At 69.6% G+C, this 55,051-nt stretch carries 52 protein-coding genes, 1 pseudogene and 1 riboswitch (2 of these 54 running past the window's edge); of the genes and pseudogenes, 25 read left to right on the top strand and 28 right to left on the bottom strand.

Annotated features, from left to right (window positions below; all coding sequences use genetic code 11):
* Positions 1-1,250, top strand: the 3' portion of a protein-coding gene (locus I8E28_RS02410) for a YifB family Mg chelatase-like AAA ATPase (RefSeq protein WP_200786253.1). Its footprint begins 274 nt before the window's first position; 1,250 of the gene's 1,524 nt are visible here — the last part of the coding sequence; its start codon lies off the left edge, out of view; its stop codon occupies positions 1,248-1,250.
* Between the two features lie 50 nt (positions 1,251-1,300).
* Here I8E28_RS02410 and I8E28_RS02405 read toward each other — a convergent pair whose 3' ends face one another.
* Entirely contained in the window at positions 1,301-2,251 is a 951-nt protein-coding gene (locus I8E28_RS02405) for a YihY/virulence factor BrkB family protein (RefSeq protein ID WP_200786252.1), read from the bottom strand.
* A gap of 149 nt (positions 2,252-2,400) precedes the next feature.
* On the opposite strand from I8E28_RS02405, the gene I8E28_RS02400 reads away from it, so the two are divergent.
* Positions 2,401-3,471 (top strand): glycosyltransferase family 2 protein, encoded by a 1,071-nt coding sequence (locus tag I8E28_RS02400; RefSeq protein WP_338050706.1) that lies wholly within the window; start codon positions 2,401-2,403, stop codon positions 3,469-3,471.
* Positions 3,468-5,018, top strand: a complete 1,551-nt coding sequence (locus I8E28_RS02395; protein ID WP_200786251.1) for an ArnT family glycosyltransferase — start codon at positions 3,468-3,470, stop codon at positions 5,016-5,018. The genes I8E28_RS02400 and I8E28_RS02395 overlap by 4 nt, the downstream gene beginning before the upstream one ends.
* Here the strand turns inward: I8E28_RS02395 and I8E28_RS02390 are convergent.
* Positions 4,945-5,355, bottom strand: coding sequence for a GtrA family protein (locus tag I8E28_RS02390; RefSeq protein ID WP_200786250.1), 411 nt, complete (start codon positions 5,353-5,355; stop codon positions 4,945-4,947). The two genes, I8E28_RS02395 and I8E28_RS02390, sit on opposite strands and share 74 nt — an antisense overlap.
* A 3-nt stretch (positions 5,356-5,358) precedes the next feature.
* Here I8E28_RS02390 and I8E28_RS02385 point away from each other — a divergent pair, with 3 nt between their 5' ends.
* Positions 5,359-6,156: a ChbG/HpnK family deacetylase gene (locus I8E28_RS02385; RefSeq protein WP_200786249.1), complete on the top strand. Its 798-nt coding sequence runs from the start codon at positions 5,359-5,361 to the stop codon at positions 6,154-6,156.
* On the opposite strand, the gene metH is transcribed toward I8E28_RS02385, so the two are convergent.
* Positions 6,153-8,870, bottom strand: a complete 2,718-nt coding sequence (gene metH / locus I8E28_RS02380) for a methionine synthase (RefSeq protein ID WP_200786248.1) — start codon at positions 8,868-8,870, stop codon at positions 6,153-6,155. The genes I8E28_RS02385 and metH overlap by 4 nt on opposite strands.
* A gap of 31 nt (positions 8,871-8,901) precedes the next feature.
* A riboswitch (S-adenosyl-L-homocysteine riboswitch) is annotated at positions 8,902-8,974 on the bottom strand.
* Positions 8,975-9,014: 40 nt separating this feature from the next.
* Between metH and I8E28_RS02375 the strand changes: the two genes are divergently transcribed.
* Positions 9,015-9,980 (top strand): Bug family tripartite tricarboxylate transporter substrate binding protein, encoded by a 966-nt coding sequence (locus tag I8E28_RS02375; protein WP_200786247.1) that lies wholly within the window; start codon positions 9,015-9,017, stop codon positions 9,978-9,980.
* 118 nt (positions 9,981-10,098) lie between these two features.
* Here the strand turns inward: I8E28_RS02375 and I8E28_RS02370 are convergent, their stop codons facing one another.
* Positions 10,099-11,145: a homocysteine S-methyltransferase family protein gene (locus I8E28_RS02370; RefSeq protein ID WP_200786246.1), complete on the bottom strand. Its 1,047-nt coding sequence runs from the start codon at positions 11,143-11,145 to the stop codon at positions 10,099-10,101.
* 73 nt (positions 11,146-11,218) lie between these two features.
* Between I8E28_RS02370 and recQ the strand changes: the two genes are divergently transcribed.
* Positions 11,219-13,078 (top strand): DNA helicase RecQ, encoded by a 1,860-nt coding sequence (gene recQ / locus I8E28_RS02365; RefSeq protein ID WP_200786245.1) that lies wholly within the window; start codon positions 11,219-11,221, stop codon positions 13,076-13,078.
* Here recQ and I8E28_RS02360 read toward each other — a convergent pair.
* Entirely contained in the window at positions 13,068-15,368 is a 2,301-nt protein-coding gene (locus I8E28_RS02360; RefSeq protein ID WP_200786244.1) for an ATP-binding protein, read from the bottom strand. The two genes, recQ and I8E28_RS02360, sit on opposite strands and share 11 nt — an antisense overlap.
* A gap of 135 nt (positions 15,369-15,503) precedes the next feature.
* On the opposite strand from I8E28_RS02360, the gene I8E28_RS02355 reads away from it, so the two are divergent.
* The 4 genes from I8E28_RS02355 (at position 15,504) to I8E28_RS02340 (ending at position 19,527) form a co-directional block, all read left to right on the top strand.
* Positions 15,504-16,703 (top strand): threonine ammonia-lyase, encoded by a 1,200-nt coding sequence (locus tag I8E28_RS02355; protein ID WP_200786243.1) that lies wholly within the window; start codon positions 15,504-15,506, stop codon positions 16,701-16,703.
* Between the two features lie 22 nt (positions 16,704-16,725).
* The gene (locus I8E28_RS02350; RefSeq protein ID WP_200786242.1) at positions 16,726-17,130 is read left to right on the top strand and encodes a PaaI family thioesterase; all 405 of its coding nucleotides are present in this window, start codon (positions 16,726-16,728) and stop codon (positions 17,128-17,130) included.
* Between the two features lie 63 nt (positions 17,131-17,193).
* Complete coding sequence (locus I8E28_RS02345) at positions 17,194-17,346, top strand: hypothetical protein (protein WP_200786241.1); 153 nt, start codon at positions 17,194-17,196, stop codon at positions 17,344-17,346.
* Between the two features lie 324 nt (positions 17,347-17,670).
* Positions 17,671-19,527, top strand: coding sequence for a phosphoenolpyruvate carboxykinase (GTP) (locus I8E28_RS02340; RefSeq protein WP_200786240.1), 1,857 nt, complete (start codon positions 17,671-17,673; stop codon positions 19,525-19,527).
* Between the two features lie 67 nt (positions 19,528-19,594).
* Here the strand turns inward: I8E28_RS02340 and I8E28_RS02335 are convergent, their stop codons facing one another.
* Complete coding sequence (locus I8E28_RS02335; RefSeq protein ID WP_200786239.1) at positions 19,595-19,741, bottom strand: hypothetical protein; 147 nt, start codon at positions 19,739-19,741, stop codon at positions 19,595-19,597.
* Positions 19,742-19,753: 12 nt separating this feature from the next.
* On the bottom strand, positions 19,754-20,194 hold the full coding sequence (locus I8E28_RS02330) for a hypothetical protein (RefSeq protein WP_200786238.1): 441 nt from the start codon (positions 20,192-20,194) through the stop codon (positions 19,754-19,756).
* 122 nt (positions 20,195-20,316) lie between these two features.
* Between I8E28_RS02330 and I8E28_RS02325 the strand changes: the two genes are divergently transcribed.
* The gene (locus I8E28_RS02325; RefSeq protein WP_200786237.1) at positions 20,317-21,282 is read left to right on the top strand and encodes a LysR substrate-binding domain-containing protein; all 966 of its coding nucleotides are present in this window, start codon (positions 20,317-20,319) and stop codon (positions 21,280-21,282) included.
* Positions 21,283-21,288: 6 nt separating this feature from the next.
* On the opposite strand, the gene I8E28_RS02320 is transcribed toward I8E28_RS02325, so the two are convergent.
* Positions 21,289-21,453, bottom strand: coding sequence for a hypothetical protein (locus I8E28_RS02320; protein ID WP_200786236.1), 165 nt, complete (start codon positions 21,451-21,453; stop codon positions 21,289-21,291).
* A 284-nt stretch (positions 21,454-21,737) separates the two neighbouring features.
* Here I8E28_RS02320 and I8E28_RS02315 point away from each other — a divergent pair, with 284 nt between their 5' ends.
* Positions 21,738-22,562 (top strand): metallophosphoesterase, encoded by an 825-nt coding sequence (locus I8E28_RS02315; protein ID WP_200786235.1) that lies wholly within the window; start codon positions 21,738-21,740, stop codon positions 22,560-22,562.
* Here I8E28_RS02315 and I8E28_RS02310 read toward each other — a convergent pair.
* Positions 22,549-23,160 (bottom strand): TetR/AcrR family transcriptional regulator, encoded by a 612-nt coding sequence (locus tag I8E28_RS02310; protein WP_239027168.1) that lies wholly within the window; start codon positions 23,158-23,160, stop codon positions 22,549-22,551. The two genes, I8E28_RS02315 and I8E28_RS02310, sit on opposite strands and share 14 nt — an antisense overlap.
* Positions 23,161-23,171: 11 nt before the next feature.
* Positions 23,172-24,086: a LysR family transcriptional regulator ArgP gene (locus I8E28_RS02305; protein WP_200786234.1), complete on the bottom strand. Its 915-nt coding sequence runs from the start codon at positions 24,084-24,086 to the stop codon at positions 23,172-23,174.
* A 74-nt stretch (positions 24,087-24,160) separates the two neighbouring features.
* On the opposite strand from I8E28_RS02305, the gene I8E28_RS02300 reads away from it, so the two are divergent.
* Positions 24,161-25,486: a D-amino acid dehydrogenase gene (locus I8E28_RS02300; protein ID WP_200786233.1), complete on the top strand. Its 1,326-nt coding sequence runs from the start codon at positions 24,161-24,163 to the stop codon at positions 25,484-25,486.
* A 6-nt stretch (positions 25,487-25,492) separates the two neighbouring features.
* Here I8E28_RS02300 and I8E28_RS02295 read toward each other — a convergent pair whose 3' ends face one another.
* From I8E28_RS02295 to I8E28_RS02270, 6 genes are all read right to left on the bottom strand, one after another.
* Positions 25,493-26,038 carry an AAA family ATPase gene (locus I8E28_RS02295; protein WP_200786232.1) on the bottom strand — a complete coding sequence of 182 codons (546 nt, stop codon included), beginning with the start codon at positions 26,036-26,038 and terminating at the stop codon, positions 25,493-25,495.
* The gene (locus I8E28_RS02290; protein WP_200786231.1) at positions 26,035-26,376 is read right to left on the bottom strand and encodes a TfoX/Sxy family protein; all 342 of its coding nucleotides are present in this window, start codon (positions 26,374-26,376) and stop codon (positions 26,035-26,037) included. Before I8E28_RS02290 ends, I8E28_RS02295 begins: the two co-directional genes overlap by 4 nt.
* On the bottom strand, positions 26,366-28,702 hold the full coding sequence (locus tag I8E28_RS02285) for a xanthine dehydrogenase family protein molybdopterin-binding subunit (protein WP_200786230.1): 2,337 nt from the start codon (positions 28,700-28,702) through the stop codon (positions 26,366-26,368). Before I8E28_RS02285 ends, I8E28_RS02290 begins: the two co-directional genes overlap by 11 nt.
* A gap of 174 nt (positions 28,703-28,876) precedes the next feature.
* The gene (locus I8E28_RS02280; RefSeq protein WP_200786229.1) at positions 28,877-30,136 is read right to left on the bottom strand and encodes an acyl-CoA dehydrogenase family protein; all 1,260 of its coding nucleotides are present in this window, start codon (positions 30,134-30,136) and stop codon (positions 28,877-28,879) included.
* Positions 30,137-30,150: 14 nt separating this feature from the next.
* On the bottom strand, positions 30,151-30,939 hold the full coding sequence (locus tag I8E28_RS02275) for an alpha/beta fold hydrolase (RefSeq protein WP_200786228.1): 789 nt from the start codon (positions 30,937-30,939) through the stop codon (positions 30,151-30,153).
* Positions 30,936-31,979 (bottom strand): 2,5-dihydroxypyridine 5,6-dioxygenase NicX family protein, encoded by a 1,044-nt coding sequence (locus tag I8E28_RS02270; protein ID WP_200786227.1) that lies wholly within the window; start codon positions 31,977-31,979, stop codon positions 30,936-30,938. Before I8E28_RS02270 ends, I8E28_RS02275 begins: the two co-directional genes overlap by 4 nt.
* 110 nt (positions 31,980-32,089) lie before the next feature.
* On the opposite strand from I8E28_RS02270, the gene I8E28_RS02265 reads away from it, so the two are divergent.
* From I8E28_RS02265 to I8E28_RS02255, 3 genes are read left to right on the top strand one after another with little or no spacing between them, the layout of a single operon-like run.
* Positions 32,090-32,605 (top strand): flavin reductase family protein, encoded by a 516-nt coding sequence (locus I8E28_RS02265; protein WP_239027167.1) that lies wholly within the window; start codon positions 32,090-32,092, stop codon positions 32,603-32,605.
* 5 nt (positions 32,606-32,610) lie between these two features.
* Positions 32,611-33,039, top strand: a complete 429-nt coding sequence (locus I8E28_RS02260) for a MarR family winged helix-turn-helix transcriptional regulator (protein WP_200786225.1) — start codon at positions 32,611-32,613, stop codon at positions 33,037-33,039.
* Between the two features lie 28 nt (positions 33,040-33,067).
* On the top strand, positions 33,068-33,964 hold the full coding sequence (locus I8E28_RS02255; RefSeq protein WP_200786224.1) for a DMT family transporter: 897 nt from the start codon (positions 33,068-33,070) through the stop codon (positions 33,962-33,964).
* Between the two features lie 97 nt (positions 33,965-34,061).
* Here I8E28_RS02255 and I8E28_RS02250 read toward each other — a convergent pair whose 3' ends face one another.
* Positions 34,062-35,168, bottom strand: coding sequence for an aromatic ring-hydroxylating oxygenase subunit alpha (locus I8E28_RS02250; RefSeq protein WP_200786223.1), 1,107 nt, complete (start codon positions 35,166-35,168; stop codon positions 34,062-34,064).
* 87 nt (positions 35,169-35,255) lie between these two features.
* Positions 35,256-37,270, bottom strand: a pseudogene (locus I8E28_RS02245) (acetoacetate--CoA ligase).
* A gap of 123 nt (positions 37,271-37,393) precedes the next feature.
* Here I8E28_RS02245 and I8E28_RS02240 point away from each other — a divergent pair.
* From I8E28_RS02240 to I8E28_RS02230, 3 genes are all read left to right on the top strand, one after another.
* Positions 37,394-37,996 carry a TetR/AcrR family transcriptional regulator gene (locus I8E28_RS02240; protein ID WP_200786222.1) on the top strand — a complete coding sequence of 201 codons (603 nt, stop codon included), beginning with the start codon at positions 37,394-37,396 and terminating at the stop codon, positions 37,994-37,996.
* Between the two features lie 201 nt (positions 37,997-38,197).
* The gene (locus tag I8E28_RS02235; protein WP_200786221.1) at positions 38,198-39,094 is read left to right on the top strand and encodes an alpha/beta fold hydrolase; all 897 of its coding nucleotides are present in this window, start codon (positions 38,198-38,200) and stop codon (positions 39,092-39,094) included.
* 77 nt (positions 39,095-39,171) lie between these two features.
* On the top strand, positions 39,172-40,500 hold the full coding sequence (locus tag I8E28_RS02230; RefSeq protein ID WP_200786220.1) for a solute carrier family 23 protein: 1,329 nt from the start codon (positions 39,172-39,174) through the stop codon (positions 40,498-40,500).
* Positions 40,501-40,679: 179 nt separating this feature from the next.
* On the opposite strand, the gene I8E28_RS02225 is transcribed toward I8E28_RS02230, so the two are convergent.
* Positions 40,680-41,246 (bottom strand): cob(I)yrinic acid a,c-diamide adenosyltransferase, encoded by a 567-nt coding sequence (locus tag I8E28_RS02225; protein WP_200786219.1) that lies wholly within the window; start codon positions 41,244-41,246, stop codon positions 40,680-40,682.
* Between the two features lie 121 nt (positions 41,247-41,367).
* On the opposite strand from I8E28_RS02225, the gene I8E28_RS02220 reads away from it, so the two are divergent.
* The gene (locus tag I8E28_RS02220; protein ID WP_200786218.1) at positions 41,368-42,063 is read left to right on the top strand and encodes an EF-hand domain-containing protein; all 696 of its coding nucleotides are present in this window, start codon (positions 41,368-41,370) and stop codon (positions 42,061-42,063) included.
* 45 nt (positions 42,064-42,108) lie between these two features.
* Positions 42,109-43,536: an FAD-binding oxidoreductase gene (locus I8E28_RS02215; protein WP_200786217.1), complete on the top strand. Its 1,428-nt coding sequence runs from the start codon at positions 42,109-42,111 to the stop codon at positions 43,534-43,536.
* Positions 43,537-43,689: 153 nt separating this feature from the next.
* Here the strand turns inward: I8E28_RS02215 and I8E28_RS02210 are convergent, their stop codons facing one another.
* The 7 genes from I8E28_RS02210 to mnmG form a co-directional block, all read right to left on the bottom strand.
* Complete coding sequence (locus I8E28_RS02210; RefSeq protein ID WP_200786216.1) at positions 43,690-44,958, bottom strand: hypothetical protein; 1,269 nt, start codon at positions 44,956-44,958, stop codon at positions 43,690-43,692.
* Positions 44,959-45,037: 79 nt separating this feature from the next.
* Positions 45,038-45,973 (bottom strand): ParB/RepB/Spo0J family partition protein, encoded by a 936-nt coding sequence (locus tag I8E28_RS02205; RefSeq protein WP_200786215.1) that lies wholly within the window; start codon positions 45,971-45,973, stop codon positions 45,038-45,040.
* 13 nt (positions 45,974-45,986) lie between these two features.
* Positions 45,987-46,523 (bottom strand): alpha/beta fold hydrolase, encoded by a 537-nt coding sequence (locus I8E28_RS02200; RefSeq protein ID WP_200786214.1) that lies wholly within the window; start codon positions 46,521-46,523, stop codon positions 45,987-45,989.
* Positions 46,520-47,398: a ParA family protein gene (locus tag I8E28_RS02195; protein ID WP_200786213.1), complete on the bottom strand. Its 879-nt coding sequence runs from the start codon at positions 47,396-47,398 to the stop codon at positions 46,520-46,522. Before I8E28_RS02195 ends, I8E28_RS02200 begins: the two co-directional genes overlap by 4 nt.
* Positions 47,398-48,012 (bottom strand): LysE family translocator, encoded by a 615-nt coding sequence (locus I8E28_RS02190; RefSeq protein WP_200786212.1) that lies wholly within the window; start codon positions 48,010-48,012, stop codon positions 47,398-47,400. The genes I8E28_RS02195 and I8E28_RS02190 overlap by 1 nt, the downstream gene beginning before the upstream one ends.
* A 38-nt stretch (positions 48,013-48,050) precedes the next feature.
* Positions 48,051-48,698, bottom strand: a complete 648-nt coding sequence (gene rsmG / locus I8E28_RS02185) for a 16S rRNA (guanine(527)-N(7))-methyltransferase RsmG (RefSeq protein WP_200786211.1) — start codon at positions 48,696-48,698, stop codon at positions 48,051-48,053.
* The gene (gene mnmG, locus I8E28_RS02180) at positions 48,695-50,644 is read right to left on the bottom strand and encodes a tRNA uridine-5-carboxymethylaminomethyl(34) synthesis enzyme MnmG (RefSeq protein WP_200786210.1); all 1,950 of its coding nucleotides are present in this window, start codon (positions 50,642-50,644) and stop codon (positions 48,695-48,697) included. Before mnmG ends, rsmG begins: the two co-directional genes overlap by 4 nt.
* Positions 50,645-50,783: 139 nt before the next feature.
* Between mnmG and I8E28_RS02175 the strand changes: the two genes are divergently transcribed.
* From I8E28_RS02175 to I8E28_RS02170, 3 genes are all read left to right on the top strand, one after another.
* Positions 50,784-51,365 (top strand): NADPH-dependent FMN reductase, encoded by a 582-nt coding sequence (locus I8E28_RS02175; RefSeq protein WP_200786209.1) that lies wholly within the window; start codon positions 50,784-50,786, stop codon positions 51,363-51,365.
* Between the two features lie 327 nt (positions 51,366-51,692).
* Complete coding sequence (locus I8E28_RS20570; protein ID WP_239027166.1) at positions 51,693-51,947, top strand: YkgJ family cysteine cluster protein; 255 nt, start codon at positions 51,693-51,695, stop codon at positions 51,945-51,947.
* Positions 51,948-52,024: 77 nt separating this feature from the next.
* Entirely contained in the window at positions 52,025-52,783 is a 759-nt protein-coding gene (locus I8E28_RS02170; RefSeq protein WP_200786208.1) for a class II aldolase/adducin family protein, read from the top strand.
* Between the two features lie 3 nt (positions 52,784-52,786).
* On the opposite strand, the gene I8E28_RS02165 is transcribed toward I8E28_RS02170, so the two are convergent.
* Both I8E28_RS02165 and I8E28_RS02160 read right to left on the bottom strand, forming a co-directional pair.
* Entirely contained in the window at positions 52,787-53,617 is an 831-nt protein-coding gene (locus I8E28_RS02165) for a transglutaminase-like domain-containing protein (protein ID WP_200786207.1), read from the bottom strand.
* Between the two features lie 117 nt (positions 53,618-53,734).
* Positions 53,735-54,958: an AsmA family protein gene (locus I8E28_RS02160; protein WP_200786206.1), complete on the bottom strand. Its 1,224-nt coding sequence runs from the start codon at positions 54,956-54,958 to the stop codon at positions 53,735-53,737.
* 83 nt (positions 54,959-55,041) lie between these two features.
* On the opposite strand from I8E28_RS02160, the gene gstA reads away from it, so the two are divergent.
* Positions 55,042-55,051: the 5' portion of a glutathione transferase GstA gene (gstA, locus tag I8E28_RS02155; RefSeq protein WP_200786205.1), read on the top strand. The gene runs 599 nt beyond the window's last position; only the first 10 of its 609 coding nucleotides appear in the window; its start codon is at positions 55,042-55,044; its stop codon lies off the right edge, out of view.

Here is a 55,051-nt window from a genome sequence, read left to right as displayed (position 1 = left end):
CCGCCAGCGGACAGATCGATGCTGGGAAGCTCGAGGGCTTCGAGTTCGCGGGCGAGCTGTCGCTGTCGGGTGAACTGCGTCCCGTCCGCGGGGCCCTCGCGATGAGCCTGGCGCAGCACGGGATCGGCGGCGGCACGCAGGTCGTGCTGCCGCCGGGCAGTGCGGAAGAGGCGGCGCTGGTGCCCGGTGCGCGCGTGTGGCGCGCGGTGCACTTGCTCGACGTGGTCGGCCGCTGTTTGAAGGAGCCAGCGGAACCGGGAGATGGCTGGTCGCGCGCCGTCGCCGTGCCGCCGATTGCGACGGCCGTGCTGCCGGACCTGGCCGACGTGAAGGGGCAGGCCGCCGCGCGCCGCGCGCTGGAGATCGCCGCAGCCGGCGGGCATGCGGTGTTGATGGTCGGTCCGCCCGGTGCGGGCAAGTCGATGCTGGCGCAGCGCTTTGCGGGCTTGCTGCCGCCGATGGAAGTGCGGGAGGCACTGGAGACGGCAGCGCTGGCCAGCCTGTGCGGCCGCTTCGAGCTCGAGCGGTGGGGCATGCGCCCGACGTGCGCGCCGCACCATTCGGCGAGTGCGGTCGCCCTGGTCGGAGGTGGGTCACCGCCGCGGCCGGGCGAGATCTCGCTGGCGCACCACGGCGTGCTGTTCCTGGATGAATTGCCGGAGTTCCCGCGCATGGCGCTGGAGGCGTTGCGTGAGCCGCTGGAGACCGGGCACATCACCATTGCGCGGGCGGCGCGGCGCTCCGAATTTCCCGCGCGCTTCCAGCTGATTGCCGCGATGAACCCCTGCCCGTGCGGTTGGCTCGGCGCGTCGCACCGCGCGTGCCGCTGCACGCCGGACCAGGTCGCGCGTTACCAGGGCCGCCTGTCCGGCCCGCTGCTCGATCGGATCGACTTGCACGTCGATGTGCCGGCGCTCGCGCCGCAGGAGTTGCTCGATGCGCCGGCGGGGGAAACCACCGCAGCCGTGCGCGAGCGCTGCGTCGCGGCGCGTGCGCGCGCGGTCGACCGTCAAGGCAAGCCGAACCAGGCGCTGCACGGCGCGGAAATCGACGGGCTGGTGCGGCTCACGCATGCGGGCGGTGAGTTCCTGCAGCGTGCAGCCGCGACGCTGGGCTGGAGTGCGCGCGCCACGCACCGCGTGCTGAAGGTCGCGCGGACGGTGGCCGACCTTGCAAGTGCGCCTGACGTCGAGGTCGCGCACGTCGCCGAAGCGGCGCAGTACCGCCGCACGCTGGTCACGGCGGCGTGACGGCCTGCGCAGGCCCGGCACCGGACATCGTCATTCCCGCGAAGGCGGAATCAGTGCCAGCGCGGCCGGCGCTGCCAGAAGGAACTTCGCTCGTGCGCCTGCTGCGCCTTGGCCTGTCGCGCGGCGACGCGCTTGTGCCGAGCCTCCTCGCCCGCCTTGGCGACCGCGGCGCCGAACAGCAGCACGCCGGCCGAGAAGTAGATCCAGAACAGCAGCACGACCAGCGACCCCGCGGCGCCGTAGGCCGACACCACCGCGGCACGCGCCAGGTACAGCGTCAGCAGTTGCCGGCCCACCGCGAACAGCACGGCGCCGACCACGCCGCCGATCACCAGCGAACGCAGCGCCGGCTTGTGCCCCGCCGACAGCCGCATCAGCGCGACGAACAACGCCGCGCACAGCGCGAGCGACAGCACCTCGTTCAGCACGCGCAGCCCGGCTTCCAGCAGCCCATACGAACCCGCCCACCCGGAGAAAATCGACAGCACGGTGGACACCACCAGCGACACCAGCAGCAGGAAACCGAAGGTCAGGATGTAGGCGACGCCGCGCAACCGAAGCGAGGCCGTGTGGCGCCAGTTCGCCTTCGGCGTACTGCTGCCGTCGGCCCACACGCGCGCGAACGCTTCCTGCAGCTCGCCGAACACGCCGGTGGCGCCGAACAGCAGCACCGCGAAGCCGGCCAGCGTGGCGAGCGCCCCTTGCGCGGGTTCGCGCGTGCTGCTCAGCGCCTGCTCGATGACGGCTGCGCCCTGCGGCCCCACGAGCCCGCCGATCTGCTCGACCAGCGTGTGCTGCAGCATCTGCCGGTCCATCCACCAGCCCAGCACGGCCACCATCACCAGCAATACCGGCGCCAGGCTCAGGATCCCGTAGAACGAAATGGCCGCGCTCATGCGCGTGCCGCCGGCCGTGTTCCACAGCTGGAACGCGCGCCACACCGGCAGCAACGGCGCGAGCAGGCGGCGAAGCACCGCGCCACGGGCAGCTCGAAAGTCCATGCCCCAGCTTGGCGCCTGGGCCGCAGCCCGTTTATCAGCGAGCCCCAGCCACGGCCGTAGGACGGCGGCGAACCGGAGGCGCGGCCAGCCCGAGCAGGCACAATCCACGCGATGCAAGGGCCCGGCGACGGCTGGGCCAGCGTGACCCCGTGAACGACGACGAACTGCTCCTCGACCGACCGCCGACCGGCGGCTTCAGCCCTTCGCTGGGCGAGCCGCGCATCGTGCCGCCGATGACCGCGACCAGCGGCCCCGTGGCCGGCGCGCCGCCGCGCCCGCAGCGGCCCAGCCTGTCGCTCGTGCTGCCGTGCCGCAACGAGGCCCGCAACCTCGAGACGCTGCTGCCGCTGCTGCTGGCACGCGTGGCCAAGCTGGCCGAGCGCTGGGAGATCGTGCTGGTCGACGACGGCAGCACCGACGACACCGCCGCCGTCATGCAGCGCTGGGCGGCCAAGCCGGGGTTCCGCGCCGTGCAGCTGTCGCGCAACTTCGGCAAGGAAGCGGCGCTGACCGCCGGGCTGCGGCACACCAGCGGCGAGGTCGTGGTGAGCATGGACGCCGACATGCAGCATCCGCCCAGCCTGCTGGAGGAGATGCTGGTGCACTGGCGCCAGGGCGCCGACGTCGTCTACGCCGTGCGCGCCAACCGCGACGACGAAGGCCTGATCAAGCGGGTCGGCACGCGGGCCTTCTACCGGCTGCTCAATGCGTTCGAAGGCTTCGACGTGCCGCCCGACGGCGGTGACTTCCGCCTGATGGACCGCGCCGTGGTCGACGCGCTGCTGTCGCTGCCCGAGCGCACGCGCTTCATGAAGGGCCTGTACGCGTGGGTCGGCTTCCAGGCCGTCGCCCTGCCCTACGTGCCGGGCGAGCGCGCACACGGCAAGACGCACTTCAACTACCGGCGGCTGGTGAGCCTGTCGCTGATCGGCCTGACGGCGTTCACCACCTGGCCGCTGCGGCTGGCCACGGTGATCGGCATGCTGGTCGCGTTCTTCTCGATGCTGTACGGCGTGTTCCTCACCGTCGCCTACTGGCTGTGGGGCAACGAGGTGTCGGGCTGGACCACCATCGTGGTCGGCGTCGCCCTGCTGCTGGGCATCCAGATGGTCCTGATCGGCATCGTCGGCGAGTACGTCGGCCGCATCTTCGAGGAAGTGAAGGCGCGCCCGCTGTACGTGGTCAAGGACGTGCATGGCCAGGGGTTGACGGGCCGATGACCGGATTGCCGCGGCGCCCCGCCGCGCTGCTCGCGCTGGCCTTCGCCTGGCTGGCGTTCACCACCTGGATCCGGCCGCTGGCGCTGCCCGACGAGGGCCGCTACATCGGTGTCGCCTGGGAGATGGTGCGCTCGGGCGAATGGCTCACGCCGACGCTGGACGGCCTGCCCTACTTCCACAAGCCGCCGCTGTTCTACTGGATCACCGGCGCGTCGCTCTCGCTGTTCGGCAACGTCGAATGGGCCGGCCGCGTCGCGCCGTGGTCGGGCGCCTGCCTGATGGTGGCCAGCGCGTTCCTGTTCGGCCGCCGCTGGCTGGGCGACACCGTCGGCCGCGCGTGGGCGCTGGTGCTGGCGACGATGCCGCTGGTGTTCATGTCGGCGCAGTACTCGAACCTGGACATGCTGGTGGCCGGCTGGATCACGGCCACCATCCTCGCGTTCGCGCACGCGTCGCTGCTGCCGATGGACGATCCGTCGCGCCGCAAGTGGCTGATCGCCGGCGGTGCGCTGGCCGCGGGCGCCACGCTGGCCAAAGGCCTGATCGGCTTCGTGCTGCCCGGCATGGTGCTGATCGCCTGGCTGCTGCTCGCGCGCCGCTGGCGCCGCATCCTGTCGCTGTTCTGGTGGCCGGTGCTGCTGGTGTTCCTGGTGGTCGCGGCGCCGTGGTTCGCGGTCATGCAGGAGCGCTTCGACGCCTTCCTGCACTACTTCTTCGTCGTCCAGCACTTCAGCCGCTACACGCAGGCCGGGTTCAACAACGCGCACGGGCCGTGGTTCTTCCCGGTCGTGCTGCTGGTGTTCGGCTTGCCATGGACCTTGTGGCTCACGCGCCGCGCCCCTGCCCCGGCCGACGACACCGCCCGCGCCGTGCGTGTGCTCGCGTGGGTGTGGCTGGTCGCGATCGTGGCGTTCTTCTCGCTGCCGCGCTCCAAGCTGGTGGGGTACGTGCTGCCGGCGGTGCCGCCGCTCGCGCTGCTGGTGGCGCTGCGCTGGCAGGCCGTTCGCGAGCTCGCTGGCCGCGGCGCGATGCTCGCGCGAGTGACCGTGATCGTGGCTGCCATCACTTGCCTGGTCGCGCCGGTCGCGGTCGCGCTCGCCAAGCAGAAGCACACTCGGGACCTGGCGCGCATCGTGGCCACGCAGCCCGATCGCCCGATCGCCTTCGTGCGCAACTACTACTTCGACCTGGCGTTCTACGCGCGGCTGCAGCGGCCGGTGCCGGTGCTGGAGCGCTGGGACGACAAGGCACTCACGCAGGCGGACAACTGGCGGCGCGAGTTGCTGGATGCCAGCGAGTTCCTCGCACCCGGCACGCCGTCCCCGCTGCTGCCCACCAGCGCGCTGGTGCAGGCCAATTGCCCCGGCGTCACCAGCTGGGTTGTCGGCGGCAGCGACATGAAGGAGGCGTTCCCAATGCTGGCGTCGAACGCGCGCGAGGTCGCGCGCAGCCGCGACACCGTGCTGTGGGAAGTCAGGGATTGGGTGCCGGTGGCGGCGCAGTGCGGCGCCGGAACGCCCAGCGCGAGCTCAGCAGGTAAGTCATGACGGCGACGGCGACGAGCACGAGCGCCAGCGCGACGTCGTACCGCAAGCCCGACAACCGCAGCGTCGCCGCGTACATCAGCTCGTTGGCCGCGAACCCGGCTGCGGAAATCGCGAAGAAGCGCGGCGCCGCCTGCTGCACCGGCGCGCGGCGATCGCCGAAGGTGAAGCGGTGCTGGCCCGCGAACGACACCACGAACGCCACCAGCCAGCCGCCGACGTTGGCGAGCAGCGGATGCGTGCCGGTCGCTTCCACCAGCACCTTCACGACGGCGAAGTGCACGGCAGCGGCGGTCGCGCCGACGAGGATGAAGCTGGCGAGGCGCCGGATCGGGATCATGCGGTGAACGGCAAGCGGCTGGTGGTCTGCATCGACGACTATGCCTTGCGCCCGGGCGTGGACGCGGCGGTGCTGGAACTCGCGGCCACCGGCCGCGTCTCCGCCACCAGTTGCCTGGTCGGCTCTCCGCGCTGGAAGGAAGCCGCGCGCGAGTTGCGCGCCCTGCACACGATCGACGTCGGCCTGCACCTGGACTTCACCGAGGCGCCGTTCGACGCGGGCCTGCGCAGCGGCCTGGGAGCATTCATCGGGCGAGCGTACCTCGGCGCACTGCCTGCATCGCGCATTGCCGCCGAAATCCGCGCGCAGTTCGACGCGTTCGAAGCGGCGATGGGCCGCGCGCCGGACCACGTCGACGGCCACCAGCACGTGCACCAGCTGCCCGGCGTGCGTGGGCCGCTGCTGGAGGAGATCGCGCGGCGTGGCATCCGGCCGTGGCTGCGCGGCACGGCCGTGCCCGCCAGCGAGCCGGGAACCAAGCCGCGCGTGATCGCGGCCCTCGGAGGCAATGCGATGCGCGCAGCGGCGCGGCGGCAAGACTTGCCCATGACGCAGCACCTGTTGGGCGTGTACCCGTTCGACGTCGATGGCGAGACGTACGCCGCGCTGCTGGATCGCTGGCTCGCGCGAGCCGCCGAAGGCGATTCGCTCATGTGCCATCCGGCCGCAGAGGACGACGCCCCCATGGCCGACCCCATCGCTGCCGCGCGCCACGTCGAGCACGAGGTGCTGCGTGGGCCGCGCTGGACCGAGCTGCTCGCGCGCCACGGCATCACCGTGTCGCGCTTCGCGACCAACTAGAGATTCGGCGCCAGCAGGCGCTCGAGCTGCTTGCGCTCGGCGCCACGGCGTGCGACCAGGTCGTCGACCTGGTCGTCGCCGATGCGGCCGACGTTGAAGTACGTGCTCTGCGGGTGGCTGAAGTAGAAGCCGCTCACGCTGGCCGCCGGCGTCATCGCCATGCTCTCGGTCAGGCCCATGCCCGCCTCCGATGCCTGCAGCAGCTGGAACAGGTCGGCCTTCACGCTGTGGTCGGGGCACGCCGGATAGCCCGGCGCCGGACGGATGCCCTGGTACTTCTCGGCGATGAGGTCCTCGATGGACAGCTGCTCGCCGGACGCGTAGCCCCACAGGTCCTTGCGCACGCGCTCGTGCAGGCACTCGGCGAACGCCTCGGCCAGGCGGTCGGCGATGGCCTTGAGCATGATCGCCGAGTAGTCGTCGAGGTCCTTGAGGAAGTACTGCTCCTTGACCTCCGCGCCGATGCCCGCGGTGACCGCGAACGCGCCGATGTAGTCGGCGACCACGCCCTTGGGCGCGATGAAGTCGGCCAGCGAACGGTTCGGCCGCGGCTGGCCGTCGACCACCGGCTTCTCGGTCTGCTGGCGCAGGCCATACCAGGTCATCGCGAGGTCGGTGCGCGTCTCGTCCGCGTACAGCTCGATGTCGTCGTCACGCACGGTGTTCGCCGGCCAGAAGCCGACCACCGCATTCGCCGTGAGCCAGCGCCCTTCGACCAGGCGCTTGAGCATGCGCTGGCCGTCGGAGAACACGCGCACGGCTTCGCTGCCGACGACGTCGTCCTTGAGGATTTCGGGGAAACGGCCCGCCAGGTCCCAGGTCTGGAAGAACGGGCCCCAGTCGATGTACCTGGCCAGCTCGCCGAGGTCGAAGTTCCTGAACACGCGGCGGCCGATGAACTTCGGCTGCGGCGGCGTGTAGCCGGCCCACTCGATCGGCGTCTTGTTGGCGCGCGCCTGCGCCAGCGTGACCAGCGGGACCTGCTTCTTGCTGGCGTGCAGCTGCCGCACCTTCTCGTAGTCGGCCTCGACGTCGGCGAGGAACTTCGCCGCCTGCTCCGACAGCAGGTTGGTGGCGACGCCCACGCTGCGCGACGCATCGGGCACGTAGACCACCGGGCCTTCGTAGTGCGGCGCGATCTTCACCGCCGTGTGCACACGGCTGGTCGTCGCGCCGCCGATCAACAGCGGGATCTTCTTCAGGCGGAAGTGCTCGTCCTTCTGCATCTCGGTGGCGACGTACTGCATCTCCTCCAGCGACGGCGTGATCAGGCCCGACAGGCCGACGATGTCCGCGCCCTCGACCTTGGCCTTGGCCAGGATCTCGTGGCACGGGACCATCACGCCCATGTTCACCACCTCGAAGTTGTTGCACTGGAGGACGACGGTGACGATGTTCTTGCCGATGTCGTGCACGTCGCCCTTGACCGTGGCGATGACGATCTTGCCCTTGGCCTTGACGTCCTGGCCCGCCGCCTCCTGCTGCTTCTTCTCTTCCTCGATGTAGGGAATGAGGTGGGCGACGGCCTGCTTCATCACGCGGGCCGACTTCACCACCTGCGGCAGGAACATCTTGCCCTGGCCGAACAGGTCGCCCACGATGTTCATCCCGTCCATCAGCGGGCCCTCGATGACGTGCAGCGGGCGGCCCTTGGCGGCCAGCACCTTCTGGTACATCTCCTCGGTGTCGGGAACGATGTGGTCGGTGATGCCGTGCACCAGCGCGTGCGCCAGCCGCTGCTCCACCGGCAGCTGGCGCCATTCGTTCTTCTTGCCTTCGTCCTTGGCAGCGCCCTTGGCGCTCTCCGCGATCTCCACCAGCCGCTCGCCCGCGTCCTTGCGGCGATTGAGCACGACGTCCTCGACGCGCTCGCGCAGCGTGGGTTCGACGTCGTCGTAGACGCCCACCATGCCGGCGTTGACGATGCCCATGTCCATGCCCGCCTTGATCGCGTGGTACAGGAACACGGTGTGGATCGCCTCGCGCACCGGGTCGTTGCCACGGAACGAGAAGCTCACGTTCGACACCCCGCCGCTCACCTTCGCGCCGGGCAGGTTCTGCTTGATCCAGGTCGTCGCGTTGATGAAGTCGACGGCGTAGTTGTCGTGCTCCTCGATGCCGGTGGCGATCGCGAAGATGTTGGGGTCGAAGATGATGTCCTCGGGCGGGAAGTCCACTTCGTCGACCAACATGCGGTAGGCGCGCTCGCAGATCCGGATCTTGCGTTCGTAGCTGTCGGCCTGGCCCTGCTCGTCGAACGCCATCACGACGGCCGCGGCGCCATACCGCTTGACCAGCGTGGCCTGCCGCTTGAACTCGGCTTCGCCTTCCTTCAGCGAGATCGAGTTCACGATGCCCTTGCCCTGCAGGCAACGCAGGCCGGCCTCGATCACCTCCCACTTGGAGCTGTCGACCATGACCGGCACGCGCGCGATGTCGGGCTCGCTGGCGATCAGGTTGAGGAAACGCACCATGGCCGCCTTGCTGTCCAGCATGGCTTCGTCCATGTTGACGTCGATGACCTGGGCGCCGTTCTCGACCTGCTGGCGCGCGACCGCCAATGCCTCTTCGAACTGGCCGGCCAGGATCAGCCGCGCGAACGCTTTCGATCCGGTGACGTTGGTGCGCTCGCCGACGTTGACGAACAGCGAACCGGGGCCGATCGAGACGGGCTCGAGGCCGGCGAGTTTCAGCGGGGGAACGGGAGAAGTCATCAGCTCACCTGGATGCATGCGGCGGGGCCGCGATCGGTGAGCGTCGTTGGGATCCCGAGCCTGACGCCGGCATGGAAACCGGCGCTGCAACGCCCCTCGGGATGCGTCATTTTACCGACAGCCCACCGGTCGCAGAATCGCAGCATGACGTCCCGCCGTTCCCTGCTCACCGCCGCGCTGGCCGCGGCCGCCCTGCCCAGCTTCGCGCAATCCGCCGACAAGGCCCCGTTTCGCATCCTGGTCGGCTTCCCGCCGGGCGGCGGCACGGACGCGATCGCGCGCACGCTGGGCGAGAAGCTCAAGGACCTGCTGGGCCAGCCGGTGCTGGTCGACAACCGCGCGGGCGCGGGTGGCCAGATCGCCGCGCAGGCGCTGAAGGCGGCGCAGCCCGACGGGCACACCGTGTTCCTGTCGCACGACCACACGATCTCGATCCTGCCGCTGGTGACGAAGAGCCCCGGCTTCGATCCCGCGCGCGACTTCGTCGCCGTCGCCGGCTTCGCCACCTTCGTGAATGCGCTGGCGCTGTCGGGCGGCACGCCTGCACGGACGATGCAGGAGTACGTCGCCTGGGTGCGCAGCCAGGGCGGCAAGGGCAACGTGGGCGTTCCCGCACCGGCGTCGGTGCCCGAGTTCCTCGTCAAGGTGATCGGGCAAAAGTGGAAGCTGGACCTGCAGGCCGCGCCCTACCGCGGCAGCGCGCCGATGATGGCCGACATGCTGGGCAACCAGATCGGCGCCGGCATCGGCTCGATTCCCGACTTCATCGAGAACCACAGGGCCGGCAAGATCCGCGTCGTCGCGGTGATGGGAACGGACCGCCAGGCTGCCGTGCCGGACGCGCCGACCTTCTCCGAGCTGGGCCTGCCCGGCTTCGAGGACGTGCCGTACTACGGCCTGTTCGCGCCCGCGAGCACGCCGCAAGCCACCATCGACCGTATCGGCGAGGCCGTGGCGAAGGCGATCGCGATGCCCGACGTGCGCGAGAAGCTCACTGCGACGGGCCTCACCGTCGGCCACATGCCAGCGCAGCAACTGGCAGCGCGCGAACGTGCCTACAGCGCGGCGTGGGCGAAGATCATCCAGGCGAGCGGCTTCCGGCCGCAATGACTGCGTCGTCCCCGCGGCGGCGGGGACCCATCGCTTCCCTTGCACGCCCGAGTCGGTGGACGCGGTGGATTCCCGCCTGCGCGGGAATGACGAATCCGCCGCCGCGCGGACGACGGGACTACGCCGCTTCCTTGTAGAAGAACTGCTTCTGCGTCGAGCGCGCCGCCAGCGGCGACACCGCTTCGCGGATCGCGCCGATGTGCTCGGGCGTCGTGCCGCAGCAGCCGCCGACGATGTTCACCAGGCCCTCGGCCGCGAACTCGCGCAGCAGGCGTGAGGTGACCTCGGGCGTCTCGTCGAAGCCGGTCTCGCTCATGGGATTGGGCAGGCCGGCATTGGGGTAGCAGCTGATGAAGGTGTCGGGCGCGGCCTTCGCCAGTTCCTGGATGTACGGGCGCATCAGCGCCGCGCCCAGCGCGCAGTTCAGGCCGACGGCCAGGGGACGCGCGTGCCGCACGCTGTACCAGAACGCGGTGACGGTCTGGCCGCTGAGCACGCGGCCGGAGGCGTCGGTGACGGTGCCGCTGATGACGAGCGGCAGGCGCTCGCCGGTGGCGTCGAACACTTCCTCGATCGCGAACAGCGCGGCCTTGGCGTTGAGCGTGTCGAAAATCGTTTCGACCAGCAGCAGGTCGGCGCCGCCTTCGACAAGGCCTTCCACCTGCTCCTTGTACGCGGCACGCAGCTGTTCGAAGTCGACGTTGCGCGCACCGGGGTCGTTGACGTCGGGGCTGATGCTGGCCGTGCGCGGCGTCGGGCCGAGCGCGCCAGCGACGAAGCGCGGCTTGTCGGGCGTCGAGAACTTGTCGGCGGCCTGGCGCGCGATGCGCGCGGCAGCGACGTTCATCTCGCGCGCCAGGTGGCCCAGGCCGTAATCGTCCTGCGCCAGCGAGTTGGCGCCGAAGGTGTTGGTCTCGATCATGTCGGCGCCGGCCGCGAGGTAGCCCTCGTGGATGTCGCGGATCACGTCGGGGCGCGTCAGCACCAGCAGGTCGCCGTTGTTCTTCAGGTCCCTGGGGTGGTCCTTCAGGCGCTCGCCGCGGTAGTCGGCCTCGGTCAGCTTGAAGCGCTGGATCATGGTCCCCATCGCGCCATCCAGGACGAGGATGTGCTGCTCCAGCAGCTGCGGCAGCTGCTGGCCACGGGTGTAGGGGATCGGCTTCATGGGGGAGGAATCGTCAACGGGCGGGTCCACGGATTGTAGGGATGCACCGTTGCAGGCAGGCCGAGCAGGGAGAATGCGCGCCTTGTCCTCCACCGCCCAGTCCATCCTCCACGACGTCTTCGGCTACGAGCGCTTTCGCGGCGCCCAGGCCGACATCGTCGGCCACGTCATCGGCGGCGGCGACGCGCTGGTGCTCATGCCCACCGGCGGCGGCAAGTCGCTGTGCTACCAGGTGCCCGCCATCGCGCGGCAGCACGCGGGCCAGGGCACCGCCATCGTCGTCTCGCCCCTGATCGCGCTGATGCACGACCAGGTCGGCGCGCTGCACGAAGCAGGCGTCGAGGCCGCGTTCCTCAACTCGTCGCTGTCGCTGGACGAAGCCTCGGCCGTCGAAGGCCGCCTGCTGCGCGGCGAGCTGACGCTGCTGTACGCGGCGCCCGAACGCGTCACCACCCCGCGCTTCCTGGCCCAGCTGGACAAGCTCGCCGCCAAGGGCAAGCTGTCGCTGTTCGCGATCGACGAGGCGCACTGCGTCAGCCAATGGGGCCACGACTTCCGGCCCGAGTACCGCCAGCTCGCGGTGCTGCATGAGCGCTACCCGCAGGTGCCGCGCATCGCGCTCACCGCCACGGCCGACGACCTCACGCGCGCCGACATCGTCGAGCGCTTGCAGCTGCAGGACGCGCGCCAGTTCGTCAGCAGCTTCGACCGCCCCAACATCCGCTACCGCATCGTCGAGAAGAAGGACCCGTCGGCGCAACTGCTGCGGTTCATCGAGGATGAACATGCGGGCGACGCCGGCATCGTCTACTGCCAGTCGCGCAAGCGCGTCGAGGACACCGCGCAGATGCTGGTCGACCGCGGCGTCGACGCCTTGCCGTACCACGCCGGGCTGGATGCGAGCGTGCGGCAGAAGAACCAGGACCGCTTCCTGCGTGACGAGGGGCTTGTGATGGTGGCCACCATCGCGTTCGGCATGGGCATCGACAAGCCCGACGTGCGCTTCGTCGCCCACCTGGACATGCCCAAGAACATCGAGGGCTACTACCAGGAGACCGGGCGCGCGGGACGCGACGGGTTGCCGGCGCAGGCGTGGATGGCCTACGGGCTGCAGGACGTCGTCAACCAGCGGCGCATGATCGACGAGAGCCCGGCGGGCGACGAGTTCAAGCAGGTGATGCGCGGCAAGCTGGATGCGCTGCTGGTGCTGGCGGAAGCGTCGGATTGCCGTCGCGTGCGGCTCCTCGGCTACTTCGGCGAACAGTCGCAGCCTTGCGGCAATTGCGACAACTGCCTGTCGCCGCCGCAACTGTGGGACGGCACGGACGCCGCGCGCAAGCTGCTGTCCACCGTCTACCGCGTGCGCCAGGCCAGCGGGATCGGCTTCGGGGCCGGGCACGTGATGGACATCGTGCGCGGCAAGGTGACGGACAAGGTGACGCAGTACGCGCACGACAAGGTGTCGACCTTCGGCGTTGGCGCGCAGTACAGCGAACAGCAGTTGCGCGGCGTGCTGCGGCAACTCGTCGCGACCGGCGCTGTAGGGGTCGATCCGGAGGCGTTCAACACGCTGCACCTTACCGACGCGTCGCGCGCGGTGCTCAAGGGCGAGCAGCAGGTGCTGCTGCGCGAGTCGATCTCGCAGCCGTCGTCACGCCGGCGCACGAGCGGCCGCACCGCCGCTGCGCCGGTTGCAGCCGCAGGGTTGACGGCGGAGGGCCAGGCGCGCTTCGCGGCGCTGAAGGCCTGGCGCGCCGAAGTGGCGCGGGCGCACAACCTGCCCGCGTACGTGATCTTTCATGACGCCACGCTGGCGGCGATTGCAGCGGCAGCGCCGTCGTCGATCGGCGACCTCGAAGGCATCAGCGGCATTGGCGCGCGCAAGCTGGAGGCTTATGGCGAGGACGTGCTGCGGGTGGTGGCTAGTGCGTGAACCCCATCGGCCGCGCTTCGCGGACCTCGGGCTTGATGCGGTGCTCGGCTTCCAGCTGCTCCAGGAAATCGTCGGGCCCGAAGTCGTCGGATGCCAGGATCTCCACCTGCCGCTTGACGGCGGCGAAGTCACCCGGGCACAACTGGTCCAGCTTCGCCAGCCTTGAACCCATGGCGGCCGTCAGTTGCGCTGCGTCGCCGCCCAGCGCCTCGGTGACGAACATCGTCTCGCGCTGCTCCGTCGTGAGTGCCTTGAAGCGGATCTTGAAGGTGAAGCGGCGCAGCGCGGCCTGGTCGATGCGATCGAGCAGGTTGGTGGTGCACACGAAGATGCCGGCGAAGCGCTCCATGCCCTGCAACATCTCGTTGACTTCGGTGACTTCGTAGGTGCGTTGCGCGCCGCGGCGGTCCTGCAGGAAGCTGTCGGCTTCGTCGAGCAGCAGCACCGCGCGTTCGGTCTCGGCCTCGCGGAACATGGCGGCCATGTTCTGCTCGGTCTCGCCGACGAACTTGCTCATGAGGTCGCTGGCCTGCTTGATCAACAGCGGGCGGTCCAGCGACTTCGCGATGTGCTCGGCCAGCGCCGTCTTGCCGGTGCCGGGCGGCCCGTAGAAGCACAGCGTGCCGTGGCCGCGCGCGCGCAGTGCCTCGACGATGCGCGGCACCTCGAAGCGGCTCTCGACGTTCAGCATCGCCAGGTCGTAGGTCGTGACGCTCGGCCGCTGCGCCGCGGCCGCGCGGTTGCCCAGCGCCTGGTCGGCATTACGCAACTGGCGCTCCATCAGGTCTTCGAAGGCGGCCTGCGGCCCCGCCGCGAGGCCGGCGAAGCGCACCGCGGTGCGGATCTGCGCCGGCGTCAGCCCCTTGCGTTCGGTGAGCTTGGCCACGAACGCGTCGGACACCGGCACGCCGTCGACCGCCTTGCGCACCAGCGCCTCGCGTGCGCCGGGCGGCGGCGACTTGAGTTCCAGGTGGTAGGCGAAGCGGCGCCGGAACGCGGGATCGATCTGCTCGATGCGGTTGGTGACCCACAGCGTGGGCACCGGGTTCGATTCGAGGATCTGGTTCACCCAGGCCTTGCCGCTCACGCTGCCGGTGGCCGGCACGGCGACCTGCTCGGCGCGCGCCATCAGCTGCGCGGCTTCAGTGCTGATCGGCGGGAACACGTCCTCGACTTCGTCGAACAGCAGCGCCGAGCGCGCGCTGCCCTTGAGGAACACCTGCGCGATCTGCAGCGAGCGGTAGCGGTCGCGCCCGGACAGCGAGTTGCCGTCGCGGTCGGCGTATTCGACCTCGAACAACTCCAGCCCCGCGGCCTGCGCGACCACCTTCGCGAGTTCGGTCTTGCCGGTGCCGGGCGGGCCATAGAGCAGCACGTTCACGCCCGGCTCCTTGCGTTCGACCGCGTTGCGCAACAGCGCCGACAGCACGCCGGCGTCTTCCTCCACGAACGCGAAATCCGACAGGGCCAGTTCGCTCTTGCTGGACGGCCGCGTGAACACCGCCATCAGTTCGGCCTGGTCACGGTACTCGCGCATCAGCACCGGCGGCAGCTTCTCGCTGACCTTCATCAGGTCGGCCAGGTCGGTGATGTTGTGCTCGGAGATCAGGTTCTCGACCAGGCCGATGCGTTCCAGCCGCGACCCGGCACGCAGCGCTTCACCGACGTCGGCCGCGTTGACTCCCGCGAGTTCGGCGATGGCCGCATACGCTTCCGGCGCGTTGTTCACCTTGAACTCGACGAGGATGCTGCGCAGGTCGCGCTGGTAGCGCGCCAACGTGCCGTACAGCAGCAACGCGCGCTCGGCCTGGTTCAGCTGCAGCAGGCCGGACAGGGCGTCGATGTTCTTTTCCACCAGCGTCGACTGCTTCTTCAATGCCTGCGTCAACCAGTCGCCGGTGACCGTGAGCACCGACAGCAGGTCCTTGGGCTGGTCCTTCGCGTATTCGTCCAGGTAGAAGAACAGCGTGCCTTCCTCGTACGGCCCGCGCCACACGCCGTGCCGCTCGAGGAAAGCGGCGGTCGACAGGCGCTCGTGCCCGCGCCAGAACTCGTTGTCCTTGCAGCGGCGGCCGAGGAATTCGCGCAGGCGCGACAACGCCGGCGCCGGCCACACCAGGTGGCGGCCGGCGAGCGTGAGCAGGCCATTGAGGTCACGCCGCACGTTGAACTTGCCGCCTTGCTTGGCGGCCAGCGTGAGCACGAAATGCGAGCACATCAGGTCGAGCACCGGCGCGTCCTTCAGGCCCGGGGAGGCGTGAAGCTGCGCATCGGCGGATCGTTTGACCATCCCAGGTCTCCGGTGAAGGTGCGGTGTCGCGAGGCTCGTGTGGAGCGCACGATAACCCGGCTTGCTCCCTCATGGAAGCCGCTGATGCAACGCGGCCGTGGCGGCCCATCCGCCGCTTGCAGGGACAATGGCGGCATGCTGAACCTCGCCGACATCCAGGCCGCGGCCACCCGCTTGCAAGGCCAGGTGCTGCGCACTCCGTGCGTCGAATCGCGCACGCTCTCGGAGCTCACCGGCGCCCGCGTGTTCCTCAAATTCGAGAACCTGCAGTTCACAGCCAGCTTCAAGGAGCGCGGCGCCTGCAACAAGCTTGCGCAGCTGACGGCCGACGAGCGCCGCCGTGGCGTCATCGCCATGAGCGCGGGCAACCACGCGCAAGGCGTCGCGTACCACGCGCAACGGCTGGGCTTGCGCGCCGTGATCGTGATGCCGCGCTTCACGCCCGGCGTGAAGGTCGAGCGCACGCGCGGCTTCGGCGCCGAGGTCGTGCTGCACGGCGACACGCTGGACGAGTCGCGCGCGCATGCGCTGCAGCTCGCCGAGCGCGAAGGCCTGCTGCTCGTGCACCCGTACGACGACGAGGAGATCGTCGCGGGCCAGGGCACGGCGGCCCTCGAGATGCTGGAGGACGTGCCCGAGCTGGACATGCTGGTGGTCGCCATCGGCGGCGGCGGCCTGATCGCCGGCATGTCGATCGTGGCCAAGGCGCTGAAGCCGTCGATGGAAGTGATCGGCGTGCAGACGCTGCGCTTTCCGACCATGTACAACGCGGTGAAGCACCTGCAGTTGCCGCAGGGCGTGAGCACCATCGCGGAAGGCATCGCGGTGGGCACGCCGGGCCGCGTGCCGCAGCAGATCATCGAGCGCTGCGTCGACGACATCCTGCTGGTCGACGAAGGCGACATCGAGCAGTCGATCGTGATGCTGCTGGAGATCGAGAAGACGCTGGTCGAAGGTGCGGGCGCCGCCGGGCTGGCCGCGATGCTCAAGGACAAGCCGCGCTTCGCCGGCCGCACCGTCGGCCTGGTGCTGGGCGGCGGCAACATCGACCCGTTGCTGCTGGCCGCGATCATCGAGCGCGGCATGGTGCGCGCAGGGCGGCTGGCCCGCATCCGGGTCAGCGCGCGCGACGTGCCGGGCACGCTGGCGCGCATCACGGCGATCGTCAGCGAGGCCGGTGCCAACGTCGACGAGGTCCACCACCAGCGCGCGTTCACGATGCTGGCGGCGCAGAACGTGGACATCGAACTGGTGATCCAGACCCGCGGGCCGGACCACATCGAAGCGGTGCTGCGCTCGCTGCGCTCCGCCGGCTTCCAGGCCGAGCGCCAGTGACCGCGTCCTTATCATCGCGGGCATGACGCTCGACCACTTGCAGTCCGCCCTGCCGGAGTATTTCGCGCCCTGGGTGCAGGCGCTGGGCCTGCGCGCCGAAGGTTTCGACGCCGACAGCGTCACGCTGCGCCTGCCGGTCACCGACCAGCTCGCGCGCAGCGGCGGCATGCTGTGCGGCCAGGCCATGATGGCCGCCGCCGACACCGCCATGGTGCTGGCGCTGATCAACCGCTTCGGCGAGTTCAAGCCCTGCACCACGGTGCAGATGAACACCAGCTTCCTGCGTCCGCTGTCCGGGCAGGACGCCCTGGTGCAGGCGACGATCGTTCGCGCAGGCAAGGCGCTGGCCTTCGGCGAGATCGACATCCGCGGCTCCATCGACGGCAAGAGCGTCTGCCGCGCGACCACGACGTACGCGCTGCTCTAGGAGCCTGGGCCGTTTCCCGAGCCGGTAGAATCCCACCGTCAACCCAGCGCGCAAGAGGACCCCATGTCGAGCCCCGAAGTCCGCCACAGCCACGGCGAGGCCACCCAGTCCGAGGACACCGTCGAAAACATCGTGCACGCGATGCCCATCGTGCTGCCCGTCGCCGGCGGCGTGCTGATGTTCCTGCTCGCCTTCATCGCGATCTACATGGCCTGAGCGCCGCGCGCGTTCGCCCAGCAAGCCCGGTCGGCCTCCGCCACCGGGCTTTTTGCCGCCCGCAGCGCGGCAGCAGCGTCCGCATAAACCCATGCCGGTTTTGCATGGACTCGCGGGTGGACCACCCCCAGATCAGTTTCCCGATTCTTAGAATCAGCTTCCCAGCCGACCCCGCGAGCGCGACTGGCCACGCAGCGATCCTGTCGCCAGCCCAGCGCCGCATGCCGACTGAGCCAAGCCCGGTTTCAAAAAGGCGCGCTCGGCCCTGCCCCGTGAAGAGCTCTCCTTTCTGAAACCCGGTTTCCAACTTAGGAGCTTTTCCCGATGAACTCTCCCGCCATGAAGGGCTTGAACCTGAACGCACCGGCCTGGGTGCGTAACGCCAAGCTCATCGCCTGGGTCGCCGACATGGTCGCGCTGTGCAAGCCCGACAACGTGCACTGGTGCGATGGCAGCCAGGAGGAATACGACCGCTTCTGCCAGCAACTGGTGGACGCCGGTACCTTCAAGAAGCTCAACCCGGCCAAGCGCCCGGGCTCGTTCCTGGCCAACTCCGACCCGAGCGACGTCGCCCGCGTCGAGGACCGCACCTTCGTGTGCTCGAAGCACAAGGACGACGCCGGCCCGACCAACAACTGGGTCGAGCCCGCCGAAATGCGCGCCACCCTGCAGCCGCTGTTCGACGGCTGCATGAAGGGCCGCACGATGTACGTCGTGCCGTTCTCGATGGGCCCGCTCGGTTCCAACATCGCCCACATCGGCGTGGAGCTCTCCGACAGCGCGTACGTGGCCGTCAACATGCGCCTGATGACCCGCATGGGCAAGGCGGTGTACGACGTGCTGGGTGTCGACGGCGAGTTCGTGCCCTGCGTGCACACCGTGGGCGCCCCGCTGCAGCCGGGCGAGAAGGACACGACGTCCTGGCCGAACAACAAGACGAAGTACATCGTCCACTACCCCGAGACGCGCGAGATCTGGTCGTACGGCTCCGGCTACGGCGGCAACGCGCTGCTGGGCAAGAAGTGCTTCGCGCTGCGCATCGCTTCCACCATGGGCCGCGACCAGGGCTGGCTGGCCGAGCACATGCTGATCCTGGGCGTGACCAACCCGCAGGGCAAGAAGTACCACGTGGCCGCCGCGTTCCCGTCGGCCTGCGGCAAGACCAACTTCGCGATGCTGATCCCGCCCAAGGGCTTCGAGGGCTGGAAGGTCACGACCATCGGCGACGACATCGCCTGGATCAAGCCGGGTGCCGACGGCCGCCTGCGCGCGATCAACCCGGAAGCGGGCTACTTCGGCGTCGCGCCGGGCACCAACTACAAGACCAACCCGAACTGCATGGAGTCCCTGAAGCAGGACGTCATCTTCACCAACGTCGCGCTGACCGACGACGGTGACGTGTGGTGGGAAGGCATGGACGGCGAGCCGCCCGCGCACGCCATCGACTGGCAAGGCAAGGACTGGACGCCGGACCTCGCCGCCAAGACCGGCGCGAAGGCGGCGCACCCCAACGCGCGCTTCACCGTCGCCGCGACCAACAACCCGGCGCTGGACCCGGCCTGGGACGATCCGGCCGGCGTGCCGATCGACGCGTTCATCTTCGGTGGCCGCCGCTCGACCACCGTGCCGCTGGTGACCGAGGCCAACGACTGGGTCGAAGGCGTCTACATGGCCGCGACCATGGGTTCGGAAACCACCGCCGCCATCATCGGCCAGCAAGGCGTCGTGCGCCGCGACCCGTTCGCGATGCTGCCCTTCACCGGCTACAACATGAGCGACTACTTCGCGCACTGGCTCAAGCTCGGCCAGAAGCTGGGTGCGTCGGGCGCCAAGCTCCCGAAGATCTTCACCACCAACTGGTTCCGCAAGGGCGACGACGGCAAGTTCGTCTGGCCCGGCTACGGCGAGAACATGCGCGTGCTGAAGTGGATGATCGACCGCATCGAAGGCGCGGCCCAGGGCGAGAAGCACGCCTTCGGCATCAGCCCGCGCTACGACGAACTGAACTGGCAAGGCCTGGACTTCAGCCGCGAGCAGTTCCAGAAGGTGATCGGCATCGACCTGGCCGCGTGGGAGAAGGAGCTGCAGCTGCACCACGAGCTGTTCCAGCAGCTGGAAAACCGCCTGCCGCAGGAACTGAAGGCGACCAAGTCGAAGATCGAGGAGCGCATGGCCGCCTGACGGTTGCCACCGCACCAATGACAAGGGCCACCGGAAGGTGGCCTTTGTCATTGGGTCGCTGCGCCGGTCAGGCGCGCTGTCGCATCAGGTTGCGGCGGCGCTCGGCGCGGGCTTGCGCATGGCGCCGCGCCCAGTCATCGAGGCGGCGGAGCACGGTGCGGGGCATCGCGGCCAGCACCGCTTCCCAGGCCTGGCGGGCAAGGGTGACGAGCATGGCGGGCTCCTCTCAGTAGTAGCCGCGGACGTCGCGCAGGCTGTCGCGCGTCATCGCATGGCTCAGTTCAGCCATCACGCGGGCGTCGGTCAGCGCCACTTGCCACAGCTGGCGGTCTTCGGCGGCACGGCGGCGCGCGACGGATGCGCGCTGCAGGCCGCCCTGCACGCCCTGGACGGCGCGGCGGATCGGCGCGGCGAACAGGCCGAGCGCCGCGAACGCCACGACCCACAGCACGATCCAGGCGGCGAGCAGGTGGCCTTCGGTCCAGGTCGTGACGACCTCGTTGGCCACCACGAGCAGCGCGGACACGACGGCCGCGAGCAGCAGGGTCGCGGCGCCGCGGGCGCCGTTGAATTGCGTGACCAAGTCACGGCTGGCCGAGAACACGCGCTCGGCGCGGACCACGCCGGGGTGCTGCGTGGGATGGTCGACATGGGCGAAGCTGGTCATTGTGGGATCCTCCTGTTGGCGCGCCTTGTGGACGCGATGGAGGGATCTTAGGGTTCACCCTAATATTTGTCCAATTTTGAATTGTGATGCCTATCATCACGGACAGTGATGACATCTGAGCCGTGCCCAACTTCCGCACCTTCGACCTGAACCTGCTGCGGGTCTTCGACCAGGTGATGGCGGAGCGCAACCTCACCCGCGCGGCCCGCAACCTGTCGATGACGCAGCCGGCGGTGAGCAACGCGCTCAACCGGCTGCGCGACGCGCTGGGCGACAAGCTGGTCACCCGCAGCGGCTACGGCGTGGAGCCGACGCCGCGGGCACTGGCACTGTGGCCGGCCGTGGGCGATGCGCTGCGCCAGCTCGAAGGGGCGCTCTCGCCGGGCCAGTTCGTCGCGGCGGAGGCCACCACCACCTTCGTGATCGCGATGGCCGACGCGACGGCGGCGGGCCTGGCACCGGGGCTGGTGGAGATCATCGAGCGCGACGCGCCTGGCATCTCGATGCGCATCCTGCCACTGACCACGCGCGACCCGCGCCGGCTGCTCGACGACGGCGCCGTGGATCTCGCCGTCGGCTTCTTCCCGGCGGTGCTCGCGGATCTCACCGCGCAATCGCAGGCGGGGACGCGACCCGCGTACGACCACCAGCGGCTCTACAACGGGGAGTACGTGTGCGTGATGCGCAAAGGGCATCCTCTGTCCAAGGGGGCGCTGACGCTCAAGCGCTTCTGCGCGGCGCACCACCTGCTGGTAAGTTTCTCGGGCCGGCCCTATGGCTTCGTCGACGAGGAGCTGGCGGCCCTGGGGCAGACACGGCGCATCGTGCTGACCGTCAACCAGTTCTTCACGGCGGGCCAGGTGGTGGCCACGTCGGACCTGCTCACGGTGCTGCCGCGGCACTTCGTGGCGATGACCGGCCGCGAGCCGGAACTGGTGGTGCGCGACCTGCCGTTCGAGCAGCCGTCGGTGCACGTGGAGTCGCTGTGGCATCACCGGCAGGCGCAGCGCAGCGACCACGCCTGGTTGCGGCTGGCCGTGGCGGCCGCCGCGCTCAAGGTGTTCCCGCGCGGCGGGGAAGAAGACTGATCGCGATCAGCGGATGACGCGCAGCCAGGCGCCGGCGGCGGCGCGCAGCTCATCGGCGTCGTGGCCGGACCGCGCGTTGGCGCGCTCCATCAGGTGGCGAAGCGGATCGATGCCGTGAGGGGCGGGCTGCGCCTGGAATGCGCGGGCCAGCAGGGAGACGAGCGTGAACATGATGGGTGCCTACAGGGGCGATGGAATCTGGATGACATCTAGGATACGGGTAAACCCTAGATTTCCAAGCCCAGCAGGACCGGCTCGCGATGCCGACTTGGCATGGGTTGCTGCCGGCCGAGGCATCTGGCCCGGCGGGCGCCCCGTTGCGCCGCACTGTGCTCGCTCCTGATGAGCCAGCTCGCGGCGCCGATGAAAGGCGCTACGGCCGGCGATCGGCGGTCGGCGACGCGTTGAAGGCTTCCACTGACGGAGGGCCGCCGCGCGTGGGCCACAATGCCGCGGTGCGCCTGCAGCTGCTGTCCGACCTGCATCTCGAAACCCAGCCGGAGTATCGGATCGGGCCCGCCGCCGGCGCCGACCTGCTCGTGCTCGCGGGTGACGTCGGCTCGTACCAGCCCGGCAGCCTGCTCGACGGCGACGACTTCGGGCTCGAGCGCTTCTCGCCGCGCCGCGGCTGGCCCGTCCCGGTGCTGTTCGTGCCGGGCAACCACGAGTACGACAACCTCGACTTCGATGCGACGCACGCGCGGCTGCGCGAGACGTGCGACCGCCTGGGCATCACCTGGCTCGAGCGCGAGTCGCTGGTGCTGGATGGCGTGCGGTTCGTCGGCACCACGCTGTGGTCGGACTTCGACGCGTTGGCCATGCAGGAGCCCGACACCGTGCGGCTCGTCAAGCAGCGGCACAAGGCGTTCCGCGCCGCGAACTTCTATTTGACCAAGACCGGCGCCACGCGCCGTGACGAACCCTTCCTCGCCGAAGCCTGGCGCGAGCTCGGCATCGAGTGCCAGCAGTGGTTGCGCGATGCGCTGGCCGAGCCGTTCGATGGGCCGACAGTGGTCGTCACGCATTTCGCGCCGACGCTGCGCAGCGCCGATCCGCGCTATGGCCTGGTGCCCGGCACGGCGGGGTTCTGCAATGCGCTGGACGACCTGCTGCCTCGAGCGGACCTGTGGCTGCACGGTCACCTGCACTGCCGCCAGGACTACCGGGTCGGCAACTGCCGCGTGGTCGCCAATCCGCTGGGCTACGCGCGCAAGGGCGAGCAGGAAGGCTTCCGGCCCGACGTCGTGCTGGACGTCGAGCCCGCGCTCAGCGCGCGCTGAGGCCGTCGAAGCAGGTGCTGACCACGAGCTCGACGATCTCCTCGTCGCGCTGCTCGCCCGCCACCTTCAGGAAATCGACCACCGGGTCGCACGCCCGCGCGTACAGCGTGTAGAGCACGACGGGCACGGGCAGCCGGGCGTTGAGCGCGCCGGCAGCCTGCGCCTGGCGAATCCAGCCGCCGACCTGCTCGCCGGCTTGCGCCATGCACTGCGCGTAGTCGGTGTTCGCCTGCAGCGCTGCGCGCAGGGTCGACCGCGCACCGGGCACCGCGGGGATTTCTCCGGCGAGCCGCACCTGCAAGGTCCAGCGCACCATCGCCCGGAGCTTGTCCATGGCCGGCAGCTGCGGGTCGATGGCGTCGAGGAACTGCAGCGCGCGCCGCAGGACGCGGACCATCGCCGCGGCGGCGAGGTCTTCCTTGCTTTCGAAGTGCTTGTAAAGGCTGGCCTTGGCGATGCCGACGCTGGCGGCGACCTCGTCGACGGTCATCGCGTCGAAGCCCTTGTCGGCCAGCAGGCGGCCGGCGCTGTGCACGATCGCGTCCTCGCGCGCGGCGAGCATCTGCTCCCTGAACGATGGCCGCACGGGGGTGCCCATGGCGGGCGATCTTACTGCCGGGCCAGCGCGGAGGAGGCGGCGCCCTCGAGGGCCGCGGTGAGCCCGTCCAGCACCTCGGACTGCAGGTTCCAGCAGTGCCAGTAGAGGTCGATCGCGTGCGTATGCTGCGGCAGCACATTGACGAGTGCGCCCTGCTGCACCAGGCCGCGCACCAGCAGTTCCGGCACCACGCTCACGCCCCAGCCGTCGAGCACGGCGCGCACCTGGCCTTCGGAGCTCGGCACGAACACCTGGTTGAGGCCTACGCGCCGCAGGCCGAAGGCACGCGCGACGAAGTCGGCCTGCATGTCGTCCTTGCGATTGAAGGCAATGAAGGGGGAGTCTCGGAAGTTGTGCGCCGTCAGGCCGCCGCGGCAATGCACCTTCGCGTAGGCGGGGGTGGCGATGGCCACGTACGCCATGGCGCCCAGCGGCACCACCTTGCAGCCGCGCAGCGCCTGCCTGACCGTCGTCACGCAGCCCAGCACCTGCCCTTCGCGCAGCCACTCGTGCGTGAAGTCCTGGTCGTCCGTGATGATCTCCAGCGGGAGTCCTTGTCGCACCAGGCCACCCAGCGCCGCCGGCGCCCAGGTCGCGATGCTGTCGGCGTTGATGGCGATGGAGATGCGCTCCTCCTCGCGCGTGCCGCCGGTGGAACTGGGCGCCAGCTCGCGCAGGTCGCGCTCGAGATCGGCACGCAGCAGGCGCAACTGGCGGGTGTGCTTGAGCAGCAGGTGGCCGGCGGCGGTCGGCCGCAGCGGCCGGCTGCGCACGATCAGCACCGTGCCGACCTGCGCCTCGAGCGCCCGCAGCCGCTGCGACACGGCGGATTGCGTGATCGACAGCCGGCGCGCGGCGCGCTCGAAACCGCCCTCCTCGACGATGGCGGCGAGGCATTCCAGCGCGGCGGGGTCGTAGGTGCTCAATTAGCGTTCCTGATGGATCGGCTGGGAGTTTAAATTTGCTTTATGTCCGCGGCAAGCTGGCGGACACTGCGGCCATGAACGTCCTTGTCCTGGGCGCCGGCATCATTGGCGTCAGCACCGCATGGCACCTGCTCGAACGCGGGCACGCCGTCACCATCGTCGACCGCCAGCCCGCCGCCGCGCGCGAGACCAGCTTCGCCAATGCGGCGCAGATCTCGGTCAGCTACTGCGAGCCATGGGCCAACAAGCACGCACCGGCCAAGCTGCTCAAATGGATGTTCCGCCATGACGCGCCGCTGCTGTTCCGGCCGCAGCTGGACTGGCAACAGTGGCGGTGGGGCCTGCAGTTCCTGGCCCAGTGCAACGACGCGGCCTTCGAGCGCAACGTGCGCCAGCTGGTCTCGCTCGGCGCATACAGCCATGCGGCGCTCAAGGACGTGGTGCGCGCCACCGGCATCTCCTACCAGCGTCTCGAGCGCGGCATCGCCCACTACTTCACCGACCAGGCCTCGTTCGACGCCGCCGCCGAAGCATCGGCGCTGATGCGCCGCTACGGCGTCGAGCGCCGCGTGGTCTCGCGCGACGAGCTGCTGGCGATCGAGCCCGCGTTCCGCCCGTTCGGCGACCGCATCACGGGCGGCACCTTCACGCCCAGCGACGAGAGCGGCGACGCACGCGTCTTCACCGAGCAACTGGCGGCCCGCTGCAGCGCCCGCGGCGCGCAGTTCCTGTACGAGCACGACATCGCGCGTCTCTCCACCGCCGGGGGCTCGGTCGAGTCGGTCCGCGTGCGTGATCGCTCGACGGGCATCGAACGCGCGCTGAGCGCCGACGCCGTCGTGGTCGCCTGCGGTTCCTACACCGCGCCGCTGCTGCGCACGGTCGGCGTCGACCTGCCGATCTACCCCGGCAAGGGTTACAGCGCGACGTTCCGGATCCTGAAGCCGGAGGCAGCGCCCTTCGTCAGCATGATCGACGACGAACTCAAGGTGGCCATGAGCCGCCTGGGCGACGAACTGCGCGTCGCCGGCACCATCGAGCTGGGCGGCTACGACACGCGGCTGGACACGCCGATCGCGCAAGCCCGTTGCCGCATGCTGGCGCGGCGCATCGAGCAGGTCCTGCCCGGCGTGTGCGACACGCGCAGCGACGCCGAAGGTGGCAACCCGCGCTACTGGACCGGCCTGCGCCCCGCCACGCCGACCAACATCCCCTACATCGGCCGCACGCGCGTGGGCAACCTGTGGGTCAACGCCGGCCACGGCACGCTGGGCTGGACGCACGGCGCCGGCTCGGGCAAGGCGATGGCGGAGTTGATCAGCGGCGTGCGCCCGCAGATGGACTTCGCGTTCCACGGCTTTCCCGCGCAGCGCGCCGAGCTGCAGCCGCGCACCGCCTGACGGCGGTCAGGCGCGGACGCTGGCGAGCCAGGCGTCCGCTTCCGCGGCGGAGCGCAACTCGATCCAGCGATCGCTGCCCTTCGCGCGCTCCGCATCGCAGAGCGCGCGAAACTGCCGCCGCTTCGGCCCGTGCATCGTGAGCACCCACCACAGGATGGATTCTCGCGAGCAGAACGCCAGCCGCAGGCTTTCGCGGTTGGTGTTCCACAGCAACTCGCGCCGCCACGCCCGACGCAGCGTCCGTGCCAGCACGCGCCACCACACGGCCGCGAACGGCAGGTCGAGCCAGACGATGGCCGTCGCTTGGGGCCAGACGACGTCGCGCACCTGCGAGTAGTTGCCGTCGACCACCCAGCGATCGCCGGTGAGCGCGCTCGCAACGACAGCGCGGAACTCGTCGCGAGGCCGCGGCGTCCAGGCGGGCAGCCAATGCAAGGCATCGAGCTCGACGTGGGCGCTGCCGAGGCGTTCAGCCAGCGCGGCGGCCATCGTGCTCTTGCCCGAGCCGCTGATGCCGACCACGACCACGCGATCGAGCGGCGGCCCGCTCATCGCTTCGCAGCGGCCGCCCTGGGCTTCTTCGGTTTGGGCAAGGGCAGCGCGTCCGCGGTGACCAGCAGTGCGCGCCGCCACAGCGGCGGGTCGTCGAGCAACAGGTCGGCCTGGATGTGCGCCTTGGCTTGCGGATACGGCGCGCCGCCCGGCAGGTCCGGCAGCAGCGCGCGGCCTTCGGCCGTCGGCTTGAGGAACACGCGGTTGTCGCAGACGAAGGCGGAGACCTTGCCGTCGACGTAGAGCGCGTACTCGCCGAACATCCTCTTGGTCGTCACACGCGCGCCAAGCCCCGCCTGGTCGCACACGTACTGCACGAAGCTGGCGTCAGACGCCATGGCCGTGCATCTGTGCCCACAGGCGAACCGGTGTCAGCGGCATCTCCAGGCGCGGTGATGCGGCCGCATGCCCGCCGCGCGCCAGCGCATCGGCGACCGCGTTCACCACGCAGGGCGTCGCGCCGATCGTGCCGAGCTCGCCGACGCCCTTCACGCCCAATGGATTGTTGGAGGACGGCGTGGCTTCGTCCATCTGCGTGCGGAACTCGCACGCGACGATGTCCGCGCGTGGCGCGGCATAGTCCATCAAGCTGCCGGTGATCGGTTGCGCGCTGTCGGCGTCGTAGACCATCTGCTCCAGCAAGGCCTGTCCCAGCCCCTGTACCGCGCCGCCATCGAGCTGGCCGCGCACGATGGTGGGGTTCACCACGCGGCCGACGTCGTTGACGCTGCTGTACGCCACCACCTGCGTGGTGCCGGTGTCCGGATCGATCTCGACTTCGCAGATGTGGCAGCCGTTGGGCCAGCTCGGCCCCGCCACCTTGGTCGTGCTCTCCAGGAAGATGCGTTGCTGCGGCTGCTTCTGCGCGACCTGCGCCAGGTCGATCGCGAGATCGGTGCCGCGCACCAGGAAGCGGCCGCCGCGGTACTCGACGTCCTCCGGGCTTGCTTCCAGTGCCTGCGCCGCGAGCCGGCGCGCCTCGTCGAGCGTCTTCTCGGCGCCTTCGCGCAGCGCGGAGCCGCCGGTGAACAGCGAGCGCGATCCCGCACTGCCGAAGCCATCGCCGCGGTCGGTGTCGCCCAGTACCACGCGCACGCGATCCATCGGCACTTCGAACACGTCCACCACCAGTTGCGCGAGCGTCGTCGCGATACCCTGCCCCATCGCGTTGACGGCGGAGAACACCTCGATGATCCCGTCAGGCTGCACGCTGACGGTGACGCGCTCTTCCAGCGCGTTGCCGCCGGTCCATTCCAGGAACGTCGCGATGCCCAGCCCGCGCAACTTGTTGCGCGCGCGGCTCTCGGCGGCACGCGCGCCGAATCCATCCCAATCGGCCTGCGCCAGCGCCTGGTCCATCACGCGCTCGAAGCGCCCGACGTCGTACACCTGCCCCATCGGGTTCGTGTACGGCATCTGCCCGGGACGGATGAAGTTGCGGCGGCGCAGCTGCACGCGGTCGATGCCCGACTGGCGCGCGGCTTCGTCCATCAGCCGCTCCATGGTGAAGATCGCTTCCGGCCGCCCGGCACCGCGGTAGGCGCCGGTCGGCGCGGTGTTCGTCATCGCCGCGCGGAAGTGGAAGTCGATCAGCGGGATGTCGTACACGCTGGTCTGCACCCAGGGCCCGATCAGCAACTGGATCGCGACGCCGGTGCCGGTGGCATACGCGCCGACGTTGGCCAGCGAGTCGACGCGCAGCGCGAGGATCTTGCCGTCGGCCGCGAGCGCGAGCTCCGCGTGCGTGCGGATGTCGCGCCCGTGGTTGGACGAGACGAACTCCTCGCTGCGGTCGGCGGCCCACTTCACCGGACGCTTCACCTGCCAGGCGCAGTACGCGAGCGCGACGTCCTCGGGATACGCGCCGGTCTTCATGCCGAAGCCGCCGCCGACGTCGCCGACGGTCACGCGCACCTGCGCCGGCTTGAGCCGCAGCGTGTCGCACAGCACGGTGCGCACGCCCGAGGGCATCTGCGTGCTCATGCGGATGGTGAGGCGGCCATCCTCGGCCACCCAGGCCAGCACGCTGCGAGGCTCCAGCGCGAGCGCGGCGACGCGGTGGTTGCGGATGTCCAGCTTGACCACATGCGCGGCCGACGCGAACGCCTGCTTCGCCTTCTCGAGGTCGCCGTAGCGCGTCTCCGCCGCGATGTTGTCGGGCGCCTCGTCGCAGAGCGCCACCGGTGGCTGCTCGGTCGCCTGCACGGGGTCGGTGACGGCGGGCAGCTCCTCGTACTCGACCCACAATGCCTCGGCCGCATCACGTGCCTGCTGCAGCGTCTCGGCCAGGACGACGGCGACCGGTTCGCCGACGAAGCGCGCGCGATCGTGCGCAAGCGCAGGCCGCTTGGCCGATGCGCACGGGCTGCCGTCGGGCCGCTTGAACGCGACGTTGATTGGCAACGGCTTCACGCCGGCCTCGACGAGATCGGCGCCGGTGACGACCAGCGCGACGCCGGGCATGCCGCGCGCCTGCTCGGCGTCGAAGCGCGCGATGCGTGCGTGCGCGTAGGGCGACCGCACGAACACCGCACGCAACACGCCCGCGGGCTGGTCGTCGTCGGTGTAGCGGCCCCGGCCCTGCAACAGGCCTTCGTCCTCGATGCGCTGCACGGCGCGGCCGCTGCCGAATCGGGCGGCCAGCCCGGTGGGATCGTCGCTCATGGAACTCCTCGCGTGGCGGGCGCCCATTGTGCCCACGCGCCGGAATCAGCGCGCTGCGCTCGGGCTTGCCAGCCGCTCGGCCATCCAGCGCAGCAGGTCGATCCACATCTGGCCCATTTCGGCCTCCAGCGGCGTGCGCAGCGCGTTGGCAGTTCGACCGGACCCAGCGCCGGCTCAAGCCTCGTCCTTCTCGCCCGGTTCGTACAGCGCTTCGCGCCCCATGCGATCGAGCACCAGCTCGGCGGTCCAGGGCAGCATCAACGAGCCGCAGCGGCTGTCGCGGTACAGCCGTTCGAGCGGCAGGTGCTTCATCATGCTCTGGCCGCCGCAGGTGCGCAGCGCCAGCCGCGCGAGGTCGTTCGCGCCTTCCATCACCGTGTATTGCGCGGCATAAAGGCGCAGCCGTTCGTCCCTGGTCGGATTCGGCCGTGCCTCGCGGATGGCACGCAGGAAGATCGACTTCAACTGCTCCAGCTGGATGCGCATCTGCGCCACCGCGACCTGCTTGGTCGGGTACATGCGCCGCTTGACCGGAGGCTCGCCGGGCACTTCGCCGCGCAGGTACTGCACCGTGAAGTCGTACGCGGCGTTCGCGATGCCCAGGTACGTCGGCGCGAGCGTGAAGAACATCGCCGGCCAGGTCTGCGCGCCCTTGTAGTACACGCCGCGCGGCATCAGCTGCTCGTCATCGGGCACGAACACCTCGCTGAACGTGAGATTGCGGCTGACGGTGCCGCGCATGCCCAGCGGATTCCACTCGCCGCTGATCGCGAAGCCTTCGCTGGTGGCGGGGACGGACAGGTACAGCGTGTCGCGCGGATCGGGCTTGTGGTCCGGCCGGTCCTCGGTGCACAGGATGCCGTAGTAGTCGGCCGCGCCCGAGAGCGACGCGAAGATCTTGCGGCCATTGACCACCCAGCCGCCGTCGACCTTGCGCGCCGTGGTGCCGAACGGCGCGCGACCCGCGGCGGCGGCGCTGCCCTCCGAGAACGGCTGCGCGTAGATGGCGCCGTCCTGCACGACGCGGCGGAAGTGCAGCTCGCGGCGTCGCGCATGCTCCGCGCGCTCGGCGTCGGTCATCGGGATGCCGTCGGCCAGCACGCCGGTCCACATCGTGGAGCAGATGTGCATGTTCCACGTCAGCGCCGTGACGCCGCAGAAGCGCCCGATCTCGGCGGCGACCATCATGTAGGTCGCATAGTCGGCGCCACCGCCGCCGTGGTCGCGCGGCACGCACAGCGCCAGCAGGCCGGCGTCGCGCAGGTCGTCGTAGTTGGGGAACGGGAAGCTGGCGGTCTCGTCCCACTGCGCGGCGCGCGGCGCGAACCTCGTCTTCCCGAGTTCGTGCGCGAGCGACAGGAACGAGCGCTGCTGCGCGGTGAGGTCCGTGTCGCCGACGGCCGGCGTGAATCCGAGATCCGTGATCGCGCCCATGCGTTCGCCCTCCCCTAGTGCAGCAGCTGCCGCGGCAGCGCCAGGAAATTGAGCACCGCGGCGTCGAACTCGTCCGGCGCCTCCAGGTTCTGCAGGTGGCCGATGCCCGGCAGCTCGAGGTACGTGCTGCCCGCGATCGCGCCGGCCATCTTCTTCATCACCGCCGGCGGTGCGTTCTTGTCGTGCTCGCCTGCGACCAGCAGCGTGGGCACGTGGATGCGCTGCAGGTCCGCGCGGCGGTCGAAGGTCACCAGCGCCTCCAGCGCGCGCCGGTACGTCGACGGGTTCACGCCGGCCATGCAGTGTCGGGCCAGCCGCACGCCTTCAAGCAAGGACCCGGGCCCGACCATCTGCGGCACCAGGACCTCGGCCAGGTCCGCCATCGACTTGCCGGCGTCCAGCGGCGCGGTGCGCTCGGCGATGAACCGTCGCTGCCAGTCGCCGTCGGGCTTGCCGAAGGAGGGCGAGGTGCCGCACAGCACCAGGCGGCTGACCAGCTCGGGGCGGCGCGCGACGACCTCCTGCGCGACCATGCCGCCCATGCTGTGGCCCACCAGCACGACGTCGCCGCACTGAAGGCTTTCGATGAGGTTCACGCAGGCCTGCGCCAGGCCCTTGAACGTGTACGGCTCGATCGGCGCGCTGTGGCCGTAGCCGGGCATGTCCCACGCAACGGCGCGGTAGCCGAGCGACGCGAAGGTCTCGACCTGCGGCGCGAACGCGAGGTGGCCCCCGCCGATGCCGTGCAGCATCAACACCGTCGGGCCGGAGCCCAAGGCGCTGAACGTCGGGCAGACGCTCATCCGAGCACCTTGCCGGCGTCGACCACGACGCTGCCGTCCAGTTCGATCGTGCAGCCGCGCAGCGGCAGGTCGAAGTGGCCCAGCGTGTGGCGGCCCGCGACTTCGTTGGCGCCGGTGCTGTAGAGGAAATTGCCCTCGAACGCGCGCAGCTCGGTGCCGTTGAAGTCGCGCTTGTCGTACAGCGCCATGCTGTCCCAGCGCGCCGCCGGGTTCAGGCCGTAGCCGACGTGGCTGACCGCATACGCCTCGCGATCGCCCCAGGCCGCGATGTAGCTGCGCATGAGCTCGGCGTCGACGCCGCTGCCTTCGATGCGCGCGACGTAATCGGACTCCACCGTGAGCGTGATGGGCTGTTCGATGTAGCGCTTGAAGGTGAGGTTGACGTCGCCCGGTGCGAGCACCAGCCGCCCATTCACGCTGCCCGCCTTCGGGAACGCCAGCGCCAGCCCGCCGGGCCAGTGCGTGATGGTGCCGGGCTTGGTGGTGTAGCCCCAGTTGCCGCCGGCCGCCGCGCCTTCGAGCGAGATGGTGAGATTCGTCCCTGTCGGCGAGGTGACGCGCATGCTCTGAGCACCCCGAAGCCGCTTCACGTGCGCTTTCACCCTTGACTCCATGGAGCCATCGTCCGAAGGGGCCAGCCGGGCCAATGCTTCGGGGTGTTCGTTGCTCACATAGAGGACCCGCGCACCCCCTTGGAGGATCGTGGGGAGTTCAGGCGCATGCATCAGACCTTCGACCGTGCAATCCACCACCAGCGTGCTCGCCGCGAGAGCGGCCACCGCGGGTGCGATGCCTTGCAGCGCATCGGACGCACCGGTGGAACGGATCGGCGGCAGGCCTGGGCGGAACGGTGTCGGCAGGGTGAGGGTGAATGCGCGTGCCCCCATGCGAGCCGACGCCAGTTGCGCCAGCTGCACGAGCACGGGGCGGCTCTGGCTTTCGGCCAGCACCGCCACGGTGTCACCGGGCTGGACGGCGCAGCGCCGCAGCACGAGTTCAAAGGCCTGCAGCCAGGCGGGGTCGAAGGTCTCCTGCACCATGGGTCGCGCGTTTTGGTCCATACTACATGAATATTCATGCATTGAAGCTGATGAGCCGCACGGCCGCCCCGAAGGCGATTCCACCCGCAGTGCATGGCGCTGAGAGTGTGTTGACGCCCCCACCGCCCCGCAAGGCCCAGCCGCCCGCTTTCTCCCCGACCGAGTTCCGTTCGGCGCTGGGCATGTTCGCGACGGGGGTGACCATCGTGACGGCGATGACGTCCGAGGGCAAGCCGATCGGGCTCACGGCGAACTCGTTCAACTCGGTGTCGCTCGATCCGCCGCTGGTGCTGTGGAGCCTGGCGCGCGCGGCAGCGTCGCTGCCCGCGTTCAGCACCGGCTCGCACTACGCCATCAACATCCTCGCGGCCGACCAGAAGCAGCTGGCCGAACGCTTCGCGCGCCGCGGCACCGACCGCTGGGCCGGCCTCGAGTACCAGCGTGGCAGCGGCAACGCGCCGTTGCTCGATGGCGCGCTGGCCACCTTCGAGTGCTACAACCGCAGCCGCTACGAGGAAGGCGACCATGTCATCTTCGTCGGCGAAGTCGAGCGCTGCACGTGGCGCCCCGGCGCGGCGCCGCTGCTGTTCCACGGCGGCCGGTTCTACACCGAGCTGCCGCTGTAGGCCCGATGGCGCAAGAGCGGTTCGTCGACAACTACCTGGGCTACCTGCTCGGCCAGGCGAACCACGCCCTCTACAAGGAATTCGATTCGCAGGTGCGCGCCCGCGGGCTCAGCTCGATCGAGTGGCGCGTGCTGGCCACGCTGCATGACAGCGAGCCGCTCACCGTCAGCCAGCTCGCGCACGAGATCCTGTCCAAGCAGCCCACCGTGACCAAGCTCGTGCAACGCATGGCCGACCAGGGCTGGGTCGCGCTCACCGCCGATCCCGCCGACCAGCGCCGCACGCTGGTGTCGGCCACCGCCGCCGGCCGCCGTCTCGTGAAGCCGCTGGTGGAAGCGGCCAAGCAGCACGAGGCGCGCATCCTGCGCGCGCTCGGCGCCACCGAGAAAGTGGCCCTGCGCAAGCTGCTGGAGAAGATCACGCAGCACGCGTGAAGAGCCGGGGCCGTTAGCATCGGCCCCGATGACGGAGCGCAAATCCCACCTCGACGGCCTGGCCATCGGCCTGTTGCTCGCCTGCTGCCTGTTCTGGGGCTTCCAGCAGATCCTGATCAAGACCACCGTCGGCGAGGTGCCGCCCCTGTGGCAGGCGTCGCTGCGCTTCGCGGGCGCGACGGCGCTGCTCGTGTTGTGGTGCGTGGTGCGCCGCGTGCCGCTGTTCGACCGTGACGGCACGCTGCGCGCGGGCCTGTTGGCCGGCGTGCTGTTCGCCGCCGAATTCAGCTGCATCTACCTGGGCCTGCGCGACACGACGGCGTCGCGCCTGACCGTGTTCCTCTACACCTCGCCGTTCGTGGTGGCCGTGCTGCTGCCGCGCTTCGTGCCGACCGAGCGCCTGCGTGGCGCGCAATGGGTCGGGCTGGTGATCGCGTTCGCGGCGGTGGCCGTCGCCTTCAGCGAGGGCTTCACCGGCGAGACGACCGCGCGCCAGTTGCGCGGCGATGCGATGGCACTGGCCGCCGGCACGCTGTGGGGCCTGACCACGCTGGTGATCCGTGCGTCGTCGCTGGGCAAGGCGTCGGCGGAGAAGACCTTGTTCTACCAAGTCGCCGTGACGGCGTTGGTCGCGCCGCTGTTGTCGCTGGCGCTCGGGGAGACCTGGTCGCTCGCGTACTCGGCGCACGCCTGGGGCTCGCTCGCCGCGCAGACCCTCGTCGGCGCGTTCGCGAGTTACCTGGTGTGGATGTGGATGCTGCGGCACTACCCGGCGACGCAGATGTCGTCGTTCACCTTCCTCACGCCGGTCTTCGCGCTGGTGTTCGGCGTCGCGCTGCTGAGCGAGCCGCTGACGCTGCAACTGGTGCTCGCGCTCGCGGGCGTCGCGGCGGGGATCGTGCTGGTGAATCGCCGGCCGAACTGACCCGTCGTCCCCGCGGAGGCGGGGACCCATCGCTTCCATCTTCCAGTCGCGGAGGACGAAAGCGATGGATTCCCGCCTTCGCGGGAATGACGGGACGCTAGCCGATCCCCATCTGGTGCGGCTTGCGCATGTCCTTCACGACTGCGGCGGCCTGGTCGGCGGCGGCGGTTTGCTGTTCCTGCGCGACGCGCTCGAAGTACACGCGGCGGAAGTGCGACAGCGCGGCGTCCGATGCGATCGCCTGCAGCTCGAACGTGGGATCGGTGTCGATCACCACCTGCTGCGCCTCGATCAGGTGCTTGTCTTCCATGAAGCCCTCGATCAGGCTCTGGTGCAGCGAGCGCGAGACGTTGTGGTCCTCGCCCTCGTAGTTGTTCAGGTAGGTCCAGAAGAAGTGCGTGCTGCGCTTCGTCTCCGGCGTCATGAACTGGCAGTTGCGGTACTCGCGCGTGCCTTCGCGGTTGCCCTTCTCGCTGCCGCTGCCCGCGGGCGAGAACATCGACTCCAGGAAGAAGATGCCCGGCACGGTCATGTGGCCGATGTTGCGGCGATCGACGTGCTGGTCCTTCTCCGCGGCGGGCAGCACCTTGCGATGGAACGGCGGCGGCGGCGCATCCATGTGCCAGCGCTCGACGCGAAAGCCATCGGCCAGGCGCTCGATCGCCACCGGCTTGGTCTTGTACGCGTACTCCTCGGAGCCACCCAGCGTCTTGGTGTGCACGAAGGCCAGGTGCGCGAAGTCGGACAGGTTGTCGACGATCAGCAGCCAGTTGGCCTTGTAGTGCATGTAGTCGGGAATGCCCTTCCACTGCCGATCGCGCAGGTACGGGAAGTCGATGATCTTCGCGGGATCGGCCTGGGCCGGGTCGCCCATCCAGATCCACACCAGACCGTCCTTGGACTCGACCGGGTAGCTCTTGACGCCCAGCTTGGCGGGGACGGTGTCCTGGCCCGGGATCTGGACGCACTTGCCGCTGGGATCGAACTTGAGCCCGTGGTACATGCAGCGCACGCAATCGCCTTCGCGGCGGCCCAGGTGGAGCGGGACGCCGCGGTGGCAGCAACGGTCCTGCAGCGCGACGACCTTGCCGCTGTCGCCCTTGTAGAGCAGCACCGCCTCCTCGAGGATCGTGCGCGACAGCAGCTTGCCGTCGATCAGCTCGTGGTCCCAGGCGGCCACGTACCAGCAGTTCTTCAGGAACATCGGGCACCTTTCGCGCGGCCGGACTGCCGCCGCATCGGGCCATCCTAGCGCCCGCTCGCCCCGCGGTCATGCGGGCGTGCCCGAGGGTCAGGCAGCGAGGCGCTCCTTGGCCAGCGCGATGTACCAGTCCATCGCCGCCGGGTTGGCCATCGCCTCCCGATTCACCACCTTCTCGACCGGCTGGCCGAGCAGCAGCTTCTTGACCGGCAGCTCCTGCTTCTTGCCCGACAGCGTGCGCGGCACCTCCGGCACCTGGTAGATCGCGTCCGGCACGAAGCGCGGGCTGACCGATGAGCGGATGGCGGCGCCGATGCGCGCCCGCAGCGTGTCGTCCAATTGCACGCCGGGGCGCAGCACGACGAACAAGGGCATCCAGCTCTCGCGGCCCAGGTACTCGAGGTCGACGATCAGCGAATCGAGCACCTCGGGCAGCGCTTCGACGGCGGAATACAGCTCGCTGGTGCCCAGGCGCAAGCCGTGCCGGTTGATGGTGGCGTCGCTGCGTCCGTAGATCACGCACTGGCCGTCGCGGCCGATGCGCAGCCAGTCGCCATGGCGCCAGATGCCGGGCCAGGTGTCGAAGTACGAAGCCAGGTAGCGCTGGTTGTTCGGGTCGTTCCACAGGTAAAGAGGCATCGACGGGATCGGCCGCGTGCACACCAGTTCGCCGACTTCGTCGACCACCGCCTGACCGCTCTCGTTCCACGCCTCCACCGAGCACCCCAGCAGGCGGCACTGCATCTGGCCGGGCACCAGCGGCAGTTCGCGGTTGCCGCCGACGAAGGCGCCGGCGAAGTCGGTGCCACCGGAAATGTTGGACCACCACATCTTGGGCGTGCCCAGCTTGGCGAACTGGCCGTCGATCCAGCGTTGCACGTCCTCCGACAGCGGCGATCCGGTGGTGCCCAGCGCACGCACGCTGCGCAGGCCCGGGAGGCGCGACAGGTCGACGTTGGCCTTCATGCAGTTGGCGAAGAAGGCCGCGCCGGCGCCGAAGAAGGTCGCGCCGACCTCGGCACCGAAGCGCCACAGCGTCGTCCAGTCCGGCGCGTCCTTGGAGCCGCCCGGGTTGCCGTCGTACAGGCAGCAGGTGGTGCCGTTCAGTAGCCCCGCCATCTGCGCGTTCCACATCACCCAGCCCGTCGAGCTGTACCAGTGGAAGACTCGCCCCAGGTGTTGGGGTGGTAGCTGCAACCAAGGTCGCTGTGCAGCACGGTGTGCGCCAGCATCACCAGCAGGATGCCGCCCTGCCCGTGCACGATCGGCTTGGGCAGGCCGGTCGTGCCGCTCGAATAGACGATCCACACCGGATGGTCGAACGGCAGCCAAGTGGGCGTGAACGCATCGACCTCGGCGCCGCCACGTGCGACGGCATCGTCGAACCACGCGTCGCATCGCAGCCGGCTCGGCGAGCCGCCGCGATCGAGCACGTGCAGCCCCACGACGTGCCGCACGCTCGGTAGCGCGTCGCGCAACTCGGCGACGACGGCGCTGCGGTCGTGGTCCTTGCCGCCATAGGTCACGCCGTCGCAGGCGATCAGCACCTTCGGCTCGATCTGGCGGAAGCGGTCGAGCACCGCGTTCGTGCCCATGTCGGGCGCGCAGATGCTCCACACCCCGCCCAGGCTGCTGACCGCCAGGAACGCGACCATCGCCTCCGGCACGTTGGGCAGGTAGGCCGCCACCCGATCACCCGGGCGCAGCCCCTGCGCCTTCAGGTGCAGCGCCAGCGACGCGGCTTGGCGGCGCAGCTCGGGCCAGGACAGTTCGCGGTGCAAGCCGCGCTCGTTGCGACTCACGATGGCCGGGAAGCCGGCGGCGTGAGCCGCTTCGACGTGGCGGAACACCTGCGCGGCGTAGTTCACCTGCGCGCCAGGGAACCACTGCGCGCCCGGCATGCGCGCATCGGCCAGCACAGCCCGGTACGGCGTGGGCGAGGCGATGCCGAAACAATCCCAGATGCTGGCCCAGAACGCGTCCAGGTTCTCCACCGACCAGCGCCACAGGGCGCCGTAGCTGTCGAAGGACAGGCCGCGCTCGCGCTCGAGCCACTCCTGGTACAGCCGGATCTGGGGAACGCGCGGAGGAAGGCGGTCTTGCATGCCGTCAAGCGTACCGGCGCTGCTGCGCTGCCGCAGCCGGGGTTTGCACGGCGTGGACAAGCGATTGCACCCGCGCCAAGCAGGGGGATCGCCTTTTCGGACGATCGTGCTAAAGTGCGCCGCATGGACGCCAAGACCCAGAAAGCCGAGCTCACGCGCGCCGCCATCGTCGGCGCCGCGATGGAGCTGGCTGGCCGCGAAGGGCTGGAGTCGCTCACGGTGCAGGCCGTGGCCGACAGCGTCGGGCTGTCCAAGAGCGGCGTGTTTTCGCGCATCGGTTCATTGGAGACGCTGCAGAAGGCGGTCATCGACGAATGGGGCCGTCACTTCCTGGACGACGTGTTCGTGCCGGCGATGCAGCAGCCCAAGGGCCTGCCGCGGCTGGAAGCGATCGTGCAGCGCTGGATCGGGCGCACCCGCGACGTCGAGACGCGCACCGGCTGCATCTTCTCGGCCGGCGCCTTCGAACTGGACGACCGCGAAGGTCCCCTGCGCGACCACCTGCACGGCGAGGTCGTGCGCTGGCGCGCGGCGCTGCGGCGCAGCGTGCTGCAGGCCATCGATGCCGGCCACCTGCGCACCGACACCGACCCGGAACAACTGGTCAGCGAGCTCTACGCGCTGATCCTCGTGGAGATCCACGACGCCCGATTCCTGCGCGACGCCCGGGCGGCGGACCGCGCCCAGGCGACCTGGCAGCGGCTGCTGTCGACGTACCGCGCCTGACATTCCAGGAGACAAGACCTTGCCCCCCCCGTTCACCCGAATTTCGCACAAACGTGCGAAGAAAGGACCCGAGATGCTGATGATCCTGCTCCTGGCCGCCGCTTATGGCGGCTGGCGCGCCGCCCGCGCGGCGATCGAATCGCTGCGCGACCTGCCGCGCAGCAACGACGACATGGTGTTCTTCTGAACGGAGTGCGCGCCATGACCCGCAGCACCACCGCCGACGCCGCGACGGCGTTCTACCGCCCCACGCCGGGCATGCGCCTGTCCCGCCTCGCCTTGCGCACGACCCAGCGGCTGTGGCCGTCGCTCGCCGTGCGCGTGGCCTTCCGCGTCTTCGGCACGCCACTGCCGCCGCGCTGGCTGCGCCGCGCGCCCCGGTGGGGCGACGGCTGGCAGCAGCAGGCCTGGCCGTTCGAGGACGGCGGCCTGACGTTGTACGAGCCGCGCCGCGAGGACGACGGCAGCCCCGTCGTGCTGCTGGTGCACGGCTGGGGCGGGCAGGCCCACCAGCTGCTCGCGCTGGCGCAGGCGATCGACCGCGCCGGACTGCGCCCGGTGCTGGTCGACCTGCCCGCGCATGGCGCGAGCGCGGGAAGCGCCAGCAACCTGCCGCAGTTCGCACGCGCCGTCGAGTACGTGGCGGCGCGCCTGCAGGCGCAAGGTCGCGTGCTGCACGCGGTGGTCGGCCACTCGCTCGGCGCCAATGCGGCCGCGTATGCGTCGGCCCGCGCGATGACGGCGCCCAGGCTGGTGCTGCTGGCCCCGCCGGCCTCGGCGCGCGACTACACGCGCTTCTTCGCCCAGGTGTTCGGCCTGTGGGAGTCGACGCGTGCGGCGCTGCAGGCGTACATCGAGGCGCGCGAAGGGGTGCTGATGGCGCACTTCGAACCGCCCGCGGTCGGCCCGCGCATCCGCGCCGCGACGTTGGTGGTGCACGACCGCCAGGACCGCGTGAACCCGTTCGCGCATGGCGAAGCCTTCGAGCGCGAGATCTGGAATGCGAGGCTGGTCCCGACCGAAGGCCTGGGCCACCGCAAGCTGCTCGCCGACCCTTGCGTGGTCGAGGAAGTCGTCGCGTTCCTGCGCACCGCCTGACGATCGTCCCCCGCGTGCTTGGCGGCGCCGCGCGCGCCGCTTAGCATCGCCGCACTTCAACAAATCGAGGAGCGGAGATGGGACTGTTCGCGTGGACGGAGAAACCGGGCCAGGTGCTGGCGCAAGGCGGCGTGATCGCGCCCGACGAGCGCCTGCCCTGGCTGCAGACGGGCGCGATGGGCGTGCAGCACGTGATCGCGATGTTCGGCGCCACCGTGCTGGCACCGCTGCTCATGGGGTTCGACCCCAACCTCGCGATCCTCATGAGCGGCATCGGCACGCTGGTGTTCTTCCTGATCACCGGCGGTCGCGTGCCCAGCTACCTGGGCTCCAGCTTCGCCTTCATCGGCGTGGTGATCGCGGCGACGTCCTATGCGGGCAAGGGACCGAACGCGAACATCGCGCTGGCGCTGGGCGGCATCATCGCCTGCGGTTTGGTGTACGCGGTGATCGGCGCCATCGTGCACGTCGCAGGCACGGGCTGGATCGAACGGCTGATGCCGCCGGTGGTCACCGGCGCCGTCGTCGCCGTGATCGGCCTGAACCTGGCGGGCGTGCCGATCAAGAACATGGCGGCCAGCAACTTCGATTCATGGATGCAGGTCGTCACCTTCGTCAGCGTCGCGCTGGTGGCCGTGTTCACGCGCGGCATGGTGCAGCGGCTGCTGATCCTGGTCGGCCTGATCCTCGCCAGCGTGATCTACGCGGTGCTGGCCAACGGCATGGGCCTGGGCAAGCCGATCGATTTCTCCGGCATCGCCAACGCCGCCTGGATCGGCATGCCGGCCTTTGTGGCGCCGCAGTTCACCGGCCAGGCCATGCTGCTGATCGCGCCGGTGGCCATCATCCTGGTGGCCGAGAACCTGGGCCACATCAAGGCGGTGACCGCGATGACGGGCCGCAACCTCGACCAGTACATGGGCCGCGCGTTCATCGGTGACGGCGTCGCGACCGTGATCAGCGGTGGCGCCGGCGGCACCGGCGTGACGACGTACGCCGAGAACATCGGCGTGATGGCCGCCACCAAGATCTACTCGACGGCGGTGTTCGTCGTCGCCGCGCTGATCGCGATCCTGCTCGGCTTCTCGCCCAAGTTCGGCGCCGTGATCCAGGCGATCCCGCTGCCGGTGATGGGCGGCGTGTCGATCGTCGTGTTCGGCCTGATCGCCAGCGCCGGCGCGAAGATCTGGGTCGACAACCGCGTCGACTTCTCCGACAACCGCAACCTGCTGGTGGCCGCCATCACGCTGGTGCTGGGCACCGGCGACTTCACGCTGAAGTTCGGCGGCTTCGCGCTCGGCGGCATCGGCACCGCGACTTTCGGCGCGATCCTGCTGTGGGCCCTGCTGGGCCGCGGCCGCGGCACCGGGTCCATGGTCGCCGCCGGGGACGCGCCGGTTCGCTGATCGGGGCCGCGCTGGCGCGCGGAGTCTCGACGCAGAGGACGCAGAGGACGCAGAGGGAAGACAGAGAGCAAGAGAAATTCAACATCTCTTGCTCTTCTTCCTCTGCGTCCGCTGTCTTCCCTCTGCGTCCTCTGCGTTGAAGCCTTCAGCGGAGCGCCGTCAGGCGCGACTGGCGCCCCTCAAGACGACTGCGCCTCGTCCAGCTTCTTGCTCTTCCAGTACACGTCGTCGCCGCCGTCCATGCGGTTGAGCACGCGGGCCAGCACGAACATCAGGTCCGACAGGCGATTGAGGTAGCGGCGCGGCGTGTCGCGCAGCGTCTCGGCGCGGCCAAGCGCCACGACGGCGCGCTCGGCGCGACGCGCGACGGTGCGGCACACATGCGCTTGCGAGGCCGCGCGCGTGCCGGCGGGCAGGATGAACTCCTGCAGCCTGGGCAGCTTGGCGTTGTGTGCTTCGAGCGCATCGTCGAGCACCGCGAGTGCCTCGGCCTTCAGCAGCTCGAAGCCGGGGATCGACAGCTCGCCGCCCAGGTTGAACAGCTGGTGCTGGATCTCCACCAGCAAGTCGCGCACCTCCGGCGGCATCGGCTCGCACAGCAGCAGGCCGATGTGCGAGTTGAGCTCGTCCACGTCACCCATCGCCTGCACGCGCAGGCTGTCCTTGGGCACCCGCGTGTTGTCGCCCAGGCCGGTGGTGCCGTCGTCGCCGGTGCGGGTGGCGATCTGCGTCAGGCGCTTGCCCATGAATGCGTTCTCCTGCTGCGCTCGTGGCGGTTGTGCGGATTGTCCCACCTGCCCCGCGGCGCGACGCCTACTGCCGGGCCGCGGGGCGCGTTCCACGATGGCTGGATCGCTGGAGCCTGCCATGCACCGACGCTTCTCCTACCGTCCCCGGCCGCTGATGATCCTGCTGGCCATCGTGCTGTGCCTGATCGCGACCACCGCGTTCGCGCAGGTGCGCCGCATGGGCGCCGCGCCCGCGCCGAAATCGCCGGTCACGAGTGCCGCACCCTCGCCCTCCGGACTGACCAGCGGCGCGGCGCCCGGGCTCACCGCGGGGATGCCGTCCGCCAGCGGCATCACGAGCGGCAGCGCCGCCTTGCCGGCCGGCACGCCGGCGGCCTCGGGGCTGACGTCGGGAACGGCCGGCGCCGCACCGGGCATCGTCACCACCAACCCGGCGCCCGACACGACCGTGACCACCACCCGCGGCAGCACGCGTGGCGTCGTCGTCCTGCCCCCGGTAGCGACTGCACCCGTCGACGGCTCGCTGCCGGCGAACGCTGCGGCCAATGCCAACGCCAATGCCGCGGCGGCCGCGGGCGCCGGCGCAGCGCCGACGTCCGGCGGCACGCCCTCCGTCGACACCCGCGTCGCGGGCGGGCCGATGTCGCCGCTGCAGACCGCGCAGGTGTTCGCCCAGGCCGATGCCGACGCCGACGGTCTGTTGACCCGCGCCGAAGCGCTGCGCCTGCAGGTGGTCACCATGTCCTTCGACGACATGGACACCAACCGCGACGGCGTCGTCTCGCGCTCGGAGTACGACGACAGCCTGCGCTGAGCGTCCGGGAGGCCGGCGTACACTGGGCCGGCAGGAGACCGCCCCATGAACGCCCCCACGCAGCTGTCGCAACTCATCCCTGAAGTTCACCAGCGGCCCGTGCCGGCCGCGATGCTGGACGCACTGGCCGCCCGCTTCGGCGCGCAGTGTTCGACCGCGATGGCGGTGCGCGAGCAGCACGGGCGCGACGAGTCCGCGTTCACCACCGTGCCGCCACCCGCAGCCGTCGTGTTCGCCGAGAGCACGCAGGACGTCGCTGATGCGGTGGCGCTCGCGTCGCAGCACGAAGTGCCCGTCATTCCGTTCGGCGTCGGCTCTTCGCTCGAAGGCCACCTGCTCGCGGTGCAGGGCGGCATCAGCATCGACGTGTCGCGCATGAACAAGGTGCTCGCGGTCAATCCCGAGGACCTCACCGTCACCGTGCAGGCCGGCGTGACGCGCAAGCAGGTCAACGAGGAGATCAAGAGCACGGGACTGTTCTTCCCGATCGACCCGGGCGCCGACGCCACCATCGGCGGCATGAGCGCGACGCGTGCATCGGGCACGAACGCCGTGCGCTACGGGACGATGCGCGAGAACGTGCTGGGGCTGGAAGTCGTCACGGCCAGCGGCGAAGTGATCCGCACCGGCACCCGCGCGAAGAAATCGTCGGCCGGCTACGACCTGACGCGCCTGATGGTCGGCAGCGAAGGCACGCTGGGCATCATCACCGAGGTGACGCTGCGGCTGTACCCGATCCCCGAGGCGATCTCGGCCGCGATCTGCTCCTTCCCGAGCATCGAGGCCGCGGTGCGCACCGTCATCCAGGTGATCCAGCTGGGCGTGCCGATCGCGCGCGTGGAGTTGATCGACGCCAACAGCGTGCGCATGGTCAACGCGCACAGCAAGCTGGGGCTGCGCGAGGAGCCGATGCTGCTGATGGAGTTCCACGGTTCGCCCGCCGGCGTGAAGGAGCAGGCCGAGACCGTGCAGGAGCTCGCCAGCGACCATGGTGGCAACGCGTTCGAATGGGCGACCACGCCCGAGGAGCGCACGCGCCTGTGGACCGCGCGGCACAACGCGTACTTCGCGGCGATCCAGTCACGCCCCGGCTGCCGTGCGATCTCCACCGACACCTGCGTGCCGATCTCGCGCCTGGCCGACTGCCTGCTCGATTCGGTCGCCGAAGCCGATGCGAGCGGCCTGCCCTACTTCCTCGTCGGCCATGTGGGCGACGGCAATTTCCACTTCGGCTACCTGCTCGACCCGGACGACCCGCGCGAGCGCCAGGTCGCCGAGCAGCTGAATCACCAGCTGGTGGCGCGTGCGCTGCAACTCGGTGGCACTTGCACCGGCGAGCACGGCGTGGGCCTGCACAAGATGGATTTCCTGGTGACCGAAGCCGGCGCCGGCGCGATCGACATGATGCGCACCATCAAGCGCGCGCTGGATCCGAAGAACATCCTGAACCCAGGGAAAATCTTCGCCCTGTAGCGAGTCGCTGCGCTTCCCCTGGTTTCTGAACACAGAGGACGCGGAAAGGGGACAGAAGCGCAGAAGGATCCATCAAGGAATTCTTCTGTGGCTTCTGTCCCCTTTTCCGCGTCCTCTGCGTTGAAGCCCGCGAGCGCCAGCGAGGCGGAAGACTCAGCGCCCGAACAGTCCCTTCAGCACCGCGCCCGCGGCACCGGCCGCGCCGCCCAGTCCCTCGACCGCGCCCTGCACCGGGTCGGCCGGCGCGCCGGGTTGCTGCTGTTGCTGTTGCGGCTCTTGCTGCGCGGTGGCGGTGTCCTGTCCCAGCATCGCCATCGTGCTGGCCTTGACGCGCACGCGCACCGCCCACTCCGGCGCCCAGGCGGCCTTGGGATCGGCGGGGCGCGGCGGGTGCGCGAAGTTGCTCTCGCTGCCGTACGCCATCATCCGCGTCATGGCGCCTTCGGAGCCCGCGAAGATCCCCTTGGGCACCGCGCAACTGGTCACGTCCGGCTTGAGCAGCACCGACTCCTTCACCCAGCGATCGATGGTCGCGTTGGGCAGGTAGTCGAACAGGCCCATGCCGGTGTCGCCGGTCTCGGCGCTGGACCACAGCACCAGGTCGTCGCCGACCTGCCCCATCGCCTGCAGGTAGTACGCGCGCGCGTTCGGCACGGTCTTCCACGACAGCGGCACGCTGTCCTTGACGTCGCCCTTGGCCTGCAGCTCGATGGCGGGCATCAGGTCCTGCGCCGCGGCCAGCGTGAAGCGCATGGACGCCGGGATGCCCTCGCCCTGGATGCGGTGCTCACCCACCAGCGAGCTGTCGCGCGCCAGTTGCACGTGGTTCTTCTCGTTCGGGTACAGCGCGTATTGCGGCGTCACGCGCGCACCGCGATCGGGCGCGTAGCGGCCCGCGAAGGCGGCGGCGTAGTCGGCCGGGTTGCCACGGGCCAGGTCGATCACGCGCGGCTGGCCCTTGCGCACCTCGGCGCCGCAGCCCCAGTACACCAGCACGCGGCCCTTGGGCTTCTCGCGCGGCATGTCCTGCGCGGTGCCCGGCTCGCCTCGCGGCGTCGGCTCCACCTTGGGTGGCACCAGCGGCAGGCTGTCGCCCATGCGCATGCCGGCGGGGATCAGCTGCTGCGCCTCCTGACCCGGGCGCAGCGTGTTCAGCAGCGCAATGTCCAGCACTCGCGGCGGCATCACGGTGAGCCCGCGCGCCTGGCCGTAGGTGGTCGCGGCGTCGCCACCGCGGCCACCACCGAACATGCCCCCCATCGCGCCCATGCCTGCCGGTAGTTCCGGCATGCCGGCCATGCCGCCGGTGGACACGTCCATCCACAGTTGCACCTTGGGCGGCTTGACGTTGCCCTGCGCGTGCGCGCCAAGTGCGGAGGCCGCGACGGCGGCGAGCAGGGCCGGCTTGAACAGGGGTCGCATGGGGGCTCCTCGTTGTGGCTTGTTGGTTGGCCGAGTCGCGATTGTCCAGCAGGCTGGTGGGCGCCGTCAGCGCGTGCGCTCACGCACCGCGCAGCTTCTCCAGCAGGCCATTGAGCTCTTCGAGCGACCCGAACTGGATCGCGACCTCGCCCAGCTCCTCGATGCGGCCGTGGCGCTTGACGCGCTTTTTCACCCGCACGTCGACTTCGGCAGTGAGCAGGTCCGACAGTTCTTCTTCCAGCCGGCGCAGGTCGCGCGACTTTTCCTTCTTCGGCTTGGGCGAGACCAGCGCGAACTCGGCGCCGATCTTCTTGACCAGCGCTTCGGCCTCGCGCACCGACAGCTTCTTCGCGCTGATCTGGTTCGCCGCCGTGATCTGCGCGGCGCGCTCGAGCGCGAGCAGCGCGCGCGCATGGCCCATGTCGAGGTCGCCCGCCATCAGCATCGTCTGCACCGGGTCGGCGAGGTTCAGCAGGCGCAGCAGGTTCGACGCCGCGCTGCGCGAACGGCCGACGGCCTGCGCGGCCTGTTCGTGCGTGAGGCCGAAGTCGCGGATCAGGCGCTGCAGGCCCTGCGCTTCTTCCAGCGGGTTGAGGTCCTCGCGCTGGATGTTCTCGATCAGCGCCATCGCCGCGGCGGCCTCGTTGGGCACGTCGCGCACGAGCACCGGCACGCTCTCCAGGCCCGCGAGCCTGGCGGCGCGGAAGCGGCGCTCGCCGGCGATGATTTCGTACTTGCCGGCGTGGTCGCCCTCGCCCAGCTTGCGCACGAGGATCGGCTGCATGATCCCCTGCGCCTTGATGCTCTCGGCCAGCTCGTAGAGCGCGCCTTCGTCCATCCGCGTGCGCGGCTGGTACATGCCGGGCACCATGTCCGCCAGCAGCAGCGACATCGGCATGCCGGCGTTGGCGGCGGACGGCGCATCGGCCGCCGCGGCACCCGCGCCGTTCGATGTCGCCGGTCCGAGCAGGGCCTCGAGGCCGCGGCCCAGGCCCTTGGGTTTCTTGGTCACCATCGTGTGTGTTCTCTCAGGTCGTCAGTTCTTGCAGCAGCAGGTGGCCTTCGGGCCAGCTGCCGAGGCCCGAGTCGGCGTTGATGTGGCCCGCCGGGCCGTGGTCGATGAAGCGGCAGTTCCACGCCATGGCCAGCGAGCGGGCGCGCTCGAAGCTGCAGTACGGGTCATTGCGGCTGGCCACCAGGGTGGCCGGGAACGGCAACGTGTCCAGTTCGATCGGCACCCAGCTGGGCAGCTGCTCGCGGATGTCCTCGCGTTCGACGTCGCCGGGCGCGACCAGCAAGGCACTCTTCACGCGCGACGCGTTGCGCGAGGTGCTTGCCCACGCGGCCACCAGGATGCAGCCCAGGCTGTGCGCCACCAGCACCGGCGGCTCGTCGCAGCCCAGCACCACGTCTTCCAGCCGCGCGATCCAGTCGCCGCGCAGCGGGCGCATCCAGTCGTGCTGTTCCACGCGCCGGTAGCCGTACTTCTGCTCCCAGAGGGTCTGCCAGTGGCGCGGGCCGCTGCCCTCCCACCCCGGCAGAACCAGCACGTTGCTTGGCTTCACTGCTCTTTTTTCCGTAGCAGCTGGCCCAGGCTGACCGGGGCGTCCGCGCCGGCGGAGGCTGTCTTCGGCGTGGCCTTGGCGGGCCCGCCGCGCATGGTGCCGAGGCGCTCCACCATCTCGTTGGCGAATTCCACGAACGACTGGCTGCCGCGCGCCGACGGATCGAAGGCGACGCCGGGCAGCCCGTAGCTCGGGGCTTCGGCCAGGCGGACGTTGCGCGGGATCACGGTGTTGAACACCTTGTCGCCGAAGTGCGCCTTGAGCTGGTCGCTCACCTGCTGCTGCAGCGTGATGCGCGGATCGAACATCACCCGCAGCAGGCCGATGATCTCCAGGTCCTTGTTCAGGTTGGCGTGCACCTGCTTGATCGTGTTCACCAGGTCGGACAGCCCCTCGAGCGCGAAGTACTCGCACTGCATCGGGACGATCACCCCGTGCGCGGCGCACAGGCCGTTCAAGGTCAGCAGGGACAGGGCCGGCGGGCAGTCGATCAGGATGAAGTCGTACTCGGCCTCGACCGGCTTCAGTGCCTGCCGCAGCCGGGCCTCGCGCCGCTCCAGATCCACCAGTTCGACCTCGGCGCCGGCGAGGTCGCGGTTGGCGCCGAGGATGTCGTAGCTGCATCCGGCCTCCTGCAGCCGGTCGCTGCGCACGCGCGCTTCGGCGATGCTGGCCGACTCGAGCAGCACGTCGTAGACCGACAGCTCCAGCTTGCGCTTGTCGACGCCGGACCCCATGGTGGCGTTGCCCTGCGGATCCAGGTCGACCATCAGCACCCGCTGGCCGACCCTGGCCAGGCCGGCGGCCAGGTTCACGGTCGTGGTGGTCTTGCCGACGCCGCCCTTCTGGTTGGCGACACAGAAGATCTTGGCCATCAGCGCGACACCGCCAGCTTGACGCCGAAGCCGATCAGGACGGCACCGGCGAGTTTCTCGAGGATGCGGCCGACCAGGGGATTGGCTCGCATGCGTTCCGCCAGGAAGTGGGTCAGCAGCACCGCGCCGAGCCCGTAGAGGAAGGTCAGCACGGCAATGGTCGCGGCCATCGCAGCGAAGGTGGCGACGCCCGGATGGGTAGCCGGGTCGACGAAGAGCGGGAAGAAGGCCATGTAGAACACGATCGCCTTCGGGTTCAGCAAGGTGATCAGGGCGGCCTGCCGGAAGTAGTGGCGTGGCTGGATGTTGAGCACCGGCGCACTGCCGGGCTTGGCCAGCAGCATCTTCAGGCCCAGCCATGCCAGGTAGGCGGCGCCGGCCCACTGGACGGCATGGAAGGCGGTTGGGTAGGCCAGCAGCAACGCGGCCACGCCCGCGACTGCTGCCCACATGAGGACCTGGTCGCCCGCAATGATGCCGAAGGTGGCGCCCAGCCCGCCGCGGATGCCGCCCTTCCCTGTCGAGGTGATCAGGGCCAGGTTGCCGGGGCCGGGGATCGCGAGGAAGACGATGACCGCGACGACGAACGCGCCGTAATCCTTGACGCCGAACATGAATCCCCCGCGCTGCTTGTTGGAGCGCCGAGTGTAAGTCAGCCCCCTGCGGCGGCCTTCCGCATCCAGACGATGCAGCGCTCTGCTTCGAGGCCTGGGACACGCAGCTGTTCCACGTGGAACACAGTCACGTCGCGGCGCAGTGCCGCCAGCTCGTCGTCGGGCCGCTTGCCCTTCATCGCCAGCCAGATGCCGGCCGGCGCGAGGGCCTGCCGGGAGCCTTCCACGAAATCCTGCAGCGAAGCGAACGCGCGCGAGCTGACGACGTCGTACGCGTCCTCGACCTTTTCAATCCGGCCATGCACACCGCGCAGGTTGGGCAGCCGCAGGGTCACGGCCGCCTGCTGGACGAACGCCGCCTTCTTGGCGACGGCGTCGAGGCAGTCGACCCGGATGTCGGGGCAGCAGACCGCGATGACGACGCCCGGCAGGCCGGCGCCGGAGCCGACGTCCAGCAGCCGTGCCGGCCGGCGGGCGGTCTCGCGCAGCAGAGGTCCAATCACAGCCAGGCTGTCGAGCAGGTGGTGGGTGAGCATCTCCTGCTCATCGCGGACGGCGGTCAGGTTGTAGACCTTGCCCCACTTGCCCAGCAGGCCGAGGTAGTCGAGCAGTTGTTGGGCTTGGCCGTCGGACAGTTCGACGCTGAGCTCGGCGGCACCCGCCCGCAGCGGTGCGGCCAGGCTCATGCGGCCTGCTTGGGCTGGTTCGCCGCTTCGGCAAAGCCCTGGAACCGGTGCTTCTTCAGGTGCACCAGCAACAGCGAGATGGCCGCCGGCGTGACGCCCGAGATGCGCGAGGCCATGCCCAATGTTTCGGGCCGGTGCTTGGCCAGCTTCTGCCGGACCTCGATCGACAGCGCGCTGACCTGCGCGTAGTCCAGCTCGGCCGGCAGGCGCAGGTTCTCGTAGTGGGCGGCGCGCTCGACCTCGTCCTTCTGGCGCTCGATGTAACCGGCGTACTTGGCCCCGATCTCCAGCTGCTCGACCACCGGCTCGTAAAACTGGCCCAGCGTTTCACGTGAAACAGCCGAGGTGGCCAGCTTGCCGCCGTCCAGGGTCAGCAGCTGCTCGTAGCCGACGCCGGGCCGCCTGAGCAGGTCCCACAGGTTGTGTTCGTGCTCGATGGCCTTGCCGAGCACCCGCTCCGACTCGGCCGCCGGCAGCGACCGCGGGTTGACCCAGGTCGAGCGCAGCCGCTGTGTTTCACGTGAAACAGCATCGCGCTTGCGGTTGAACGCATCCCAGCGATCGTCCGGCACCAGGCCCAGCTGGCGGCCCTGCTCGGTCAGCCGCATGTCGGCGTTGTCCTCGCGCAGTTGCAGCCGGAACTCGGCCCGGCTGGTGAACATGCGGTACGGCTCGGTCACGCCCTTGGTGATCAGGTCGTCGACCAGCACGCCCATGTACGCCTCATCGCGGCGCGGCAGCCAGGCCGGCTTGCCCTGCACCTGAAGCGCTGCGTTGATGCCGGCGAACAGGCCCTGGGCCGCCGCCTCTTCGTAGCCGGTGGTGCCATTGATCTGGCCGGCGAAGAACAAGCCGGCGATCTGGCGCGTCTCGAAGCTGGACTTCAGCGAGCGCGGGTCGAAGTAGTCGTACTCGATGGCGTAGCCGGGGCGCAGGATGTGCGCCTGCTCCAGCCCGGGCAGCGAACGCACCAGCTGCAGCTGGATGTCGAATGGCAGGCTGGTCGAGATGCCGTTCGGGTAGATCTCGTGCGTCGTCAGCCCCTCGGGCTCCAGGAACACCTGGTGGCTGTCCTTGTCCGCGAACCGGTTGACCTTGTCCTCGACGCTCGGGCAGTAGCGCGGCCCGACGCCTTCGATCTTGCCGGTGAACATCGGGCTGCGGTCGAAGCCGCTGCGGATGATGGCGTGCGTGCGCTCGTTGGTGTGCGTGATCCAGCACGGCAACTGCCGCGGGTGCATCTCCGCCGCGCCCATGAAGCTGAACACCGGCACCGGGTCCAGGTCGCCTGGCTGCTGTTCCGTCTTCGAGAAGTCGATCGTGCGGCCGTCGATGCGCGGCGGGGTGCCGGTCTTCAGCCGGCCTTGCGGCAGCTTGAGTTCCTTGAGCCGCGCCGACAGCGACACCGCCGGCGGGTCCCCTGCCCGGCCGGCCGGGTAGTTGTCCATGCCGACGTGGATCTTGCCGTCGAGGAACGTCCCGGCGGTCAGCACCACGGCCTGGCCTCGGAAGCGGATGCCCACCTGGGTCACGGCGCCGACCACGCGGTCGCCTTCGACCATCAGGTCGTCGACGGCCTGCTGGAACAGCGTGAGGTTGGGCTGGTTCTCGAGCCGGCGGCGGATCGCCGCCTTGTAGAGGATGCGGTCGGCCTGCGCCCGGGTCGCACGGACGGCGGGGCCCTTGGAACTGTTGAGGATGCGGAACTGGATCCCGGCCTCGTCGGTGGCGATCGCCATCGCGCCGCCGAGCGCGTCGACTTCCTTGACCAGGTGGCCCTTGCCGATGCCACCAATCGACGGGTTGCAGCTCATCTGCCCCAGCGTCTCGATGTTGTGCGTGAGCAGCAGCGTCTTGCAGCCCATGCGCGCGGCGGCGAGCGCCGCCTCGGTACCGGCGTGGCCGCCACCGACGACGATCACGTCGAAAACTTCGGGATAGAGCATGGGGATTCGAGGGGAGCGCCGTCCTGCCTGGCGCGGGGTGGTCCTGCGGACCGGGCCGCCATTGTAAGGCTGGGGCGAAAGCCCTCGCCAGCGAGCGCTCACTGGCCGAGGCACGCACGGCGCGTGGTGCAATCGCGGCATGAAGCTCCTCGTCTTCGCGGGCAGCACCCGCCAGCTCTCGTACAACCGCCGCCTCGCCACCCAGGTCGCCACGATGGCACGTGAGGCCGGCGCCGAGGTCACGCACATCGAACTCGGCGACTTCGACGTGCCCATGTACAACGCCGACCTCGAAGCCAGGGGCACGCCACGCGACGTGGTGCGCCTCAAGGAGCTGGGCTACGAGCATCCCGCGTGGATCATCTGCGCGCCCGAATACAACGCCAGCTACCCTGCCCTGCTGAAGAACACGCTCGACTGGATCTCCAGCCCCATCAAGGGCGATCCGCTGTGGAGCGACGACTTCCGGGCCACGCGCGGCAAGGTGGTCGGCATGCTCAGCGCATCGCCAGGAGCCTTGGGTGGATTGCGCTCTCAAAGCCATCTCGCACCGCTGCTGCTCAACCTGCACTTCTGGGTCGCGCCGACCAATTTCGCCTTGAGCCGCGCGGGCGAAGCGTTCGACGCGGACGGCAAGCTAGTCGACGAGCGCAACCAAAAGCGCGTGCGCGCGGTGATCGATGAAGTGCTGTGGGCCGCCGAGCGGCTGCAACGACGCTGAATCGGCCGCCTCTCCAGTGCGTGGACAACGCTGTTGAGCGTTCCGGCACAACTGGGCAGTTGTCCACAGTCGAGGTGATCGCGCCAAACTTGTTCCTGTTTGGCGGACACCACGGAAGCACCCTCCCGCACAGCATGCAACCCACCGCAAGTCCATGACAATCCAAGGAAAAATGCGGTTGTCCACAGCCGGGAGCACCCTCTACTAGCTACTACTATTCAAAGAATAAGAAGACTAAGAGAGAGAGACAGAACCCCCGCGCCACGCGCGATCGACCACTGGGTGGACTCCGCGGCCCGCCCTCTCCCCCGACACACGGACCCCTGGATGAATTGCCGACCTGGCTGCGGTGCCTGCTGCATCGCGCCTTCCATCACCTCGCCGATCCCCGGCATGCCCCTTGGCAAGCCCGCAGGCGTGCGCTGCATCCAGCTGGATGCCACCCACCACTGCAAGCTCTTTGGGCGGCCTGAGCGCCCCCTGGTCTGCGGTGGGCTGCAGCCCGCCGCAGACATGTGCGGTGCGGACCAGGTGCATGCCCTGCGCTTTCTCGCGCAGCTCGAGGCCCAGACGGCGCCCTGACACGCTGTCCTTGCGGGGACAAGACAGGCCTGCACCTTGCGTCTAGAGTTGCCCGGAACCATCCGCTGGAGTCCGCCATGCACATCCCATCCCTGAAGGAAGTCGTCAGCGCCGAGGAATGGGCGCTGCGGGTCGACTTGGCCGCCGCCTACCGCCTGGTCGCCGCGTACGGCTGGAGCGACCTGGTGTTCACGCATATCAGCGCGCGCGTGCCCGGCCCCGAGCACCACTTCCTGATCAACCCGTACGGACTGATGTTCGACGAGATCACGGCGTCGTCGCTGGTGAAGGTCGACGCCGGCTGCAACAAGATCATCGACTCGCCATTCCCGGTGAACCCGGCCGGCTTCACGATCCACAGCTGCATCCACGCCGCGCGCGAGGACGTGCAGTGCGTGCTGCACACCCACACGCGCGCAGGCGTCGCGGTGAGTGCGCAAAAGCGCGGCGTGCTGCCCATCAGCCAGCAGAGCACCTTCGTGCTGGCCTCGCTGGCGTACCACGACTACGAAGGCGTGGCGCTGCGCGACGACGAGAAGCCGCGGCTGGTTCGCGACCTCGGCGACAGGAACTTCCTGATGCTGCGCAACCACGGCCTGCTGACCGTCGGCAAGACGGTCGCCGATGCGTGGCTGTCGATGTACACGTTCGAGAACACCTGCAAGATCCAGATCGACGCCCAGGCCGGTGGCGGCGAGCTGGTCGAGGTGAACCCCGCGATCATGCAAGGCATGGCGCAGGTGATGAAGACCGTCACCGCGGGCCAGGGCGCCAACATCGCGTGGCCGGCGCTGCTGCGCAAGCTCGATCGCGACGACCCGTCGTACAAGACCTGAGCGTCAGGCGGCGGATGTCGTCTCGCGCGTGCCGACCGGTGCGCGCGGATCGTGCTCCAGCACGGTCACCAGCTTGTCGACCATCTGCACGTTGCCGAACACGGTGCTGAAGGCCACCGCCTTCGCGTCGCGCCCGGTCCCGATGCGCACGATGCGGTCCACCGGCCCCATGCCGGTCGGATCGAACATCACCCACTGGCCACCGAGCCAGGCCTCGAACACCGCATGGAAGTCCTGCGGCGGCTCGTCGAACCAGACATAGCCCGAGACCAGGCGCGCCGGCACGTTGAGCGCGCGGCACAGCGCGATCGACACATGCGCGAAGTCGCGGCACACGCCCGCGCCCTGTTTCAGCACGTCCTGCGCCGTCGACGATGAATTCGTGCTGCCCGGCTGGTAGCGCAGCGTGCGGCGCACCCAGTCGACCACGTGCTGCACGCGCGCGAGGCCGGGCGGCAGCTTGCCGAACTGCTCGCGCGCGAACGGCCCGAGCAGGTCCGATTCGCAATAGCGCGTGGGCAGCAGGTCGCCCAACAGGATGTCGGGCACTTCGGCGACCGGCACCTGCGGCAGGTCGGCGGGCGGCTGGACCGCATGCACCTCGACGTCGGCCTTGTAGTGCACCAGCAGCGGCCCGGGCCGGGCATCGAAGCGCAGGTAGCGGTTGCCGCCGCGCTGGTCGGTGAAGGCGTGCACCGGGACCTCGGGCTCGATCACCAGCTGCTCGCTGACGATGGTCTGCGATGGCCAGTGCGCGGCCTCGATATTGAAGCAGCAATGCGAGGGCTCGCGCACCCGGTATTCCAGGCGGGCTTCGACAGTGGACAGGTGCATGGAGGAGCCGGCGGGCCAAAGGGCGCCAGCGGCTCAGGCAATCGTGCGGGCCCGCCTTCGCCGTGAAGATCAGCCGCGCCCGCAAGCGCGTGTAGGCCCGCCCGTGCAGGCGGCGTCCTACTTGCCGAACAGGCCCTTGAGCCCCTCGCCGATCTTGCTGCCGACGTTGCCGACGGCATCACTGCCGGGCAGCTTGATGCCGGTGGGATAGACGCTGGGCGAATCGACGGTGCCGGCCACCGCGAGCGGGACGCCGGCCGTCAGCGGCCCGCCGCCGACCACCGCGCTGACCTTGCCGCTGAGGCTGCGGTCCGGCGCCAGCGACACGTGGCCGGTGGCCGACAGCAAACCGGAGTTCGCCACAAGGTTCGTGAGGTGCACCGCCCTGCCTTGCGTGGCGACGTCGCCGGTCAACGTGTCGAGCGTGGTCGTGCCGCTGCGGGACACGCCCAGCGTGCGCACCGCCTGGGCCAGGTCGATGCCGTGCAGCACCGCATTGCGCACGGTGAAGTGCGTCTGCGAGCGCATGACGTCGGCCAGTTGGCCGGGATCCTTGAAGTCGGCGCCCAGCGACGTCTTCGCCTCGATGCGGCCGGTGAGCGCCTTGCTGGGCGCAGTCAGGGCCGACACCTCGACGCCCTTGGTCGCGAGGTCGCCGCTGAAGCGCCAGCCGCCGTTCTTCTGCGGCTGCATGCGCAGCGGCCCGGTGACGGTGCCGCCGCCGATGTCCGCGCGCAGCTGCCAGAGCTCGGCCTGCCGTTCCAGCCGCGCCTTGGCGCCGGCGAAGCGGCCGCCGACGACGTCGATCTTCGCGTTCTGCGGCAGCAGGTCGCCTTCGAACCGCACTTCTGCATTCACGGTGAGCTTCTGGCCCGCCGCGTCGACCCAGGTGACGTCGTCCAGCACGATGCGCCGCGGCAACGGCGGCGGGCCGGCCGAGGGCGTGGCGGGCTTGGACGCCGGCTGCTGCTTCTGCGCCGCCGTGGCGACGGCCATGATGCCCTGCTGCGGCAGCACCGCCTTGCGCACCACCAGCGCGTCGAGCGTGGGCTTGCCCGCCAGCAGCGAGGACCAGACCGGCGTGGCGTCGATCTGCTCCAGCGTCAGCGGCGGCTTGGTGCCGATGCGCACCTGGTGCAGCGCCACGGCCAGCGAGGGCAGCACCACGATCTCGATGCGGCCCAGCGTGACCGGCACGCCCAGCGCGCTGGAGGCCATCTGCTGCGCCCGGTCGCGGAAGTCCGCGCTGCCCGCCCATTGCGACAGGGCGAACACCGCCAGCCCCAGGAGCACCACCAGGACCGCGAACAGCCCCACGACCCATTTGATCCAGCCACGCATGAGCACATTCTCGCGCGATGTGCGCCTGCAGGGAAATGCCCCGGGCGCTAGCATGCGGGCCCAACCCCGAGGAACACCACGGCATGAAGCTTT

The sequence above is a fragment of the Ramlibacter algicola genome, from assembly GCF_016641735.1.
GTDB classification, from domain to species: Bacteria; Pseudomonadota; Gammaproteobacteria; order Burkholderiales; family Burkholderiaceae_C; genus Ramlibacter; species Ramlibacter algicola.
Note: the sequence above shows the minus strand (reverse complement) of the source record. Positions and strands in the feature narration are given on the sequence as shown.

Excerpts from the sequence above, each read along its gene's own strand:
- I8E28_RS02210 (WP_200786216.1), bottom strand. The coding sequence starts at position 44,958 with ATGCGACCCCTGTTCAAGCCGGCCCTGCTCGCCGCCGTCGCGGCCTCC.
- recQ (WP_200786245.1), top strand. The coding sequence starts at position 11,219 with ATGCGCGCCTTGTCCTCCACCGCCCAGTCCATCCTCCACGACGTCTTC.
- I8E28_RS02205 (WP_200786215.1), bottom strand. The coding sequence starts at position 45,973 with ATGGTGACCAAGAAACCCAAGGGCCTGGGCCGCGGCCTCGAGGCCCTG.
- I8E28_RS02335 (WP_200786239.1), bottom strand. The coding sequence starts at position 19,741 with ATGCTCGTCACCCTTGCCCGCCAGGCCTGGGAAGCGGTGCTGGCCGCG.
- metH (WP_200786248.1), bottom strand. The coding sequence starts at position 8,870 with ATGACTTCTCCCGTTCCCCCGCTGAAACTCGCCGGCCTCGAGCCCGTC.
- I8E28_RS02405 (WP_200786252.1), bottom strand. The coding sequence starts at position 2,251 with ATGGACTTTCGAGCTGCCCGTGGCGCGGTGCTTCGCCGCCTGCTCGCG.
- I8E28_RS02360 (WP_200786244.1), bottom strand. The coding sequence starts at position 15,368 with ATGGTCAAACGATCCGCCGATGCGCAGCTTCACGCCTCCCCGGGCCTG.
- I8E28_RS20570 (WP_239027166.1), top strand. The coding sequence starts at position 51,693 with ATGAATTGCCGACCTGGCTGCGGTGCCTGCTGCATCGCGCCTTCCATC.
- I8E28_RS02340 (WP_200786240.1), top strand. The coding sequence starts at position 17,671 with ATGAACTCTCCCGCCATGAAGGGCTTGAACCTGAACGCACCGGCCTGG.
- I8E28_RS02275 (WP_200786228.1), bottom strand. The coding sequence starts at position 30,939 with ATGAGCGTCTGCCCGACGTTCAGCGCCTTGGGCTCCGGCCCGACGGTG.
- I8E28_RS02230 (WP_200786220.1), top strand. The coding sequence starts at position 39,172 with ATGGGACTGTTCGCGTGGACGGAGAAACCGGGCCAGGTGCTGGCGCAA.
- I8E28_RS02350 (WP_200786242.1), top strand. The coding sequence starts at position 16,726 with ATGACGCTCGACCACTTGCAGTCCGCCCTGCCGGAGTATTTCGCGCCC.
- I8E28_RS02290 (WP_200786231.1), bottom strand. The coding sequence starts at position 26,376 with ATGGCGTCTGACGCCAGCTTCGTGCAGTACGTGTGCGACCAGGCGGGG.
- I8E28_RS02195 (WP_200786213.1), bottom strand. The coding sequence starts at position 47,398 with ATGGCCAAGATCTTCTGTGTCGCCAACCAGAAGGGCGGCGTCGGCAAG.
- I8E28_RS02375 (WP_200786247.1), top strand. The coding sequence starts at position 9,015 with ATGACGTCCCGCCGTTCCCTGCTCACCGCCGCGCTGGCCGCGGCCGCC.
- I8E28_RS02310 (WP_239027168.1), bottom strand. The coding sequence starts at position 23,160 with ATGGGCACCCCCGTGCGGCCATCGTTCAGGGAGCAGATGCTCGCCGCG.
- rsmG (WP_200786211.1), bottom strand. The coding sequence starts at position 48,698 with ATGAGCCTGGCCGCACCGCTGCGGGCGGGTGCCGCCGAGCTCAGCGTC.
- I8E28_RS02370 (WP_200786246.1), bottom strand. The coding sequence starts at position 11,145 with ATGAAGCCGATCCCCTACACCCGTGGCCAGCAGCTGCCGCAGCTGCTG.
- I8E28_RS02355 (WP_200786243.1), top strand. The coding sequence starts at position 15,504 with ATGCTGAACCTCGCCGACATCCAGGCCGCGGCCACCCGCTTGCAAGGC.
- I8E28_RS02395 (WP_200786251.1), top strand. The coding sequence starts at position 3,468 with ATGACCGGATTGCCGCGGCGCCCCGCCGCGCTGCTCGCGCTGGCCTTC.
- I8E28_RS02240 (WP_200786222.1), top strand. The coding sequence starts at position 37,394 with ATGGACGCCAAGACCCAGAAAGCCGAGCTCACGCGCGCCGCCATCGTC.
- I8E28_RS02330 (WP_200786238.1), bottom strand. The coding sequence starts at position 20,194 with ATGACCAGCTTCGCCCATGTCGACCATCCCACGCAGCACCCCGGCGTG.
- I8E28_RS02175 (WP_200786209.1), top strand. The coding sequence starts at position 50,784 with ATGAAGCTCCTCGTCTTCGCGGGCAGCACCCGCCAGCTCTCGTACAAC.
- I8E28_RS02270 (WP_200786227.1), bottom strand. The coding sequence starts at position 31,979 with ATGGTGCAGGAGACCTTCGACCCCGCCTGGCTGCAGGCCTTTGAACTC.
- I8E28_RS02235 (WP_200786221.1), top strand. The coding sequence starts at position 38,198 with ATGACCCGCAGCACCACCGCCGACGCCGCGACGGCGTTCTACCGCCCC.
- I8E28_RS02260 (WP_200786225.1), top strand. The coding sequence starts at position 32,611 with ATGGCGCAAGAGCGGTTCGTCGACAACTACCTGGGCTACCTGCTCGGC.
- I8E28_RS02295 (WP_200786232.1), bottom strand. The coding sequence starts at position 26,038 with ATGAGCGGGCCGCCGCTCGATCGCGTGGTCGTGGTCGGCATCAGCGGC.
- I8E28_RS02215 (WP_200786217.1), top strand. The coding sequence starts at position 42,109 with ATGAACGCCCCCACGCAGCTGTCGCAACTCATCCCTGAAGTTCACCAG.
- I8E28_RS02170 (WP_200786208.1), top strand. The coding sequence starts at position 52,025 with ATGCACATCCCATCCCTGAAGGAAGTCGTCAGCGCCGAGGAATGGGCG.
- I8E28_RS02285 (WP_200786230.1), bottom strand. The coding sequence starts at position 28,702 with ATGAGCGACGATCCCACCGGGCTGGCCGCCCGATTCGGCAGCGGCCGC.
- I8E28_RS02345 (WP_200786241.1), top strand. The coding sequence starts at position 17,194 with ATGTCGAGCCCCGAAGTCCGCCACAGCCACGGCGAGGCCACCCAGTCC.
- I8E28_RS02225 (WP_200786219.1), bottom strand. The coding sequence starts at position 41,246 with ATGGGCAAGCGCCTGACGCAGATCGCCACCCGCACCGGCGACGACGGC.
- I8E28_RS02250 (WP_200786223.1), bottom strand. The coding sequence starts at position 35,168 with ATGTTCCTGAAGAACTGCTGGTACGTGGCCGCCTGGGACCACGAGCTG.
- I8E28_RS02190 (WP_200786212.1), bottom strand. The coding sequence starts at position 48,012 with ATGTTCGGCGTCAAGGATTACGGCGCGTTCGTCGTCGCGGTCATCGTC.
- I8E28_RS02300 (WP_200786233.1), top strand. The coding sequence starts at position 24,161 with ATGAACGTCCTTGTCCTGGGCGCCGGCATCATTGGCGTCAGCACCGCA.
- I8E28_RS02160 (WP_200786206.1), bottom strand. The coding sequence starts at position 54,958 with ATGCGTGGCTGGATCAAATGGGTCGTGGGGCTGTTCGCGGTCCTGGTG.
- mnmG (WP_200786210.1), bottom strand. The coding sequence starts at position 50,644 with ATGCTCTATCCCGAAGTTTTCGACGTGATCGTCGTCGGTGGCGGCCAC.
- I8E28_RS02165 (WP_200786207.1), bottom strand. The coding sequence starts at position 53,617 with ATGCACCTGTCCACTGTCGAAGCCCGCCTGGAATACCGGGTGCGCGAG.
- I8E28_RS02220 (WP_200786218.1), top strand. The coding sequence starts at position 41,368 with ATGCACCGACGCTTCTCCTACCGTCCCCGGCCGCTGATGATCCTGCTG.
- I8E28_RS02280 (WP_200786229.1), bottom strand. The coding sequence starts at position 30,136 with ATGGGCGCGATCACGGATCTCGGATTCACGCCGGCCGTCGGCGACACG.
- I8E28_RS02255 (WP_200786224.1), top strand. The coding sequence starts at position 33,068 with ATGACGGAGCGCAAATCCCACCTCGACGGCCTGGCCATCGGCCTGTTG.
- I8E28_RS02390 (WP_200786250.1), bottom strand. The coding sequence starts at position 5,355 with ATGATCCCGATCCGGCGCCTCGCCAGCTTCATCCTCGTCGGCGCGACC.
- I8E28_RS02320 (WP_200786236.1), bottom strand. The coding sequence starts at position 21,453 with ATGTTCACGCTCGTCTCCCTGCTGGCCCGCGCATTCCAGGCGCAGCCC.